Below are 56,312 nucleotides of genomic sequence, written 5' to 3' on the forward strand. Positions count from 1 at the left end.
GGCCGTCCGCGCCGCGCTGATCGCCGCCTGACCGACCCCCAGACCGCGGGGGCGCGGCCCTTCCCCCCGGCCGCCCCCCGGCCCCCCACCTCACCCTTCACGCCCGGAGACGGAGACGCCCATGCCCGCCACGCCCAACGCCCTCGCCGCCGCCCACCGCGCCCGCACCATCGCCACCATCGCCCGCACCCGCGCCACCTCCACCACCGTCGTCCTCGACGACAAGGGCCGCCGCGCGCTCGCCCTGATCGCCGACCTGCTCGACACCGCCGCGCACTCGCTGGAGACCGAGGAACCCGGCAACTGGGACGGCATCGTGATCACGAACACGATCGACTTCGACGCCTCGCACGCGTTGCTCACCGCCAACACGGTCGCCATCGACAACCCCGGCATCGGCTTCCCGCCCCACTTCACGCAGTACGTCACCGTGCCCGTGTTCGGCAACGAGATCGAGCTGCCCCCGTCGCTGTTCCCCGGCGGGCCCGTGCTGATCGCCCAGGAAGGCGACCTGTTCGCCCGCCTGCTCGCCCTCCACGGCCATTACCTCGCCATCACCGACGCGCATGAGAACCGGGAGAACACCACTGCCGCGCTCGAAGCCGCGTTCACCCTGCACTGGAAGCACGCCCGCCTCGCTGAGGCCGTGGCCGCCGACGTCGCCCGCCCCTGCCACCAGCCCACCACCGAGCCCGCCCCGGCTCCGGCCGCCGAGCCCGCGCCGCTCGACCTCACCGGCCTCACGCCGTACACCGTCGGCGTCATCCGGCTCGCCGAGAAGGAGGGACTGCGCCCCTCCGAGGGCGGCACCCGCCGGGGCGTCCGCCGGATCGTCCTCAACGCGGGCGGCAAGCACGGCACCTTCGGCACTCTCCAGATCGGCGCGCGCTCCGGCAAGGTCCTCCGCGTCGAGCTGATCCACGGCAACGACGGCACCCCCCGCCGCGCCCAGGGCCCCATGAACGTGCGCCTCCTCCTGTGCGCCGAGTACATCCACGCCTGCCCCGACGACTGCACCGCATTCACCACGAACCGCTGCCGCCCGTAGGCGCCCGCCGGGCGGGACGCGACGCAAGCCGCCCCCGCCCGGCCCACTGGCCCACAGCCACACCGCCCGTCGCGCCCCGGGGCCCGGACGTACGAGCCGCCCCGGGGCGCGACGCAAGCACCACCCGCATGACCAGATCACCCGGCCGGAGAGCACCGCGCCGGAACCGCCCGAACCGAAGGAACACCAGCCGTGACCCTGCCCGCCGTCGCCGAAGCGACCACCGCCGCCCCGCTCGCCGCCCTCCTGCCCGCCCGCCGGGGCAAGGCGTGGAAGGTCGGCCCGGCCCCGTACGGCATCCGCAACAACGCCGCCACGTCCCGGATCACCGATGGCCGCCGCGCCCTGATCCTCGTGGAGGAGGGCAACCGCGTCGAGCTGTACGCCGACCGGCCCAACCTGTTCCCCATCACCCCGGACGCCGTCGCCGACTCCACCGACCCGGCATCCGTCGCCGCGCTCGCCGCGCGCGCCCTGCGCTGGGCCCTGCCCGACCTGGACGCCGACGCCACCCGCGCCGCCGCCCACGACACCGCGAGCGACGGCATGCAGCAGTGGCAGCGGATCATGCACCACAAGGGCACGGAGCTGACGGAGTTCGGGTTCCACCTGATCGACCACGGCGCCAACCCCCAGGCCAGTGAGCGGTGCGACGGCCCCGGCCTGGAGTGGACGGCCGAGAGCGGCGCCGAGTGGGCCGTGTGGGCGTACGGCTGCGCCGGGAACTTCCACCTGACCTACGACGGCCCCGTGAGCGGCCTGTACGGCGCGCTGCCGGTCCTCCTGCCCCCGCTCGGTGGCCACACCCCCACGGACGCGGGGAGCGCCTTCACGCGGCACCTGACGGACCGGTTCCCGCAGCTCCGCCCCGTCGACGCCGACGAGGTCGAGTTCGGCGGCTACCGGGACCTGCACGGCTGGATCGCGCTCCCCTCCCGCGCCGAGCTCGGTGACCCCGTCGACGGCGACACCCGCGTGTGCGCCCAGGTCGGCGCCGTCGGCATCGACTTCCTGCTCTCCGCGTCCGCGCACCTGGTCTGACCCTCACCCCGCCCGGCCGCGCCCCCGCCTGCTCACGGGGGCGCGGCCCCCCTCGAAAGGTCCTCGCCATGACCCCGATCGCCACCGCCCCCGCCCGCCCTGTCTGCCCCGCCCAGACCCTCGCCGGAGGCGTCGCCGCACTCCTCCCGGAGCGGGCCGGCATTCCGTGGACCGTCGAGCCCTACGCCGCGTGGTGGACGGCCCGGTACCCCGCCGCCCGCCTCGTGCAGGGTGGCCGCGCCCTGGTCCTGGTCGCTCGCACCTGGGACACGCAGATCGGCTGGCAGCTCCCTGACCGTGAGCCGACCCGCCCCGACCTCCAGCTCGAGAGCCTGAGCCCGGCCGTCATCGCGCGTGAGGCGCTGCGCCTGGTCCTGCCTGTCCTCGACGACGAGGCCGCCGGACGCGCCGCGAAGGACGGCCCGCGCGTCATGGGACGGCTGGAGCTGCTGAACGAGATCGGGCACGCGATGCGCCTGCAGGGCGCGGCAACGTACAACCGGATCGGCCTCCTGGCGAACACGTCCACCCTGGCGTGGGGCGCGCCGTCCGGCGCCCGGTACTCCGTCACCCTGCACGGCACGAACCCCGTGGCCGATGTCCAGATACAGGGCCCGGTGCGCGCCGTCGAGAAGGCCGTGACCTACTTCCTGCCCCCAGCCGCCGACGGCCGCCCCGAGATCCCCCGCGTCCGCGGACGTCTGCAGCGCCGCCTGGCCGCCGTCCTCGCCCGGCACGGGCACGTCGAGCAGACCGACCAGGGCGGACTCGCGTTCAGCACTGGCCCCGGCCCCGGCCCGTACGGCTACGCCACCCCGGCCGCCGACGCCCAGGCCCGCGCGCACGACACGACCCCGGCGTCCGTCGACCTCCACGGCATCGGCGCGGACTTCCTGATCTCCCTCGCCCCGCAGCTCTGCCGCTGACCGCCCGGCGCCCCCGAGGCTGGCCTCGGGGGCGGACCCCACCCCTGGAAGGACACACCACGTTGTCTGAGTTCACCGTCATCGCAACGAACCTGGCGACCGGCCAGAAGCTCACGCTCACCGGCCGCGGAGACGAGACCGCCGACCGCGTCATGGAACGCGCCGCTCGGGAGGGCGAACTTCCCGGCGTCGACGGCGGCCTGCCGAACAGCCTCATGTGGACGGAAATCGCCGACGGATACGAGTGGCGCCGCATGCCCGCTGATCAGCCCGCGCCCAAGCCCGGCCACCGCCCCGGCGAGGACCCGCTGCCCGACGAGCGCCTGGCCGAGATCCGCGCCGCCGCCGACTCGTCGCCGGAGGTGCGCGACCTGCTCGGGGAGCTGGACCGCATCCGCCCGCTGCTCGACTCCACGCTCGAGGCGAACGGCGTCCTCCTGGACCAGTGGGCCCGGTACGCGGGGGTGGCCCCGCACCCGTTCCTCGGCGTGTTCTGTCGGACGTGCCGGACGGAGGTGAAGCCCGGCGAGGAGGGATGCCCGCGGCACGACCCGACGGTGATCGGGCGCGCCCTGTACCGGATGCACGAGGAGAACCGGACGCTCTTGGACGAGGAGGAGGTTGGCCGCCGCGCGTTCGCGATGCTGGACGCCGCTCTGCCGCTGCTCGCCGCGGTGCTGAACCCGGTGGACCACAAGGAGGGATGCCGCCCGCACGACTGCCGGTGCGCATGCGACCGTCGGCAGGACTGCCAGGACTGCTACCGGTGCGTGTGCTGGCGGTCGGAGTGCTGCGCGGAGAAGGCGATCCGGTGGCGCGCCGAGACGGAGTGGGAGCGGCTGACCGTCGAGGCCGGCCTCGGCGTCGAGTGATCCCGGGCGGTGCGCCCGGCCCCGACCACGCCGGGCGCACCGCCCCCTTATCGGAGTGCAGCCGTGCGATTCCATCAGGGTTTTTCCCTATTCCCGCGGTATACGAGTCTCATTGCTGTATTGTGTGGGGTGTTGGTGGAGAGCAGCCACCAACGAAGCCCGAACGAAGGACACCGCAGATGAGGGACCTGCCCGCCAAGGTCAAGACCGCAATCCACGTCGCCACGCTCGCCCGCAAGGCCGGTCTGCCCATCCCCGCCAAGGTCCGCCCCATCCTCGAAGAGGCCGCCGCCCCCTGGCCCGCCGAGTGGCTGCTCGCCCCGCTCCCCGGCGACCCGATCCGCGTCGTCGAGCTGTTCGCGGGCCCCGGCGGCTGGTCCGAGGGCATCGCCGCCGTCCTCGGGGTCAAGGTCGACGCCGTCGGCGTGGACATCTCCGAAGACGCCTGCGCCACCGCCCGCGCTGCCGGACACCGCCGCATCTGCGCCGACATCACCACCCTCGACCCCGAGCACATCGCGCTGCGTCACACCGTCGCCGTCATCATCAGCCCCCCGTGCCCGACCTTCTCCCCGGCGGGCAAGCTCTCCGGCCTGGAGCAGGGCAACGTTCAGATCCTGTGCGACGCCATCGCCTACGTCGGTGAGGCCGCCGGGTTCATCCCGATGGAGTGGCACCACAACGACTACGACGACGAGTGCGGTTGCGACCCGGACGACCCCGACGGCAAGGGGTGCCACGGCGACGGCTTCGCCCCGCGCTCTGGCGCCTCCTGGGACGAGGTCCGCGAGATGGCCGCCGACGTCACGGACCCGCGCATCGCCCTCATGCTCGAGGTCGTCATCTGGCCGCTCGCTCTGCAGGCCGCCGGTGCGCCGATCCGCTGGATGGCCATGGAGCAGTCCAGCAACCTGCCCGAGGAGATCCTCGACGACCTGTCGTGCGAGTTCTCGTGTGCCGAGTGGTTCTACACCAGCCGCGAGATCATGGAGGCCGCCGACTACGGCCTGCCCTCCCGCCGCAAGCGCGTCTACATGATCGCCTCCCGTACCTACTCGCCCACGGTCACCCGCCGCATCCGGCCGCTCCCCGCGACGACCATGGCGCAGGCCCTCGGCTGGCAGCCCGGCGAGCGCGTCAACACCCGCGGCACCCGCCCGATCGACCCGAAGACCGGCCGCGCCAAGGGCGGGAACTGCTTCTCCGCCGACGGCCCGTCCTGGTGCCTCACCGGCAAGTCCCGCACCTGGAAGCGCGAGAGTGACGGATACCGGCTCACCGAGGCGGAGGCCGGGCTGCTCGTCGGGTTCCGCCGCTCCTATCCGTGGCGGGGCAGCCGGACGAGCGCCTTCCAGCAGGCCGCCGACGTCGTCTCCCCGGTCATGGCCGCGATCGTCCTGTCCGGCATGTTCGGCGTCCTCGGCGAGGCCCTGGTGCGCGACTACCTCGCCCAGCTCTACGACATGGACAACATGCTCACCCAGGACGACTTCGAGCTGATCACCTAGCCCCGGCGCCCCGGGCACGCCCGGCCCCCGCACCCCGCGGAGGCCGGGCGTTCGCCGTTCCCGGACCCGCATGTCACAGCCTGGCGCCGCGCGCCGTTCCCTGTGGCATGAGCAACCCCGACCCGTCCGGCCCGTGTACGGCGTGGCCTTCAACCCGTTCGGGCCGCGCGTCATCCTGACCGCGACGGTCACCGTGAACGGCGAGACCGTCACGGCCCAGGACGAGGTAGACCGCGCCGCCTGGGAGTGCATCTCCAAAGATCCGCCGTACCGCGCCGCCTACGAACGGATGCTGCGCCAGAGGCTCGCCGCGGCCCTCGTGGACCACCTGAACCCAACCGTGACCGTCGACGTACCCGAGGACTGTCAGCCACTCGAACTAGGCTCCGAAGCATGGTGACCCGCTAACGGCCTGCGCAGCCCTGTCACTGCCCAGCAGGGTCGCGCCGGGGCATCTCCCCCTGCCGCCGCTCGTCTGCCCCCCTGGACGGCTGCGAGCCGCTGTCGTAGCCCTTCCGCAACCCGGGCTGTGGCCACTGGTACGTACGGACCGTGACCATGGTGTCCCCGCGTAGGTCCACCTCAACCTGATAGCGGACCGTCCCGTCCGCCCAGTTCTGCCGCGCCATCACCTGCGCGTACCGCCACGCCCCGGCCGACCACACCTTGAGCGCCGGGCGGTCGCTGTTCGGCCACGTCCACACCTCCGGGGGCGGCCCGTCCTCCGGGCGCCACGGGCGGGCCGGCTCCGGCTCCGGGATCGTGTTCATGCCCCGACTGTAGGCGTGCCGAACCGGGCGCCCGTCTGGCAGGGCGCGACGCAAGACCGTCCCGGCCTCCACGATCCGCGGCCTCATCCCTCCGCCTGGAAGGCCACGCCGTGACCAAGCTGCCCATGACCAAGCTCCCCGCGCCGGACGACCGAGATTCCCGCCTGATCATCTCCGTCGCGGTCGGTGCGCTCGTGCTCGCCCTGGTGCTCCTGGTCGCGCTCTTGGCTGACCATGCCGTCGACGACGACAGCGACACCAACCCCGGCCGGTGCGCCCCTGCCATCGCGGGCACCGTGGACCCCGTGACGTGCCTGCCGTACGGCGGGACGACCGCGGCCGCCGAATCCTCGAGGACCGCCCGCTCCGCGCCGAAGGCTCCCGCCGCCAAGGCCCCGGCCGCGCCCAAGGCTCCCGCCGCCCCGAAGGCTCCCGCCGTCAAGGTCCCGGCCGCGCCGCCCCGCATCTCTGTGCGTAAGTGACGGCGCGACACAAGCCAGCGGGGTCGGACACCGTCCGCGGTCCCAGTTCCCGGACGGAAGGACCCGCCGTGTCAGTCCCCGCCCCCAAGGCCCCCTGCAGCTCCCCGTGCACGACCGCGCTGGAGCCCGCCGAACTCATCTCGGACGGCACCTGCCGCCCCTGCGTGCGCTACAGCCGCGCGATCCTGGCCCTGCTCCTGGTCAACCTGCTCGTCACGGTCGTGTTCGGCGTGCTCGGTGTCCGGGACGGCTCGTCGACGAAGCCGGACCCGAAGCCATCGCCCACCGCGACGGCAACGCCGAGCCCGAGCACCCCGACGCCGTCCGGCGGCTCGATGCCCACCCCGATGCCGACCCCCACCATGCCCCCGGACCCGACCGCCAGGTCGTGCAACATCTTCGACCCCGAGTGCGACAGCGGCGCGACGGGCGGCATCTCCAGCGGCACCGAGGCGTAGCCCCTCACACAGCCCCTCCGCGCCCCGGCCGCACAACTCCGCGACTGGGGCGCAGTCGTACCCGGCACCCCGCCCTCCGTCATGGCAACCAGGGCCCCCGCGCGGGACGTGATCGACGTCTCAACGTCTGACCTGGGGTTTCACCGGACGTAAGCCGTCCGCAGCCGACACGGTGCGCCGTCGCCCGAGCCGCGCCCCGCGGCCGCCACTCGACGGCCCCGCGGCCTGGGCAGACGGGAGCACGTATGCAGCCACACGTCACACAGGCACTCGATTGCTGGTACGGGGCATGGGAGCTTCACCAGGAGACAGCACAGGAAGCCTTCACCGCAGCGTTCCCCGCCCTGAACCCCGCAGACCGCTGCCAGTGCTTCGGGCCGACCCTGCGCTGGGTGACGCCCGGGGAGGGACAGGGGAAGGTCTGCCTCGACGACCACGGGCGCGCCACGATCGAGTTCGAGAACGTCCCGAAGGAAGCCGTAGGCGCCGCCATGACGGAGTGCTGGGGCGCCGACTGGTTCGACGAGGGACCGGGCGGGTTCGCTGAGGCGGAGCCCGGCCAGTACCACTACGAGGACGAGCAGACCTACGCGGAGTACGAGTTCGACGTGAACGCCGACGGCACCGTCACGTTCGGGATCTCCTACGTGAAGGTCGACGACATCGTGACGATGCTCGACGCCCTCGAGCGGGCGCTCGCCGCCCAGCGGGCTTGACCCCGTGAGGTGAGGTGACGCGGTTCCCAAGCCCGTTCCGCGTCACCTGACCTGGGCAGCGCGGGTATGCGCGCTACTGGGCGCAGTTCCACACACGGCTGGACGCGACGTAAGCCTCCCCGGCGGCTCATGGTCCCGGCTCGCTCCCGCCGTCTCCCCGCGGCCGCCACCCCCAGGCCGGCCCGACGCGCGGGACGGGACGGAGACCCCGTGGCGGCAACGAGCCTCGCCCCCGCAGGGCAGGAAGCCCTGATACCCGTGGAGGAGCTGACCGGGCCCGAGCCGGTCGTGCACTGCGCCGACGCCCTCGACCACCTTCGGACCCTCCCCGACGCGTCCGTCGACGCGGTCGTGACCGATCCGCCGTACGAGCTGGGGTTCCTCGGCAAGGCGTGGGACGCCTCCGGCATCGCGTACAGCGTGGAGCTGTGGGCGGAGTGCCTGCGCGTCCTCAAGCCGGGCGGGCACCTGGCCGCGTTCGGCGCGACCCGCACCTACCACCGCATGGCCGTGGCCGTGGAGGACGCCGGTTTCGAGATCCGCGATTCCCTGCACTGGCTGTACGGCACGGGATTCCCGAAGGGTCAGGACGTCGGCAAGCTGATCGACCGGCGCCGCGACGACCACCCCGCCCGGCGCCGCTTCACCGCCGAGTTCGCCGAGCTCCGCGACCGGTGCGGGTGGACGAACCCGCAGATCGACGCCCTGTTCGGCTTTAACGGCATGGCGCAGCACTGGACGACGCAGCGCCGCTCCGCCTCTGTGCCGACCGTCGAGCAGTGGCAGCGGTTGAAGGCAGAGATGGGCTTCGAGGCCCCGGCCGCGCTCGAGGACCTGCTGCACGAGCTGAACGGGCGGAAGAACACCCCCGGGGAGGCGTGGGAGGACCGGGAGGTCATCGGCAAGGGCCACCGGGCGCGCGCCGGTTCCGGGGTGTTCCCGCAGCTCCAGTCCGACACGTTCGACGTGACCGCCCCGGCGACCGCGGAGGCCGCGCGCTGGGACGGCTGGAACACCGCCCTCAAGCCCGGCCATGAGCCGATCGTGCTGGCCCGCAAGCCGCTCGAGGGCACGGTCGCCTCCAACGTCCTGGCGTACGGCACCGGTGCGATGAACACCGCGGCGTGCAAGACCCCGCCCGGTGACCCGGAGGGGCGTTGGCCGACCAACGTGCTGCTGTCGCACGCCTGGACGGTCGACGCGGACGGCTGGATCGTCGACGGTTGCGCGGACGGCTGCACCGAGGGGTGCCCGGTCGCCGAGCTGGACGGTCAGTCGGGGCTGCTCACCTCCGGCGCGAACCCGCGGCGCCGCGGCTCGGACAAGTTCCGCGACATCTACGGCGACTTCAAGGGCCAGACCGCCTGCAGGCCGATCCGGGGCGCGGACTCCGGCGGCGCCTCCCGCTTCTACCCGGCGTTCCGCTACCAGGCCAAGGCCCCTACCAGCGAGCGGCCGCGCCTGCCAGACGGCACCGTGCACCCCACGGTGAAGCCCGTCGCGCTGATGCGCTGGCTGGTCCGGCTGCTCACCCCGCCCGGCGGGCTCGTCCTGGACCCGTTCGCCGGCACCGGCACCACCTTGGAGGCCGCCCGCCTGGAGGGCTTCGACTCCATGGGCGTGGAGGCCAAGGCCGAGTACGCCGAGCTGTGCCACCTGCGGCTGCGCCGCGACACCACCAGGAGCAACTGATGCAGAAGATGACCGGCTTCAACTGCACGCGCCTGCCCGGCGGCGTGTACCTCGTCTTCCAGCGGTTCGCCGACGAGGGCGCCATCTCCCGCAGCTGGTCCCTGAGCGGGCGCGGGGCGCCGAAGCTGTCGCTCAGCGTCCTGGTGCAGACCCGGGATGAGTATTACGGGCCCCCGGGCAACCGGCCGCCGGGCCTGTGGAAGCGAGTGCTGCGCGCGGTCGCCAAGAGCAACGGGCGTACGACGTCGTACTACTGCCCGGACCTCCCGCCGTCCCGGTCGGGGATCGCGCTGGCCGTGCCCCGCTACCTCGCCACACTGCGCTGGGATGGCCGCCGCTGGAACCAGAAGGTGACCGAGCACCTGAAGCGGCCGTGCCCGACGTGCACCGCCGCAGGATGGCGCCAAGCAGAGGACGCGACGTAAGGCGCGGCCGCCATCCACTCTCCCCGCCTCGCCCCGGGCGCGATCACCTGGACTGCGTTCCCTGCGGTCCGGCGTCCGGGGCAGACGAGGAGACCAGTGCTGTGGCACGACGACGGACCGGCCCCACCGATGTGGTGAAGGCCCTCGTGTTCGAGCGGGACGGCGGCGCCTGCGTGCGCTGCGCCTCGCGGCAGGACCTGACCGTGCACCACCGCGTGAACCGCGGCATGGGCGGGGCGCGTGAGCCGTGGATCAACCAGGCTCACAACCTGCTGACCGCGTGCACGACGTGCAACGGCTGGTTCGAGGACCACCCCCGGGAGTCGTATGAGGCCGGGTGGAAGGTCCGCCGGCCGGAGCTGCCCGACGAGGTCCTGGTGCGCTACCCCGACGGCCGCGAGTACCGGCTCACCCCCGACGGTGTTCGCTCCACGACCGTGGCGGCCGCCCGATGAGGCGCCTCGACCGGTTCTGGCGACGGCAGTGCCCCACCTGGGCTCACTCCTCGGTCCGTTTGCGCTGCCAGCGGCCCGCCGGGCACGACGAGCCGCACGGTGCCTCGTACTCCGAGCGCTCGACCATGCACCACTCCTGGGCGGACGGCGCGGACTTCTTCGGGTACCGGTGGCTGCCCGGCACGGTCCGCTACCGGCCGACTCTGACCCGCTCCCGCGCGTTCCGCGTCGGCGAGTGGACTGTGTCCGTGCTGCTCGCCCTCCTGCTGTGGTGGGCGGTGTCCCTGGTCACGGCCATCGTGTTCCTCGTCGGTGAGCTGTGGCTGTCCGTCCGGCGGCCGCACTTCGTCGACGTCGGGCGGTTCACCGCCGGCGTGTTCTTCGTCAGCCGCAAGAACTATCCGCCGTCCTTCGCGGTCGGCTTCACCCGGTACGGGCCGGAGGCCGACGCGAGGCGGAGCGGTCTGCAGGTCATCATCGGGCGCCGCTCGCTGATGGCGTGCGCACTGCTCCCGCGTGATGAGTGGGCCGACTACAAGCGGCGGAACGCCGAACGTGAGGCCCGACGGAAGGACAACGCCCGGTGAGCCCTCGGATCACGATGCAGGCCCGCGTGCGGCGGCCGCGCGGTCTGTGCCTTGGCTCAGTGCTGCTGTGGGCTGTCCGCATACCGAACGGCCTGAACCTCGGTGTAGGGCGGATCGCGGTCACGGACACCCCCCGCGACCCAGCCCCCGGCCAGACACTGGCACGAGACGGGCAAGGGCGCGTCCTGATCGTGGGCAGCGTGGCGTTCGCGGTGCTCCGGTGCAGGTCAGTGCCGGTGCGTCGCATCTCCCTCTGACACGGGAGTCTCGTTGCTGTACTCTTTTGGGCTGTGCGCAGGCGTGGGGGGGTACCCCAGTCGGCGCGAGGTGCAGAAGCGCCGCAGCTTGAGATGGGAATCGCCAGCCATGCCCACCGCCGGAATCACCTACTCGAAGAAGAAGATCGAGCGGACCGACTTCAAGGCCCTGCGCGAGCAGGAGGAAGGGGCCGTGAACGCGGAGCTCGGCCGGATCGCCCGCCCTGACGACCGGATTGAGCGCGCAGCCGACATCATCCGCCAGGCGGACGCCGAGATCGCCCTGCACCTCGAGGACCGTGACAAGGCCGTGGCCTCCCTGTGGTTCTACGAGCGTGTCAAGGGCCTCGCCACGACGATCGGCGTCACCCCCACCGCCTACCGAGAGATCCTGAGCAAGGCGCTGTACGGCAGGAACTGGAAGCGCACGGAGAGCGGGCACGTCGAGTTGGAGCCGGTTCCCGCCCACGTGCCGACCCCGGAGCTTGCCAAGCTCGCCGAGGAGGCCGGTGTGCCGCGCGTTGAGAATGCCTCCGAGGAGCTGCCGCGACTGGCCCGCGTCGTGGCCTCGGCGCGCGCCCGCCGCGGTGCCGCAGTGGTCTTCATGCGGGAGGCAGCCCTCGTCCTGTCCGAGGAGCCCTATGGCTGGGACGGCGAGAAAATCGCCGAGCACGCCGGCGTGGCCAAGAAGCTGATCTGGCAGCAGCAGCGGACGGCCCGCCTGGCGCGCGAAAGCTGACTGCTCCTCGTCGTTCCAGCGGCCGGTCCCGAGCACCTTCGGGGCCGGCCTTCCCTTTGCACCGCAGGTCAGACCGGGGCCTGAAAATCAGGCGCCGGTCACCGGGGCCTGAAAATCCGGCTTCCGGTGTAGGGGCCGCCGGGGGACCGGGTGCCGGTGGATCAGGCGCCTTTAGTAACAAGATCAAGCACCACAATGAAGTAAGAGTTCCGATGCCTTCGCTTCGCTCAGGCATCGGCGCGCATCGACCTCCGAAGGCTCTCGAAACAACCACCGGACAGCCGCAGGGACAGGGCGCCGAGGAGGGGGGTGTCACAAAATCCGGCTGTTGGCGTTCCCCCAGACATGACGATGCGATCCATGCCCACGCGCACGATGCTTCCGCCGAACCTGACCCGGCACTTCTATGAGACCCGCCGGGCGTTCCTCCGGAGCGCCGGCCAGGAATCCACCCCGTGGTTCCGGCTCTCCCCGATGGAGCGCGCCGTGGTCGAGTCGGAGATGGAGATCTTCCGCCAGGCGATAGGGAGCGCCGAGGAGGAGCAGGACCTGATCGCCAGCCTCGATGCGACCCGCGCCGCCGCGGCCACCGACAAGTGCGCCGCCGAGGAGCCGGAGCCGGCCGCGTCCGCCGACGAGGCGGCCCGGGAGGATTGCTGCCTGGAGTGCGCGGCCGTCGCCGCGGTCCTGACCCTTATCGGGGGGCTGGGCGGGGATCTCGACGGCACAGTGCCGGGCGTACCAGTCACCCTCGATGCCCGCCCGATCAGCGTCGAGCGTCTGCTGGTGATGGACTCCCCCTTCGACGACATCCGCGCCGAGTTCTGGCGCAGGAAGCCCCCGATCACCGACAAGGCGTAACGGAATTCGGCGCGCGACGTACTACAGAGTGCGGCTGGCCCTCTGACCCCGATATCCCCTCGGGGAAAGCACTCCGGCCGCGCCCCCTCGGCCGGGGCGAAGACCCTCCTCCACCTCCCCGGTGCAGGGCCCTCGCCCCGGCAACAGACATCCGGCACAAGTCCCCTTGGCGGGGTGGCTTCGTTCTCGACGAGATCGTGCCGGACCCTCGCGGCCTGGTCGGCGGTCTGGGCATGGGCCCCGGCCAGGCCGCGACACTAGATCCCTGCTGGCGGCACCTTCCCCGCCATGTCCCGCACGCAGCTCTCGCCCCCCGCACGCTCCCGCGTGGTCCCACCGGCCCGGGACCTGCGAAACGGGCGTCAGCCCGGCGTCGTATCCCGTGACGCCTCCAACATCGCCGACATCCTGCTCCGCGCCCCCGCGGCCACCCGCCGCCACGCCTTCAAGCACGACATCACCGCCCGCGAACGGCCGCACGTCATGCGCGAAGTCGAGCGGGCCACCGGCTCGATGTACGGGCTCTGGCACGACACCCCCAGTGGCTTCATCGAGGACGTACTGGGGGAGAGCATTTGGAGCCGTCAGCGCGAGATCGTCGACGCCGTCCCCTTCAAGAAGCGCATCGCCGTCCCGGCCGGCTTCGGCGTCGGCAAAACGTGGATCGCGGGCAGGCTCGTCGCCTGGGCCGGAGCCGTCAACGCCCCCGGGACCATGGTCATCGTCACCACCGCGACGAGATTCCGGCAGGTCCGTAACCAGCTCTGGCCGCACATCAGGAAGACCGTCGCCCGCGCGGGCCTGCCCGGCTACTGCGACACCACCCAGTGGAAGATCCCCGACCAGTGGGGCAACGACGTCATCGTCGCGTACGGCTTCACCGCGCCCGAGAACGACGAAGCCGCGATGCAGGGCATCCACGGCACGCCCAAGCTGCTCATCGTCGTCGACGAGGCCGGCGGTATCGCCCGCACGATCGGCAACGGCACCAACAACCTCCTCACCGGTGACGCGAGGATGTTGGCGATCGGCAACCCCGCGATGGATGATCCGCGGTCCTGGTTCGAGACGCTGTGCGAGGAGGGCGAGGACCCCGATGAACCGTCCACGGTCACCATCCCCATCGCGACCTTCGACTCCCCGGCCATCACCAAGGAACGCGTCCCGTACTGCAACGACTGCCCCGACGGCGTCCCCCCGCACTCCCTCGCCATCCACCTCCCAGACCAGGACTGGGTCGACCGCACCATCCGCGAGTACGGCGAAGATCACCCGTACGTCATCGCCAAGGTCCACGCTAAGTTCCCCAAGGGCGGAGGCGGCCTCGCGATACCCGTGACCTGGGTCGAGGACGCCCAGAACAACGACGACCCAACCGGCCCCGGCTGGCACCGACTCTGCGACCTCGGCCTGGACGGGGAGACCGCCAAGCACACCGTGAAGGAAGGCGCCTGGATCAGGCTCGGCGTCGACGTCGCCGCCGACGGAGGCGACGAATTCACGATCTACAGGGCGGTCGGAGACGCCATCGAGATGCGGCACGCCAGCTCCGGCACCGCCAACGACAACCAGGTGAAGGTCGCGGAGAAGATCCTCGAGGAGATCCGCGCAGCACAACGCCTCGCGGCCGCCCTGAACTCTCCGCACCCCGTCCGCGTGAAGATCGACAAGAACGGCATCGGCCACGGCGCCACCAGCATGCTGGAGGTCTGGGCGGACAACGGCACCCACCACGCGCAGATCGTGGGTGTCATGGTGTCCGAATCCCCCAGCCAGGACGACCCGGGCGCCGTCATGCGCCCGTACCGCAAGCGTGACGAGATGTGGCTCGCGACCAGGGCACTTTTGCAGCCGGACCCGTCGACCGGCACCGGCCGGCTACGCCTCCGCGTCGACCGGCAGGCCGGTATCCAGCTCTCCACCCCGAAGCTCGGGTCGAATACCGCGGGGTACAGCATCATCGAGTCGAAGAAGAGCATGAAGGCCCGCGGCATGAAGAGTCCCGACCGGGCCGAAGCGGCCCTGCTGGCCGTGTACGAGCCGGAGCCGCTGAACCAGCCGCGCCGCCGCGGTCTCCTCAACTAGTTCATCGAGGCGCCGCACCCCACGACCAGCTAAAATTGCCGCTTCGCTCGGCAAGGCTGTGCGACACGCACCGCCTGCACGACAATGGCCGACGGGACCAGACGTCCCCTCGTTGCCCTATACGCCTTGACGCTCTTGGAGCCCTCGCCTTGACGCTCTCCGTCCCTCCCTCGCCTACCGCGCTCGACACCGTGTTTAAGCGGGTCGTCGAGCGCAAGGCTGTGCGCGCTGAAGCGACACTGCAGGCCGACATCCGCCAGTTCCTGCTGGAGGCGGACCTCAACCTCGGCGAGCACGACCTCCTGGACCCAATGCTGGAAGCGCAGGTGGGCGACGGGACCGGTCATCGCATCGATATTGAGATGGGCGCGACCGTCATCGAGGTCAAGAAGGACATCAGCCGGCCAAAGATCCGCAAGGAGGCGGTCACGCAGCTGGCGAAGTACGTGCGGGCCCGGACAGAGCAGCGCGAGCGCCGGCACGTCGGCATCCTCACCGACGGAGCTGACTGGCGCGCCTACACGCTGGTCAACAACGAACTGAACGAGGTAAACCATTTCGATGCGCGGGAGCGCAACGTCAAGGCGCTGGACCTGGTCCGGTGGCTCGAAGGCGTCCTGGCGACGTCCGAGGGCGCGGCACCAACGCCAGATACCATCGCGACCCGCCTTGGAGCGGACAGTGTCGCCCACTCCATCGACAAGGCAGTCCTCGCCGCACTGTACGAGGAGAACAAGAGTCTGCCGACCGTACAGCTGAAGCGCGATCTGTGGTCGCGTCTGCTGCGCAGCGCCCTGGGTGCCCAGTTCGAGGACAGCGATGATCTGTTCATCGAGCACACGCTCCTGGTGAACACGGCCTCGATCATTGCCCATGCGGTGATGGGCATCGACGTGAAAGACACCCCACCCGCCTCGCTGGTCTACGGCCAACTGTTCACACAGGCGCGGATCTCGGGTGTAGTCGAGTCGGACTTCTTTGGCTGGCCGCTGGAGACCGAGGGTGGCGAGGGCTTCGTCCAAGACTTGTCTCGTCGCCTCGCCGGCTTCGACTGGTCAAAGGTCGAGCACGACGTACTGAAGGTTCTGTACGAGTCGGTGATCGCCGCAGAGACCCGTAAGAAGCAGGGCGAGTACTACACGCCAGACTGGCTGGCGGAAGCGACAGTGGCCGAGGCTGTCCCCGATCCGCTGAACCAGCGGATGATGGACCCGTCGTGTGGTTCTGGCACGTTCCTCTTCCACGGCGTCCGCCGCTACCTGGCTGCCGCACGGGACATCGGGTTGCCACTGCGCGAAGCGCTGGAAGGCGTCCACGACCATGTTGCTGGCATCGATCTCCACCCCGTCGCCGTGGCGTTGGCCCGCGTCACCTACCTCCTCGCTATCGGCCGCGAGACACTTACCTCTGAGGAGCGCGGCCCGATAAGCGTCCCCGTCTACCTTGGCGACAGCCTCCAGTGGGACCAGCGCACCGACCTCATCGACCACGGCCACCTCGTTATCCAAACCGGCACAGGCAACCAGCTCTTCACCAACGAACTGCGCTTCTCCGAAGCCTTGTTGAAGGACGCAAGCCGCTTCGACGCGATCGTCAACGAGCTAGCTGACAAGGCTGCCGACCCGCACCGGAGTCAAGGCAAGTTGCCCTCCCTCAATGCCCTCTTCAACCGGCACGGGGTCTCCGACACCGATGACCGGGATGAGCTGACAGAGAACTTCCGCGTCCTATGCGACCTGGTCGACGAGGGCCGTAACCACATCTGGTCCTACTACGTGCGAAACCTAGCCCGCCCCATGTGGCTGTCCCGCGCCGAGAACCGTGTTGACGTTCTCGTCGGCAATCCGCCCTGGCTGTCCTACCGGCACATGCCCGCGTACATGCAAAAGACCTTCAAAGCAATGATGCAAGCCCGGGGTCTGTGGAAGGGGTTCGAGGTCGCCACCCACCAGGATCTGTCGGGCCTATTCATTGCCCGCGCGGTCCAGCAGTACCTACGCGTGGACGGTACGTTCGCCTTCGTCGTGCCCAATCCCGTGCTGGATCGCCCCTATTGGACCGGCTTCCGTAGCGGAGATTGGGCTGACCCTGACCACCCCGTCAAGGTCAACTTCACTGGGTCCTGGGACCTGCGCCGACTGCGTCCGCACTTCTTTCCCCGCGCCGCCGCCGTCGTTTTCGGACGCCGCCGCTCCCTTGCTATCGGGCAACAGGGCAACAGCGCCGTCGCACTGCCCAGGCAGACCGAGATCTGGACCGGGAAGATCTCCAAGAGCGCCGTTGACTGGGAACGCGCCAAGGGCTGGATCACCCGGCAGAAGGGCGAGCTGCGTTACCCCAAGGAAGGGCTGATCAGTTCGCCATACAGGGACCGCTTCATGAACGGGGCAACCATCTTCCCGAAGGTGCTCTTCTTCGTTGAGGAGCAGACTGCCAGTCCCCTCGGTCTCGGCGGCGGTCGAATCTCGGTCCGCTCCCAGCGCAGCACTCTGGAGAAGAAGCCCTGGAAGGAACTCCCTGACCGGGAAGGATCGGTCGAGAAGCAGTTCGTCCGGCCCATCCTGCTCGGCGAGCACGTCGTCCCCTACCGGATCATGGGTGCCGATAAGGTCATCCTGCCCATCGAGGGGACGAATACCCTCATGGACGGTGAGCATGACCACCTCGACCGTTACCCAGACTTGGCGAAATGGTGGCGCGATGCGGAACGACTCTGGGATGACAACCGCGCCAGCGAACGGCTTTCTCTGATCGAACAGCTCAACTTCCGGAAGAAGCTGACCGATCAGCTCCCCGGCGCACCGCTGCGGGTCGTGTACGGAGCTTCTGGGATGTACGTCACGGCGGCTCTGGTGGACGACCCGAACGCGGTCATCGAGCACAAGTTGTACTGGGGAACCGTTGCCACTCGGCAGGAGGGCATGTACCTGCTGGCGGTACTCAATTCCCCGTACACCACCGAAGCTGTGCGCCCGCTCATGTCCTACGGCAAGGACGAGCGAGACATTGACAAGGCCGTATGGGAGCTGCCCATCCCAGACTTCGACCTGGCCGATCCCAAGCACGTTCGAATCGCGGAGATCGGAGAGGCGGAGGCCGAGCGGATCGCGGAGCTGAAGTTCGAGGACGGCAAAAGCTACATCCAGATTCGCCGCACTCTGCGCGACTTCCTCCTTAGCTCCCCTGACGCCGAGGAACTGGATCTACTGGTCACCGAACTACTGGGCTGAGAAGCGTCCACACTTCAAGCGTTCCCTTCCTTGGCCCCTTCGCCGGCCGAGGGGGGAGCACACTCCCTGGTACCGTCCTCGCATGGATCTTGCCCAGGTTTCGGCCCTCTCTGTGCCCCTGGCGGCCACCGAGCACGATCAGGTGCAGCGCGCCGCGGCCGCCGCCGGGCAGAGCGTGGAGGAGTTCGTACGGGCCGCGGTCCTCGACGCCGCCATAGACCCCTTCCGCGACGCCCTCGATCAGGCCGCCGACGCGGTGGCCCGCGCCGCTGAGGACCGGATTCAGCACGACTACGCCGACTGAGCTTCTGACCGCGACGGCCCCGGAGATCGGCTCTCCGGGGCCGTCGCGGTCAGAACACCTTGAGGGCAGTCTGTACGGCGCCCTGGTCGCGAAGGATCATGCTGGAGCCGCGCCTTCCAGCGCCTTCTTCCGTAGCGGAAGCAGCAATGCGTGCAGGGTGACGATCTGCGAGGCGGTGGCAGTCCCCGTCTCAGTGAGTTGCCGAACCAGGTGCAGGAGGCTACCTGGCCCCTGCAGGTCCTGCCTGTAGAGCAGGACCCTGGCGTTCTGATCGCGAGGGAGCTGAGTCGGGAAGTGCCCGATGTTCGCCGCGGCCAGCCCCTGCTCGATCCTCTGGAGAATCCGCGCTCCGGCAACTTGCTCCCCAGCTACGGCCAGCAGCTCGAACACGCCTGTCTCGCGGTACCCACCGTCCGTCTCAACCATGGTGGCGTAGTTCTTCCAGCGTGTGTCCGTCATCGCGTAGTTCCTTCGGTGGGGTCGAGGAGTCGCCAGGAGTCGGGGAAGTCATCGTTCCCGGCGTAGCGCTGCAGGAGAATGCGCACGGCGTGCCCGTAAAGCTCGGTGGGCCGCAGGAAGGCGAGCAACTGCTCCTTGGAGTCGAGGTCGGCGAGGACCGCGCGCGGGTCCTGGCGCTCGACGTGCTCACCGACGGCCAGGTCGCCGTCGCCCGGCAACCGGGTCGGTAGGGTGGCGACCTTGCGGCCCTGGTCGTCCTCGACCCACAAACGCCAGTCCCGGGTGTTGCCGAGCTTCCACGTTCCGCCGTCGACCGCGGCGGCCGCGGCGATACAGCGCTCCTCCGACCAAACGTCGCGGAGGTACTGCACCATAGCGTCCAGCTCCGACGAGCTGGTCGGCGCCGGGGCCGGGTACCCGCGGAAGGATGACTCCGCGGCCGACACGAACGAGGCGACCCACTCATCCATGTCGTCTTGCCTAGGGTGCGGGTTGGGGTCCGGCGGGCTGATCAGGCGCAGATTCGTCCACAGCTCCACAGGGATACGTTCCGGCCAGGGCGCGAGGCCGCCGTCGGCGTAGTCCTCAGCCACGGCTCTCGCTCCGAGCGGTAGCCCGCGACAAGGCACTGATGCTGTTCAGCAGTGACTCCAACTGGTTGACCGTCGCGTTCTCGCCGTCGGCCGGGTCCTGGATGGCGAGCTGGTGAATCAGGCTGAGGACGTAGCCGAGGCCCACGTGCTCTTTGCTGTAGAGGAGCACCCGGCGCGTGCTGTCGGTCGGCAGCTTGGTCGGCAGATGGCCGATGTTGTTGTCGGCCAGCTTCTGCTCAATGCGCTCGATGACGCGGGCGCCGGCCTTCTGCGCCCCGATGAGGCGCACCAACTCCTCGACGTCCCGTGCGTCGTACCCCTTGACGAACTTGAGGGTGGCCGCCAGACGGGCCCACTCGTCCATACCGGCCCACTCGTTCTCTTGCACGTACTTCCCCCCTGGTTGGATCTGACGTCTCGCCACAGTAACCCCGTAGAATCCTCTCCGAGGGCGGAGAGCACCGCCCGGAAGCCCGAACGAAGGACACCGCCATGCGGAACCTGAAGCTGTTCGCGTACGCCCTCGGTCTCCTGGCCCTCGCGTACCCGGCCATCGTCCCGCCCGCCCTCGGAACGCTCGCCGTCCTCGGCGGCGAAGCGCTCGCCGTGGTGACCTGGGCCCTGACACACCTGTCACTCACCCTGACGGTCGCCGCCGGCATTCTCATGGCGCACACATTCTCCGGTCGACTCGGCCGCATCGCTCGGTGGTTGGGCCGTGCCTGGGTCGCTTCGGTCGCTGTCGTCTTCCCCCGCCCGGCCTGATCGCTGACTGCATTCGATCTGTTCGATTCTTCGCTGAGAACGATTCTCCGCTCAGCCCCGCAAGACGGTAGGGCGCCCGTTGTGGCGCCATCCGGCGGAGAGCAACCGCCGCAAGCCCGAAGAAGGAGCCCCGATGCGACGCCGCGTCGTCACTGTCCTGCTGCCTCAGCCCGAGCCGGAACCCGCGTACGGCCAGCGTTGGCGGCTCACCGAAGCCGGTACCGCCGCCCTGGAGGGCTGAACGCGTGGTCCGCTTGACTGCCAAGCAGTACCAGGAAATCCTGGCCCGCCGCCGCGGGGCTCAGTCTTCCGCGGCGGCTGCGGCCCCGAAGAAGTCAGCTCCGAAGAGACCGTCCGCGAACCCGGGCCCGCCGTCCGTCCCTCCCCCACCCGACCTGCAGCCGCTGCTCGTCGGCCTGGCCGGAGTCGGCCGCACCTGGACCCTCCTCATGCCGTACGTCGAGGAGATGCTGACCAGCAACCAGCGCCTTCACCACATGGCAGAGCACCGGATCAGGCGGGAACTCCGAAAGCACGCAGCCCAGATGGCCCGCTTGCAGCGCCTCCCCCGGCTCCAGCGAGCGGCAATCTTCTACGTGCTGCACCCCCGCCCGATCAAACGGCAGCGCGACCCCGGGAACTGGGCACCGACCGCAAAGGCGTACGTCGACGGACTCGTGACCCCCGACCCGCATCTCCCCCAGGAGCGTCATCTACTCCCCGACGACGACCACGAGCACCTGCTAGGCCCAAACCCCGTCATGGCGAGCCGGTGACTACCGGATTCGCCCGAATGTCCCTCGTCATCGTCGAACTGTGCGGCCCTGCGTCCAGCGGAAACGGCGAAACCGTAACAGGAACCGGCAGTCCGACGTACAGGAACTGAGGGCTGGCCCGCCCTCACCAGAACAAGGAGATGCCCCTCCATGCTGTCGTCCGTCATCCTGTCCCCGGCCGCCGACGCCGCGCATGACGCTGCCCACGAAACCGCCGCCCGATTCCGCCAGGGCGCCTACGCGGTGCAATGCCCGACATGCCACGTCCCGGCGGGCGTGCTCTGCCTCGCCCGGCGCAGCATCCACGCCGCCCGCCGGTACCTGTACCGGCAGAACACCAAGTTGACCGGCCTGGTGCCGCTCCTCGTGGCGCGTGGCCAATGAGCACCACGGCGGCCGCGGCCGCGCGCCACGCAGCTACCTGGGCGGAGCGCGCAGAGAACCACCACAAGGCGGCAGGGAGCCGCCGAGAGAAGGCCCACGAGATGGCGTCCCAGCGCTACAGCGCCTCCGCGCGCGACTGGCACGAGCGCGCGGACAGCTCGGAGGAGCAGCGCGACACGGCGGTGGCCATGGCGAACATGTGGGTCGGCGTCTCCCGCGTCCTCCACCTGGTCGAGGATGGTGAACCGTCGTGACCGCTCTCGCCGTTGAGGCCCCGGCCGGGCCGGAGTGGTCCGGCCGCCTGGTCGTGCGCGCCGCGGGCCGCCCGGTCCTGCACATCGGCGCCGAAGGCGTCACTGCCCCCGCGGTGCCGGTGTTCACCGTGGCACTGGAGTGCGCACCGGACGCCGAGCAGGCGCCGGGTGTGCGGCCGTGGGACGGTCCGGTCACCGAGTCAAGCCTCTGCCCGGCCTGCCTGCGCTCCCTGCGCGGAGAGCCGCAGCCCGAGGCGCCCCGCCTCGTTCCCGCCGGCGTCACCGAGGCCCTTCCCGAACCGGTACCCGAGCCGGACCGCCACCGCGGCCGCCTTCGGGCTGTCCCGGACCTCCCGACGTACGCCGAGGCGCCCCCGCCCGCCGAGCACGCCGGCCGCCCCATCACCTGGTCCGGTTGGAAGACGGCGCCGGTCCTCTCCCACTACGACCCGTCATGCGAGTGGTGCGGGGACCCGGGCCCCGGCGAGATGGCCGGCGGCCGCCAGGGCAACCCCATGTCCCAGACCGACCCCCTGCGCCGCTACGTCGCCTACCGCTGCACGGCATGCCAGTTGATGACCGCGTACGAGCAGGTCGGCAGCGAACTCAAGACCATCGCACACCACAAGTCGCGCGCCCCGAAGGACTGCAACCGATGAGCACCACCCTTGCCCTGGTCCCCGACACCAACGCCCTGCAGCAGCGCATTGCCCTGATCGCGTGCGGCGCGAAACCCGGCAAGACCGAAGCGTGCGACAGCCACCGTGGAAAGGGCGCTGCCCTCCTGACCATCGCCCAGACGGGCGCCGCCGACGCCCTCGCGGCCGCCATATGCGGCACGGGGAAGGGCCCGGCCTGCCACGGCTGCAAGGACAAGGCCGCGGAGATCATCCGTGTCTACAACGGGGAGGCCGAGTGACCACCGCAATTGCCTTGCCGAACACCGTCGCCGTCGCCTTCGACCTCGAGGGCGGTCTCATCAACGTCTCGAAGATTCACCACCTGGCGAAAGACGCCGCGGCGTTCCACGCCGCGATGCTCGAATGCCCGCCCAACCGCAACGTCGTGGCCGCGGCCCGGCGCGCGCATGAGAGCGGGAAGACCGTCCTCGTCATGACCGGCGGGCAGCGCCGCCTGGAACAACTCGTCATCGCGTGGCTCGCCCGAAACCGTGTGCCGGCGGCCTTGGTCCTGATGCGCGGCCGCGGCGACTACCGACCCAGCGCAGTGGTGAAGCGCGAGCGACTGCGCGCCGCACACCGCCAGTTCTGCAGCCTCACCGTGTGGAGCGCCGACCCGAGTGTGAACCGCCTGTCGGAGCAGGAGGGCATCGACGTCATACCGCTGCCCGGCTACTGGGGAGATGTCTCGTGACGCGCCCCGGGAACCGGGAGTTCGCCCCCGACCAGCTGACCGAGCTCATCGGGGGCGAACTGCTTCCCCCGCTGCCGCTCGAGGGCTGGCGCACCGTGACGCTGCACTGCCAGGTCGACGCAATCGGCCCGTCCGACCGGCACCCGGATTTGGTCAGGCTGGAGGTGTCGTTCCCTCCGGGGGCGGCGCTTGCCCCGCGGGGGCCTGAGCGGCTTCGTTGATGGTTCGGAGCAGCTCCTGCAGGCGTCGGCGGTCGTCGGCCAGATGCCGCAGCCGGTAGGAGTTCTTCGCGAAGAAGATGCCTTGCACCGGCTCGAAGAGGGCCTGCACACGGCGAGCCCGCTCCACCACTGGCAGTTCGGCCAACCACGCCCCCCGCGCAGCCACTACCGCTCCGGTCAGCAGCTGCTGCAGGTCCAACGGCCCCGACGGGTAGGTCAAGACGTACTGCTCGACGTGGTCGACCAGGTAGCGGGTGGACTCCTCGACCTGCTCCCCCCACCGGTCCCGCTCCCCCTGTACCCGGCTGCGCACGGGTTCTGGTGCCTCGGCCGGCTCCATGTATTGGAGTCTGGCCGTCGCGGACAGAATCGTCAGAACGTGCCCTGAGAAGGTGTCCCTCGCAGCCCAAGCTGCTTTGATCCGGACCGACCGTGCTTCCAGCCGCGGCGCAAAGCGCGACACCGCGAAGGTGGTCGCCAACGTGGTGACCACGGCGATGATCACCGTCTTCATCCAAGGGTCGAGCACTGGCACCCCGTACGTAAGCGCAACTGCCCCCCGCGCGCAGGACGGTGGCGGGGGATCAGCTTCTACCACGCTGGCCGAATCACCCCGGTTCCCCCTTCCGCCCCTCGCGGTTCTCGCTGAGAATGCCGATTCTCGGCGAGAACTTACAATTTCATCGAAAGATCGGCACAATGGGGCTGTTACTGATCTAGAGGGGGTACCAGTGGCGGACCAAGAGTCGCCTCGAGTCCTGCGGCTCACCTTCGAGTTCCACGTGCCGCTCGGGCTGCGCACCAACATCCAAGGCACACGCGTGAAGAAGGCCTCTGAGGCGATCACCAGCGCCGTGCAGGCCCTGGCCGGTCAAGTCTTCCCGTGGGCCTCGGAGATGCGGGTCCGTCACGAATGGTCGTACGCCTGGCACGACCACCAGCCGGAGCCCATCACCTTGCCGGCCACAGACAAGAACACGCCGAAGACGTAACCGCGGGCCGAGCCTGCACCACAGACCCACAACTGAACACCTGGCGTCATGGCCAGAGCACCCCGGCGGAGAGCACCGCCGGACCGCCCGAACGAAGGAACACCGCGATGTCCTCGCGTACTCCAGTCCCCTGCCGTCTGTCGACCCTCACCCTTTCGAGGTGAGGTGACGTGTTTCGACCCGCGGACGCGCCTGATCACGTCACCTCACCTGTTGAGAAGGTCCCTGTCGGAAGCCGCGCCCGCCAGGCCCTCGGAACCGTCTGCCGTCTGTGCGGTCGCCTCCGGTACGAACTGATCCCGGCTGCGGCCACCGCTGGCATGACGTGCCTGGGATGGCTGCACCACGCCGTCGGTGTCGGCCTGGAGGGCTGGGGCGGATACGGCCTGGGACTCGCTGCGGCCGGAGCGCTGACCTACGGCGGGCTCAAATTCAAGAATGCCCCCGCCGCCTCCCTCGGCGTCGCCTCCACCGGTGCCCTGGTGAACACTGCGGTCGGTGCGATGACCGGCCCGTCCGTCCCGTCCCTCATCGCGGGCGGCGTGGTCACGATCGCTTCGTACGGCGTCTACGTCCCGTGGCTCATCAAGACCCGGCACGAGCGGATCGCCCTGCAGATAAAGGCAGCGAAGACCGCGCCCCTGCCTGACGGGATGGGCGTCAACGTCAGCCAGCCCGGCGTCACCGGCGACTCCGTCGAGGAGACCGCCCTGCGGCGTGCCCTGGTCGCCCTCGGCGTCCCCGCTCAGGATGTCTCCCGGATCGTGTTCACCGACACCGGATGGCACGCCGCGGTGACGCTGCCGCCCGGCAAGAACACCTCCGCCGAGGCCGTCATAGCCAAGCAGACCCAGCTCGAGGCGAACCTCGACCTTCCCGGGAAGCTGCGCCTGGCCGTCGGAGCGCAGGCCAACCAGCTCATCGTCCGCATGCAGACGCACGACCCCCTCGCCGAGACGATCGCGTGGCCGGGGCCCGCCATCACCTCGGTGGAGCAGGCGCTGCCCATCGGGATCTACCCGGACGGCACGAAGGTGTTCATCGACCTCGTGGCCGGGCACGTCCTCATCGCGGGCGGTACGGACATGGGCAAGTCCGGCGTCATCAACTGCGTGATCGGCAACCTCGTCGCGTGCGAGGACGCCGAGATCCTGGGCATCGACATGAAGCCCGGAGCGCTCGAACTGGGCCCCTGGCGACGGAACATGCTCGCCCTGGCCGACGACGCTGACGGCGCCCGCCAGGTCCTCACCATGGTCAAGGCGGAGATGATCCGCCGCGGCAAGTACCTGTCGACCCTCCGGGGCCCGAACGGTGAGCCGGTCCGGAAGTGGACGAGCAAGCACGGCCCCTACTGGATTCTCGTCGTCGACGAGCTCGCCGAGCTGCTGCGCCAGGCCCCGGACGTGGCCTCCGAGTTGGTCACCATCAACCAGGTGGCCCGCGCCATGGGTATCCGCGTGATCGCCGCCACGCAGTCCCCCAGCGAGCAGGCGTTCGGAGGGAAGGGCACGGACGCCCGGCAGCAGTACAGCACCCGCATCGGCCTGCCAGTGTTCGAGACCGAGCCCATCAACATGATCTTCGGGCGGGGCGCGTACGGCCGCGGTTGGCGCCTCGACTGGCTCGACTTGCCCGGCAAGGTCATGGTCTCGTCCCGGCGGTACGAGAAGCCTCGGGAGGGCCGCGGCTACTACGTGACGGACAGCGACATCGTCGTCGTCTCCACCGAGCACGCCCGGTACGAGGACGTGGCCCCCGTCGAGCCCGCACGGCCTCACCCCGAGCCCGACCCGGAGCCGCCCACCCGGCCGCCCGGTGGTGGCGGCCCACGCGGCGGCCGGCCGCACCTTCGGCCCGTGCCCACCTTCCCGAACGGCTCGCGCATCCCCGACAACCGGCTGTCGCTGTGGGAGGCCCTTGAGAAGGCCGGTCCGGAGGGACTGACGAAGCCCGAGGCGGTCAAGCGCGGCATCTGCAACCACCACACGTCCATCGGTCCGTGGCTGGCTCAGTGGGTCGCCGCGGGCTGGGTCGAGGAGGCCGACAAGCGCGACCGGGCCGTCGTCTACGTCCTCACCGCCGCCCAGCACACCCCCGCCACCGAAGCCCCCGCCACCGACGAGGAGAACCCCGCATGTCCGGCAAGCCTGTGATCCCGGCCAACGTCTACCCGGGCCACATCGCCCCCCACGTCCCCATCGAGCAGTACCAGGCCAGGCACGGCTGCAACTGCGGCCACTCGCACGGCCAGGCGCCCGTGCAGCAGATCGTCATAAAGCAGTCCGACCCATGGTTGAAGTACCTGGCCATGGGCTTCGCCGGGGCTGGTATCGGCCTCATCGTGTTCGCCAGCGTCGTGGCCATGCTCATTGCGGGCGGCGCGTGCGCGCTCTGCGTCGCCGTGGCGGTGAAGGCGCTCCGCGGCCTGTTCAGCGGCAAGGAGTCCACGAAGTAGGCGCCCGCGGGGCAACTGCGGGGGAGGGCCCTGGCCGGGCGGCTGGGGCCCTTTTCGTGTCCATGTCGGAGGCTCGTGCGATGATCCTCCGTCATGGGGAGACACATCTGGGGGAAGACGGCCGGCGCGCTGGTCCTGGCCGTGATGACCGTGGCGGCCGCGAGCGGCTGCAGCAGCTCGGACGCCAAGGCCGACGCGAAGCCGGCCGCGAAGGCGAAGACCGTGGACCTGGGCAAGGCCACCACCACGTTCCAGGCCGCAGTAACGAAGTTCGACACGGACGGCGGGTGCCTCGAGCAGGAACCGGATACGTGCTGGGAGCAGATGCAGGCGCTCATGGAGCCGGCGCGCACTCTGCGGAAAGCGATGAACGCAGAGAAGTCCGTGGGCGCGGACTTCTGGACCGATGCGTACGCGCTCATCGACACCATGGAGAAGGGCATCGCCGTGGGCGAGGACCAGGGCGCCACGGCCGTGGGCACGAACCGGCCCGATGTCCTCGGCTCCGCCCACGATCTATCGGATTGGCTCGACGAGCACCCGATCAAGTAAGGGCTGTGCGGCGGCATCCGAGCGGTAGCAGCTCGGATGCCGCGCTGGCTTACTCGCCCTTCGGCTCACCCGCGGCCAGCCCGGGGGCGAGCCGGGCGCACCGTTCGGCATAGGCCGACAGGTGCCGGGCCTGGAACTCCTCGGCGTCCCAGTCTTCCGTGCGGACATCTCCGCCCGGCCAGACGTACGCCCACCCCGTCTCACCGGTGGAGAGCGTGACTTCCCGAAGGTCGTACCGCTCGTCCTCGAACGCGTCGAGGATGCGCCATTCCTCGTTGCTCAGGTCGGTGAGCACCACGCCGGGCGCCGAGCCACTGAAGGCCCGAAGGACGAGGCCTGGGTAGACACGGCCCTCGAGCGCGGCCGCGCGATAGCCGGGAGCGGACGCTGGCGTCCGCTGGGGTATCCGCCCCAACAGCGCCTTGAGGACGTCATCGAACTGGAGCGTGCCGTAGCAGAACAGCACGTCGGGGCCTTGCGCCAATCGGTCCCGGCGACCAGAGGTCTCCGGGACCGGGTTGTGCCTGGTGATCGTTTGAGGCATGTGCGATCCGGATTTCAGCGAGAGGGCAGGTACATCGCGTCGTAGACGGGCGACTCTGGGGCGTGCTTGATCTGTCCCATAATCGTGTACCCCCATCGCAGGTAAGCATCGTGGGCAGGCTGGTTGTCGACGATGCAGGTCAGCGTGGTGACACGCTCCGCACGGCCAGCAATGACCGTGTCGTGGATCTGCCGTCCAAGCCCCTGGTTCTGCAACTCGGGAAGCACCATCAGTTCCCGAAGCCAGAAAACGCCCCCGGCGTCGGCCAAGTCGATCAGATCGGCGGGTCGCCGGTTGCCGAGAGAGCCCCACCAGGGCTTGTCTGCCGGCAGCGTCGCGCCGTGCACGTACCCGACGATCCGGCCGTCTAGACGGGCCGTCACGGTCTCGAACCCATCGGTGTCGTACGCAGCTTCCAAGCGGTCGCGGAACGAGTCGACCGAGAAGAACGGGTCACCGATGTATGGGGGAACGTCGTACACCTTGGCGTAGACGTCGACCAGTTCGGAGGTTATGTCCTTCGCCGACTTCGCATCGTGCCGCTGGAACTCCGGGTCCACGGTGTGCACTCTCCTTTGCAGGCTCACGCGACGTGAGCACGGATTTGTTCTAGTAGGTCCCCAACTCCGCGGGCGCGGCGGTGGGGAAGCATGCCGTCATGCACGATCTTCAACTGTTGGGCTGTTCGAGCGGAGGACATGCCGCTCGAGACGAGTCGGAGCGCTTCGGAGGCGGCCTCCATGCCGTGGTCGACGTCGCCGTTCGCCACGGCCGCGGCCGATAGCCGGCCGAGGCACATGCCCCGGTTCCGGGAGTGAGCGACGTCTTGCAGCGTCTCGGACCGAGCAAGGAGTGTCTGCGCTCGGGCCGACTGGCCGAGGTCGAGGCGGCACATGCCCTCAAGACAGGTCAGCTCTGCGAGGTTGAGGAAGTGAGCCCAGTCCGGGTCTCGGTCATTCCCTCCGCGTTCCCACTCCTGCCAAGCCCGCTTGATTGCGGCCTCGCCGTTGAAGGCATCGCCGAGGCGGGCGTAGCCCTGCGCCTCGCGGATGGCGAGGAGAGCGGTGACGCGGCTGGGCGCATCCCACAGTTCCGCGTGCCGCTGGCCCAACTTGGCGAAGCGTACGGCTTCCCTCCCCTTGTTCAGGTCGACTGCCTGTCTGGCCATGTTGCTCAGCGTGCGGCTGGCCAGCACGTCGTCGCCTGTGTAGTTGGCGGCGTTCAGAGCCTCGGAGAAGTATTGGCGAGCCTGAGTCTGAAGGCCGGCGTCGTAACAGAACCATCCGAGCGACGTGGTCAGTTTCCCCGCCAGGGCGTGAAGCTGATGCCCCAGCGGCTCGTCATAGATACCCCGGTCGATCATGTGGTGCGTCCAGAGCAGATGTGCCCGGGTCGGACGCCATAGCCGATTCCCGCCGAACTGCTGGTCGATCGCGTAGCTGTCGTCGGCCGCTTCCGACAGGAACTCCACTTCCTCCGGTGCGATTCGCCACTCACTAGAGCGGTTGGTGCCGGTGGTGGTCTCGGCCAGCCACGGCGGCGCCGTATCAGTGAGAGGGATCGACCCGGCGGCGACCAGCACTGAGGACGAGGGAGCCTGACTGATCAGGGGCACCGGCGTGAGGACCAGAGGACCGTCCTCATCCGCGGCCGGCCGCAGCCCCAGCTCCTCTACGGGGCGCTTCCAGAAGGCGGCCAGGACCGCTCGGGCGTCGGGGTGAGGCCACGGGGGAGGCTCCTCGTTCTCCAGCTTGCGCAAGTGCCTGACGCTGAATGTGGGCGGCTTGCCGATGCGGTGCTCGGCGTGGAGGCACCTGGCAAGGGTGGTGAGTTCTTCCACCACCTTCTCTTGCGTCAGGTTCGCGCTGATGCGTAACCGCTTGAGTTCACGCATGGCCACCCCTCGCCGACTGGTTTCGCCCTCACGGTAGCGACTTCAGTGGCAGCGCGTGAAGGTTCGTCACCTGAAAGCCCTGGTCAGGGGAAAGTGCCGGTGAAAGGACCGCCAAAGTTCCGGTAGAAGACCGGCAGAGATCCGGGTAAAAGACCTGTTCACCGCCCGGCGGCTTCGCTGCACTGGGTCACGCCGCACACACAGTGTGTGCCGCCGTGATGCCGGGAGGGTTCATGGAAACCTGCGAACGCGCCGAAGCCGAGGCACTGTCCGCGTGGTTCGCCACAGCGACCCCAAAGCCGGAGACGGCGGTCAGCCTGTGGCGCGAGAACCCCCACCTCCCCCGGCGACTCAAGTGCGGCGTGACCTTCGACGTCGTGATGGCCGACCGGTCCCTGATCAAGAAGGCGTACGGGCTCCTCGCCCAGTACGAGCAGCCGCTCGGGCCCGCGGTGCTGTTCACCAGCCTGCGCTCCGCGGCCGTGCTCGTTCCGGTGGGCACCGCGCTCCGGTGGAACGGCCTGATGGCCACAGCCCAGTGGCCCGAGCGTCGCCCTCGGCCCGCCTGCCTCAGTGACGGACACATGATCATCGTCCCTGCGCCTCGGCCGGCCGGCCTCCTCGCGCAGTGGCTGGAGCCGCCTGACGACGAACAGGCCATCGGCGGGACACCTCTTCTGACCAGCCCGGTACCGCTTGCACGGTGCATCACGGAGGCCCAGGCCCTCCTCGGCCCCACAGAACGAACCCCACTGCGCAGGACGGTGTCGGCCGTCAGGTCGCTCCTGCACTCCCCCCAGAGGACGTGATGACGACGACAGCCGTACGGACGCCTCGCGCGGTTCCCCGCGAAGGGGCCGTGATGGATGAGACATTCCGTGTTGTTCCCCGCCGGCGGGGAGAGCCAGCCCGGCCTGAGGACGCGGCCCGAGTAGGCGTCGTGCGCCGCATCACCGCCGCGCGGCTCAGATACTGCGGACTCGGGCCAATGATGGACGACGTGATGGTGATCGTCTCAGAGCTGGTCACCAACGCGATCCTGCACAGTGGCACCTCAGAGATCAGTCTGACCGTGACCCTCGGGAAGGGCTTCCTCCGCATCAAGGTTCGCGACGGTATGGAGGGCAGCGCCCAGCCCAATCAGGCGAACGACACCGACGAGTCGGGGCGGGGCCTTGCGCTGGTTGAGGGCCTGGTGGAGGCGAACGGCGGGACCTGGGGCGTCAGCGACGACGGCACATCCGTCTGGTGCTGCCTCCTTGCGAGGGGGAACGAACAGTGACCTTCGCCCTCGCCCACCACGGCAGCGATACCGCGCTCGGATGGAACCACCCCGGCTGGGCCGGGCCCCTCTTCAAAGCCGTCGAGATGGTCGCCCGGTTGATTGAGAACGGCGTACTCGCACCTGAACCGGTGGACCTCTGATGCCTAAGCAGCACTATTGGAACGGCATGCACGTGCCGTACATCACGGCATGGACAGCGGAAGCCGTTCCCCAGCCGGAGGTGAAGCGGGTTGTTCGCATCGGTGGGGAAGGTATCGGTTACGAGGACGAGGTCCCTGTAACCGACCGCCGCCACGAGGCCCTGTGGGTCCGCTCCGCTCTCGCGCAGGGCCGCGGCAGGCCGGACTTCCGGCGCATCAGCTCCCCCCGGCAGAAGCGCGCGGTGAAGTACGAGCTCTGCCAGGTGTGCGGAGAGACGGTTCTCGGCTGGCGGGCTGACGAGCGAAACCTGTACCTGCTGGGCGGCAATGCCCCGATCACCGAAGGGGAGACCACCGCCGCGCCTCCCGTACACCCGTTCTGTGCGATGGAAGCAACCGAGAATTGCCCGCCTCTTCGACAAGGCCATGCCGCCGCACTCGTTGAGTACAACCCACTGTGGGGCGTGGCCGGCGTTGTCTACGACCCGGTGACGCTGGCTCCGTTACCCAACCCCGGGAAGCGGCCCGGCGAGCTCCAACACGTCCACATCAGCGCCAAAGAGATTCGTTGGACACTGGCCAACTTCACCGTGGTCAGCCTGCACGGCATCACGCCTGTGTCCGCGCAGGAGCTACGTGCCATGGCGGAGGAGGACACAGCGCGTGGACGCCACATAGACCCCCCTGACATCAATACACCCGCGCTGGCTGCCACGCTCCGACTGGGCATCGCCACTGCAACTCCCCCCACCGATCAACGACGAGGCCTTCCATGCCCGATTCGTTAACGACCAGGCCCACCTCCGCCCGCAGCGGAGACCGAGTGGCATCCCCCAATGACATGAACCTGATAGTGAGCCCCGTTGGTGCCGACACAGATCTGCGTGCGGCTCTAGAGGACCTGAAAATGGGGCGTTATCGGGCCGCTCGTGACCTGTTGGCCAGGACAGGCCCGAACTGGTCGTTGCGCACGAGGCGCAGCCAGCTCCTAGCCGCTCAGGCGGGAGCGGGCGGCGTCGTCAAAACGTGGCTTGACGAGGAACCTAACAGCGCGGACGCGTCAATGATGTGGGCACGAGTGCTCACACGGGCCGCAATCGAGGCCGATCGCAGCGGCAAGAACAAGAGCCTGGTCTCACGAGCCGCCGGTCTGGCACTGCAGGCCTGCATGCAGGCGACAGCCCTCTGGCCAGATTGTCCGGTGCCGTGGATTTGCCTCCTGCACCTGACCCAACTTCCCTTCGATCCATACCACTTCGACCCTCATTGGCGATCCCGCCCGATTCCGTGGGACCAGCTGGGCGACCCCACGATGCCTTACCGGGGGCCATGGCCGCTCCTGGAGGAGATCAACAAGCGCGATCCCGGCAGCCGGGAAGGGCACCACCGCATGCGGGAATTCCACCTCTACCGCGGCGGACCGACCGCCGCCATGAACTACGCGGCTTGGGCAGTCGCAAGCGAACCGAACAACCTCGAGTTGGACATGCTCCCCCTGTACGCGCTCATGGACGTCTACCGGGAGCGGCACGGCAACGGCCAAGGGAGTGCCCTGCAGTTCTGGCAGACCGCCCAAGTCGCCCACTACGCACGCCAGGCGCGGGACCGCTGGTTCGCGTCCGTCCCGCCCGTCCACCACGGATGGCTGTCACTGCTGGATCTCAACCACCTCGCGCACGCCCTGGTGGCCTGCGGCGAGGATGCGCAGGCCGTGTTCGCGGCGATGGGCCCCTACGCCACCCCGGAGCCATGGCAGACGATCAACGTCAGCCTGGGCCGCAGCTACGACTGGACCACGGAGTTCCTGCGCATCCGCGCCGCCGCCCTACGGGAGCGGCCGCTGTGGTGAACACTCGCGCGCCTCCGGCCAGCGTGATCAACGCTCCCCGGATCTGTCCCCACACCTTCCCTTCCCCTCTGAAAGTGAATCTCTGGTGTCTCACAGAAGTGCCAGCATGGCTGCACCAACGAACTCAGATGACGCGTTCCTTGCAGACCTCGGCATCAAGCCCGAGCTCTCCCGCCGGATGGGCCCCTTCGGGAACTTCGCGATCTCGTTCTCGGTCATCTGCATCCTGGCCGGCGGGATGTCCCTGTTCGGGTTCGGCCTGGGCCACGGCGGTCCCGTGGTCATGCTCGGCAGCTGGATCGTGATCGGCTTCATGACGCTGCTGGTCGGTCTGTCCCTGGCCGACGTCGTCTCTGCCTACCCCACCAGCGGCGGCCCGTACTTCATGGCCGACAAACTCGGCGGGCCCCGCTGGGGCTGGGTGACCGGCTGGCTGAACCTGCTCGGCCTGCTCGGCGCGATCGCCGGTATCGACTACGGTGCAGCCGCCTTCGCCGGAGCGTTCGCGCAGCTCCAGTGGGGCATCACCCCCACCGACGGCTCCACCATGACCATCTTCGGGTGCATCCTGCTCCTGCACGGCCTGCTCAACTCAGCCGGTGTGCGCCTGGTCAACCTGCTGAACTCGATCTCGGTGTACTGGCAGCTGATCGGCGTCGCCGTCATCGTCGGCGCCCTCACCGTCGCCCCGGCCAAGCACCAATCGGCGAGCTTCGTGTTCACGCACTTCCACAACGACACCGGCTTCTCCAGCCCCTTCTACGTGGCCCTCATCGGCAGCCTGCTGGCCGGATACACGTTCTGCGGCTACGACGCCTCCGCCCATGTGGCCGAGGAGACCACTGACGCGCAGATGTCGGCACCCCGCGGCATCGTGCGCTCCATATGGGTCTCCTGGGCCGCCGGCTTCGTGCTCTTGGCCGGGTTGCTGTTCGCCATGCAGGACTACGCGGCCACGCAGAACTCCGCGACCGGCGTGCCACCCGCGCAGATCTTCCTCGACGTCCTCGGTGCATCAGGCGCCAAGGCGTTGCTCCTGGTCGTCATCGTCGCCATGTTGTTCTGCGGAAACGCCGAGGTCGCCGCCGCCAGCCGCATGGTCTTCGCCTTCTCCCGCAGCCGCGCCCTGCCCGGCTGGCAGAGCTGGCGGATCGTAAACGATCGCACGAAAACGCCCACCCGCGCTGTGTGGTTCGTAATCGTCGTGCCGTTCGTGCTCGCCCTGCCGGCCCTGTGGTCGCCCGCCGCCTACGGTGCCATCACCGCGATCAACGCCGTAGGTATGACGCCGGCCTACGGCATCCCCATCTACCTCGCCCTGCGCAAGGGCCGCGCCTACCAGTCCGGCCGGTGGAGCCTGGGGCGCTGGCGAAAGCCGATCGGTGTCATCGCGGTCGCCTACGTCGCCGTCATCACCGCTGTGTTCTGCCTTCCGCAGTCGACCCCCATCACCACGGACTCCTTCAACTACGCCGGGGTGACCCTGCTAGCCGCACTGCTGCTGGCCTGGGGGACCTGGCTGACACGCGGCAAGCGGGACTACCAGCTCACCGCCGCCCACACCGCCCAGCGCAGCGAAGCCATGCTGGAGGGTTTTTGATGAACGCGCCGACCAACACCGCCGATACGCCCTGGCCCACAGGACCGGCGACCAGAGAGACGCTTCAACGCCTGCTCAACGACAGGTCTGTCACCGACATCATGCTGGCCGTACCGGACATCCAGGGGCGACTCCAGGGCAAGATCTTCAACGCCCGGGTCTTCCTCGAGCGGATGACAGGCGGGGCTGAGATGTGCTCGTACATCCTGGCCACGGACGTCGACATGACGCCTCTGGACGGGTTCGAGTTGACCGGCTGGGCCGAGGGCTTCGGTGATTTCCTCGTCACGCCTGACCTCGGCAACGTCCGCCTGCTGCCACACCGGCCCGGCACCGCCCTGGTATTCGGCACTCCTGTCCACGACGACGACACGCCCGTGGGCGTGGCTCCCAGGTACATGCTGTCAACACAGCTCGAACGCCTGCGTGAACTGGGCTATCTAGTGAAGGCGGGTGTAGAAGCCGAGTTCGTGCTGTACGCGGACGGGCCTTCCGGCCTGGCACCAGCATGGAGCGAAAACCTCGACTACGGCCTGCAGCACCCGCCTGTGGTCGATGACTTCTTCCGCCACCTGGGCGACGCTCTGAACGACGCTGGCATCCTCTACGAGGCCATCAAGACCGAAGGAGCAGCGGGGCAGACCGAGGTGACGTTCGCCTACGGCGACGCGCTCGCCGCATGCGATGACTATGCGGTCTTCCGGCAGATCGTTGCTGCCGTCGCCAGGCGGCACGGCATGACGCCGGTCTTCATGGCGGCTCCGGAAACTGGTGTCGGCAGTGGCCTGCACCTTCACCTATCCCTGTGGAACGAGCACGATCAACCTGCGTTCGCACATCGCCGGAGCGAGGATCTGCCACCCGTCATGAAGCACGCCCTGGCGGGGTTGATCTCAGCGACGCCCCACATGGCCCCGCTGTACGCACCCACCGGCAACTCCTACAAGCGCTTCCAACCGCACTCGTTCGCCCCCACCCGCTTCAACTGGGGCTTCGATCACCGCGGCTGCGCGATCCGAGTCACCGGCCACGGCAACGGCGCCCGCCTCGAGGTCCGCCTCGCCGGCGCCGACGCCAACGCCTATCTTGCGCTCACCGCCTACGTCGCCTCGATGGCCCACGGCATCGAGGAGAAGCTGACGGTGCGGTCGGCTCGCGAAGGTGACGCCTACCAGGACCGGGATTCCATCCCCCTCTACGCCGATCTCGCTGAGGCGGTCGCGTACTTCGAGCACAGCACCGTCGCCCAGTTCCTGCTCGACAAGGACGTCGTGCGGCACTACTCCCACGCCGCGCGAGCCGAGCTCACCTGGTTGCGCAGGCACGTCACAGACGTCGAGCGCCAGCGCGGGAGCCGATGAAACTCCCTGCCGCCGGGTGTAACTCCCCCTCGGCGGCAGGGGCAAGCAAGTCGTTCCCTGGCCGACGGCGGCTGGGGAACGCGAAAGTGGCTCCCCTTCGGACCAGGTGCCACAACACGCGAATCGAACCACTCACGACCACCGGATAGGACCCAGTGCCCCGCTTTATCGTCCTCGACGACACTCGCCGGCATCCCGAGCTGAGCGACCAGATCTTCACGACCCTGCACATCGTGGCCCAGCACGTGGTGGAGACGACCGGCCTGCCACTTCCGCCAGAGATCCGGTTCCGGCTGCTGACGCCCAAGGAATGGAGGTCGGCAGGGCTCCAGCACCGGGAGCGTATCCTCCAGCGCGACATCGCTGACCTGGAACTGCCGCCCGAGAAGATCAACGCCATGTTCGGCGCGCTCAGGATCAGCAGTGCGTTCACCACTCTCGTATGGCCCCTGGTACTCGGGCAGACCATCAAAGCCGCCGATGGCCGTACGGAGACGACCATCGTGCCGCGAGCCCTGCACCACAGCGGGCTACTCGCCGACGAACAGTGCCTTACCCAGATGATCGCGCACGAACTGGTCCACCATGCGCAGGCCGAGGCCCGAAGCGGTGTAATTTGGCACACTTTCTTCCCCACTGAGCGGAAGATCAGCAAACACGGCGTCGCGGTCTCCCTGGAAGGCCATGCCAGTTGGGCCGACCAACAGGTCACAACGCGTCTGTTTGGCCGGCCCATCGACCACCGTCAGCAGGCCCCCCGCTCATGGCGCTACCGGTTGCACGACAGCATCCCCGGAATCCGCCGCCTCGGCCCTCCTCGCGAGGCGTACGAGCAGGGAGCTCGGCTCATCGCTCACGCCGTTCAGACACACGGCACCGATCTGGTCAATCGGGCCTGGAAGGACTCCGCTCTCCTGCCCGCCACGGAGGAAATCACCGCCCCCGAGACGTGGTGCCGTCGCATCGCCGTCTGAGTCAGCTCAACCACCACCGAACTGGCCGACACACATTCCATTTCGCGCATATACACCATGGAGAAGCAGTAGATGCCCCTTACGGTTCCCACACTGGTCGAACATCAGGCGGACTTGTTCCGTGAGATTAGCCGGATCCTGGACCAGCACCCGGCTGGAAGTGCCTTCCGGCTTTTGCTCGCGCCTTGCGGCCTGGACCTCGCCACGGACGAGGTTCTCGTTCAGTCGGTCGACACAGAACGGCGTGTGGTGGAGCTGCGCCCACGCAAGCTGGCCGACCTGGGCAGGAGCGACGTGCTCCACGCGACGCAGGTGCACGACCCCGGAGACCGCGCCCTGAACGCGTACTCGCTGCAAGCACGCGCGAGCGACTGCTACAAGAAGGACGGTTCCCACTTCTACATCATGGCCGGGCAGGAAGGCTGAGTGATGGAGATACGGGACTCACCTTTCGAGACGGCCTCCGCCTTCCTCACCCCCCTGGCAGCGATGGCGCTCCCCGGCATTCGGCTCGCGCACGACCGTCTCACCCACGAGAAGGGAGTGTTCACCGAGGAGTGGCTCGCTGGCCGACCGCTGCCGCTGGCTGACGCGAGGCAACCGGGCCAAACGGTCGCCCTGGTCGACGGCGACGGCTTCACCCGCTCGCTCGGCGCGGACAGTGCCACTCACGACCATGATGTCCGGCCGAGGACCCGGGTGTACGAAAGCCTGCACGTGCGGAGCAATAGCTGGGTCAGCCTGACGGCGCTCCACCTGGCCGGCCTACTGCGACGCGATGTGGTCTGCACGGCCTACGAATCGCACGCCGGCGACCTCAACCTGGGCCCACACGATGACCTCTGGACAGGCCTGATCGTGCAGATATCCGGAGCGAAGCGGTGGTTGGTCTGGCCGAACCCCCAGGCCGCTCCGGAAGAGTTCGTGATGAGGACCGGGGATGTGATGGTCCTGCCGCGCCGCATGAAACACGACGTCAGCACCCCTGAAAACCCCGGCTACTCATTGCACCTGGTCTTCGCCATCACCGATCGCCCCATCGAGGCCTGGAGCGCCCCGCAAAGCAGCGGCGTGAACCATCTCGATAGGGACGAACGAGCCATACCAGTAGCCGGTTGAGGACTCGACTGTGAACACAACGAAGAGCGCCGTCAACCCCGGTGAGCTGGGCGTATGACGAGGCCTTGCGAGGAGGAGACCATGGCACCACCCGATGATCAGAGACTGACCTCCCTCTTACTCACCTTCTACACCACCGCGCGTCTCGGCCAAGGGCGGCTGAGCGACAACGGAGGACCCTTCGGGTTCGACATCTTCACTGCCCTACAGGTGGATTTCCTCATCGACGCGTACAGCTGCGACGGCATCGTCGAGACCGGATGCTTCCTCGGGGACACCACCGAGTACCTGGCGAACCGCTACCGGCAGTTGCCGATCCGTACCTGCGACATCGACGCCAACTCTGCAGGGGCCACCCGGCAGCGGCTGGCGGGGCACCAGAACGTAACTGTCCTCCAGGGAGACTCTGCGGCCCTTCTCCCGAGCCTTCTGTGTGGCCTGAAGCGCCCCCTGGTCTACCTGGACGCCCATTGGCAGGAGAAGTGGCCCCTGCGCGACGAACTCACTGCCGTTCGCGAAGGTGTGGTGGCCATCGACGACTTTTACATCGGGCACGACCGCTTCGGCTACGACCACTACGACGGCGTGCGATGCGGGCCGGACCTCGTTGCTCAGGCTCTACCCGGCGTCGACGAGTTGTTCGTCGGGAACCCGTACGCCAAATACCCGGTGCCCTGTTTGCAGACAGGACGCCGTTCGGGGACCGGGTATCTCGCGCGCGACCTTGACTCGGGAGCCATGGCCCGCTCGGACCTCTTCGTACGAGTCCCGCTTCGGCCGGAGGTCATGATGCCGCCGTGGGAGATATACGGGCCCCCACCGCGCAAGCCCGCGGAGGTGCGTGCCTGATGCCTGCTGACACCCACGTCGACGTCACGGTCTTGAACGGAATGCCCTTCCTCGACCGGGGCTTCACGGTGCCGCGGCTGTTCGGAGGGGTGGTGGCCGTGCGCCAGATGCATGGGGCCCGCATGAACGTGGAAGGACTGCCGGCGAAGGACGATCTGGCCGCGTGGCTCAGCCCAGAGGTCGCGGTTCTGACCCGACCGAACGCCTCGCCCGTCCCAGCCCGGCAGCTGTCGGTTCCACGAATTCGTCGTATCCGACGCTCCGTTCGCGAGCTCGGAGACCTCGTGCCCTTCTGGCGGCCCCTGATGGAGCTGCCCATGCGGTATCACCTGTTGGAGCAGGGCGACACGTCGCTGTCGGCCTCCACCTACCTGTGGCCCCAGCAGATCCTTCTTGGCGACGCCGCCTTCGACAACAGCCAGGCCCTCGACGAACTCCTCGTGCACGAGATGTGCCACCAGTGGCTCTACCTGATCGAGGAGCTGTGGCCCTTCGACGTGTCCAACGCACGCCGTGTCGCCCTGCCTTCGGGCACTCCCAACCGAGCCCCGCGCGAGGTGATCGGCGCGGCCCACGTGGCAGCCACGACGATCCGCATGTACCAGGCGCTCAACATCCACGATGGCCCCCGTGTCGACTACTTCACGTCGTACGGCCGCGGCTGCCTCGAACTGCTCGACCAGCTCGACGAAGACCTCACCCCGGCCGGCCGCATCATCGCCGGCCACCTCAAGGAGGCGCTATGACGACGACGCGAACCCATTCGACCACCTTCACGGCCTGGCCGACCGGCTTCTACCAGGCCGACCTGACCGCGATGGACGGCCCGGGGCTCGGCCTCGAGACGGTCCAGGAGATGAACTCCCAGCTCCGGACCCTGATCCTCGATGCCGAAGCGAAGCAACCGGAATACCGGTTCGGCGTCATCGGGGCGCAGAAGTCCAGCCTCGACATCCTGCGGTGGGACCACCCAGCCGTCGACTGGCTACGCGAACGCATCCTTCACGCGCTCCGCGACCTCACCCTCGATGCCCTCTCCGACAAGGAAGATCTGGCAGCGCGGGTATTCGAGAAGTCCGCGATCCGTGCCGAGGGCTGGGCCGTGGTCTACCACGAGGGCGGCAGCCACCGGCAGCACACGCACCACGACTCGGTGTTCTCCGGCACCTACTACATCGAGACCGGCGGCGTGGGCCCAGACGCCGGGCACCTCCAACTCCTTGACCCGCGGCCCGCCGCCGTCGCCCGACATGGCTCCCCAGGGGTGTACTCCGTCCAGCCCCGGCCCGGCCTCCTCGTCGGCTTCCCCTCCTGGCTCCCGCACAGCGTGAAGGCCACCCTCCACAACGGAGGGACCCGCATCTGCATCGCCTGGAACGCCGCGTTCGACACCTCGGAGGCCCTTTCATGAACACGATGCTGATGCCGGGCGAGAAGACCGTCACCCGCTTGTGGGAGACCGCCTGCGGCGTACGCAGGATTGACCTGGCGACGATCATCCGCCTCTTCGACATCCCCCTCGAAGGCCCGCAGCAGGAGTTCCTGCCCCTGGAAACCGCGCTGACCGACCCAGACACCCTGCGCGCTGAATTCATCTCCGCGATGGACGAGTTGGAGCAGGAGCACGGACTTCAGGGCGGTGTGCCGAGCTACGCGGCCACCGACGAGATGAGGCTGTCCGAGGCAAGGCGCCCCGACGGCACGATCAAGATGAGCGTCCAGGTCTGGCGCTGCGGCTTCGAGCTCCCCCAGTACGCCTCATCCTCCGATCTCTTCGGCTGGTGCTTCCTGCACGCCACCCAGCCGAAGCACGAAGACTCCGGGTCCGTGGCTCTCCTTGACCCCCGCGCGGGGAGCGAGGGGACCGCGATGCCCGGTCTGCCCTGGGGAAGGGAAGTCACCTTCCGTCCCTCCCCGGGGCTGCTGGCGGTCGGACCGGGCTGGCTGACCAGCACGGTCCGACCAGTGGAAGACGGCCAAGCCGTCGTGGTGGCGGTCGCAAGCAAGACCGCCTGACATCTATATCCCTTCGCACAACAAGGAGATTTCGCATGAGCGACACCGTCGTCGAATCGAAGAGCCTCGCCCTGGACGCGCCCGGCATGGGTGTGACCGCGGCGGACGTCGAGGAGTGGACCGAGCTCGCGGCCGGCGGTCTGGTGGGCACCGGCGCGAACAACTGCGGCGCCGTCCAGAACAACCAGGCGCTGCGCCCGGACACCACCGTGACCCTGAAGCCGTCGACGCCCACCGTCGCGGCCTGACCGCTCCGAACCGCCCTGAACGTGGGGCGGGGATCGTCGTTGGTCCCCGCCCCACCCACTGAGTGAGCGCGCATGCATGACGATGGGGCCGCACCAATCTGGTGCGGCGCCATCAGCATCAGCTCACACGTCAACGACGAGGACTGATCCCGGCACTGCAGAGGGTAGGAACCGTCGTCAGCACACTCACGGATCGACTCGTTCAAGGAGGAATGCGATGAACGCCGAATCAGTGCTCCGCGACCTGGAGGAAATGTTCACCACCTCGGCCCGCACCATCGAGCCGACCACTGAGGCCCGGCACCGCAAACCCTCGGGCCAGGGTGACCAGCGCGTCAACGAGGACGACTGACCCTCTGTCCTCAACGGGGCCCCTCCTTGCGAGGGGCCCCGTCCCAGTCCCGACGTAAGGAGTGGCTGATGCTGAGTATGCGGTTAGATGCCGCGTCGATCAGCACGTCATGGGAGTGGGCCGGTGACCGCTGGCGCAGTGGCTCGTCCTGGATCTCCCCCTACGATCATCCCGCGCTGGAAACCTGGTCGGTTCAGGACAGCCAACGTGTTGTCTTCCAGGTACGCGAGCGGACGCCCGGACGGCCGCTCCACTCACCAGGATCACCAAGGCCATTGAGCACACGGGCCTACAACGAAGCGGTCAGTGAGGCAACTTCGTGGGCGCGGGCACACCATCTCATCGAGATCACCCCCAACGGGATCACAGTCAGCACCGGAGCGCACGCTCCGGCTCCTGTCTACTTGACGGCGAATCACGGCATCTTGCACGGGCACTGGGACGTGACGCGCTTGCGCAGCACGATGCCGCACCAGCGTCTTGATCCCATCGAGATCGCCCGGCTGTTGGCTCTGACCGGTCACTACAGCACCCGCACCGCGTGGCAGGGCATATCCCTGCTCACCGAACGCTCCAGCGCCTGGTTCCACGATGGAGAACTCCGGATGCGGATGCCTGAGCCCGCTCACCACGATGAGCCCCGCGAACTCGCCCCGGACGCAAGGGTCCTCGACGGCTACGAACGGCTCCTCGACGCCGTACTGGCGGACCACCACTACGTACCCGAGCGGACCGCGGTCGAGTTGTCCGGAGGGATGGACAGCAGCAACGTGGCCATGTCGTTGGCCACCCGCCACGGGCCCGTCCTCTCCAGCGGCGCGCTGATCCAGGAAGGTGCTGCCGGGGAACAGCAGAAGCGGCGCCGGGAGGCGATGATCCGTTACGCCGGCTTCCAGGACACCGTGCTGCGCGCCGCCGACTACCTGCCGCTGGACCCGCGGCACGCCCCGCGCGTGCAGTTGGGACCCCACGAGGAGATCTACCTTGCCGGGCACAGCCGGCTGCTCGCCAACTGGAAGGCAGACGGCGTGCTCTGGGCCGCGGCCGGGGTGGGCGGGGACGAGATGCTGAGCCTGCCGCCGGAACCACACCCGCCGCTTGTGGCCTCAGACGTCCCGTGCTGGCTCACCCCCAACACGTTCGAGGCTCTACGGGACCAGGAGAGCGGCATTCCCCCGGCACCCCCGATCTCCGACTCCACACTCCGCGCCCTCGCCTGCGGTGCGCCCATGTACCTGCGGGCCGGGGTGTGGCCGCTGTACCCGCTCGCTGATCCCGTGATGTGGCGCTTCGGGCAGTGGCTACCGTTCTCCTGGCGTCGGAAAAAGCGCCTGGCCCGGGTCCGCCTTCAACGCCTCGGCTTCGATGCAGAGGTGACCCATCCGCCGCTGCGAGAGAACTTCCACGACGTGTTGCACCAGGCCCTCACCCGATTCGCTCCGGCCGCAATCCGCTCCATGCTGGAATCGGGCTCACCGCTGATCGATGGCAAGTTCATCGACGCAGACGAGTTGGCGGCAGTCGCCGTGCGGCTGGAGCGCCAACAGCCCACACAACATGACTCGATGGTGGCCCATGTACTGCGCCTGCACCATGCCCTGACCTAACGCCCAAGACTGAAGGGGCCCGGCTACTCAACCGCAGACCGGGCCCCTTCAGGCGTTCCCGAAGGGCTACAACTCGCCTCGTTTCCACAGCTCGAACTCGGCGTTCAGCGCCCCTTCGTCGACCGTGCGCTGCCGTACGGACTCGACCCACGCGGCAACAAGCCCACCGAAGACGTCCAAGTTCTCCGGGCTCACGTGGCCGTCGACCGCGTACAGCGCGAGCAGTTCGGCCGCGGCTGGGTCCCCGTGATGGCAACCCGGACACAGCACCGCTTCCCTGAGACCTGAGACGTCCCGCCCAAGGCCGTTCTTCCAGGCATGGGGAAACCGTGCGAGGAGCAACGTGGGGCCGCCGCACTGCGGGCAAGCTGGCGTGTCTTCGACCTTGAGGAGGATTGTCTCCTCATTGCGCTGCTCGCCTCTCACGCCACGCCCTGCCAAGCCTCCGCGCCGAAGGAACCCTTGATGTCGGACGCGATAGTTGCCGCGTTCACCATCGCCTGAAGCTGAAAGATGGTCGTCTTCTGCGGGCCGCGCACGGTCAGACGAACGGGGTTCTCCCCTGGGTGAGCTCCCATGATCCGTTTGAGTTCCTTCACCGTGGGCTCGTTGATGCGGTGGTAGGGAAGAGCGAGCTGGACAGGCGCCGCACCGTTGCGTTCGGCGGCTGTGACGTCGAGTACCTGCAACTCCTGGCCGAAGATGCTGACGGTGCCGTCACGATCGTTGAGCCTGCCAAAGACCGATACCACAGCGTCCTCGACGAGCGCGCCCATGACTAGCTGGTAGGAGGCCGGGAAGAACAGGACCTCTATGGTGCCGTCACGGTCGGCCAAATTGACGATGGCCCACGCGTTGCCCTGCTTGGTCATCTTCGGCTGGACACTGGTGATCAGCCCGGACAGACGGACCATGCCCTCCGTGCGGCCAGAAGCCAGCAGCTCGGGAATGGTGGTGTCGCGGTTCGCTGCCAGGATGTGCTCAGTGCCATCCAGAGGGTGCGCCGAGACGTACATCCCAAGCATCTCCCGCTCAGTGGACAGGAGCTGCTTACGCGGCCATTCGCTCTCGCCGATTGGCACGTCGAGGCCGAACCCGTCCCCTTCGTCGCCGCTGCCGCTGCCCATCCCTGCGAACAGGTCGTCCTGCCCGTATGCGGCGGCCTTCTTCAGAGGCACGACCGCATCAATGGCCGCTTCGTGAGCGGCCGTCAGACCCTTGCGAGTGTGGCCGAGTGAGTCGAAGGCGCCGGCCTTGATAAGCGATTCGACAGCCCGCTTGTTGAGTGCGGGCAAGTCGACCTTGTCCAGGAAATCAGCGAACGAGGTGAACTTCCCCTGGGACTTGCGGGCCTCGATGATCGCCTCAATGACGTTGTCGCCGACGTTGCGCACCGACCGGAGGCCGAAGCGCACATCGTCGCCGATGGCCGCGAACTCCGCGACGGACTCGTTGACGTCGGGCTGTAGAACGGTCACGCCCAGCTTGCGGGCGTCGGCCAGGTAGATGCCGGCCTTGTCCTTGTCGTCTCCGACAGAAGTCAGCAGAGCGGCCATGTACTCGGCCGGGTAGTTCGCCTTTAGATACGCGGTCCAGTAGGAAACGAGGCCATAACCGGCGGTATGGGACTTGTTGAAGGCGTATCCCGAGAAGGGGAGCATGACATCCCAGATGGCCTTGATGGCCTCTTCTGAGTAGCCGTTTGCCTGCATACCGTCGTGGAACTTCTGCCACTCCGCCGCCAGCACCTCGGGCTTCTTCTTACCCATGGCGCGGCGCAGCATGTCGGCGCCGCCGAGCGTGTACCCGGCGAGAGTCCGGGCGATCGCCATGATCTGCTCTTGGAAGATGAGCAGGTGGTGAGTGGACCCGAGGATCGGATCGAGAACTTCCTTCAGCTCGGGGTGGATCGGGTCGGGTTCCTGCTTGCCGTTCTGCCGCAGCGCGTAGTTCGTATGCGCGTTGGCGGCCATCGGGCCGGGCCGGTACAGGGCGAGGGCGGCCGCGATGTCCTCGAATCGGGTCGGCTCCATGAGCTTCAGCAAGGCGCGCATGCCGCCGCCGTCGAGCTGGAACACACCGAAGGTGTCACCTCGGCCGAGAAGCTCGAACGTCTTTTTGTCGTCGAGGGGGATGACGACTGTCTCTGTGTCGCCGTCCATGGGGTCAACGCAGGCGAGTTTGACGCCGCGGTTCTCACGGATGTTCTGGATGGCGTGGTCGATCACGCCCAGGTTCCGCAGTCCCAGGAAGTCCATCTTGACCAGCCCCATGTTTTCACAACTGGGGTAGTCGAAGCCGGTGATCTTCACGCCGTCGGAGGCCCGCATGTGCAGCGGGATACGGTCGGTCAGCTTGGTCTTGGACAGGATGACCGCGGCCGCGTGGACACCGGTGCCGCGGGTCAGGCCCTCGACGCCCTTGGCGGTGTCGATGACCTTCTTGACGTCCGGCTCGTTCTCGTACATCGTCCGGATCTCGGCGGCCTCGCCATACCGAGGGTGCTGCGGGTCGAAGATGCCATCCAACGGGATGGACTTGCCCATGATGTCCGGCGGCAGCGCCTTGGTGATCCGCTCACCATGGCTGAAGGGGTAGCCGAGGATGCGCGAGCTGTCCTTGATCGCGTTCTTGGCCTTGATCTTGCCGAACGTGTTCACCATGGCGGTGTACTCGTCGCCGTACTTCTCGGTGACGTAGCGCACCATCTTGTCGCGCTGGCGGTCGTCAAAGTCGAGGTCGACATCCGGCGGGTTGATGCGCTCAGGGTTTAGGAACCGCTCGAAGAGCAGGCCGTGCTCAAGCGGGCACAGCTCAGTGATGCGGGTCGCGTAGGCGACGATCGAGCCGGTGGCCGAACCACGACCAGGCCCGACCGGCACTCCGTTCTCCCGCGCGTACTTGCAGATGTCCGCGACCACGAGGAAGTAGCTGGAGAAACCCATGGGGCCGATGACCGACATCTCGGTCTCGAAGCGTTCCATGACCTCGGCGGGGATCGGGTCCCCGTAGCGCATGGCGAGGCCCTTCAGGCACTCCTTGCGCAGCCAGGACTCCTGTGTCTCCCCCTCCGGCACGTCGGGGAACTGCGGCATCTCGTCGACGTTCTCGAAGACCGAGTCATACGACTCGATCCGCTCCGCGATCAGCAGTGTGTTGTCGCACGCCTCGGGCAGTTCGGAGAAGAGGGCGCGCATCTCCTGCGCGGTCTTCAGGTAGTAGCCACTGCCCTGGAACCTGAAGCGCTTCTCGTCGGCCTTGTTCTTACCGACGCCGATGCACAGAAGGTTGTCGTGCGCGTCCGCCTGGTCCTCGTGGATGTAGTGCGCGTCGTTGGTGGCCAGAAGCGGAATGTTCAGTTCCTTGGCCAGGCGCAGCAGCCCGTCTCGGACCTCCCGCTCGATGGGCAGCCCATGGTCCATCAGCTCCAGGAAGTAGTTCTCCCGACCGAAGATCTCCTGGTAGGCGCCGGCGACCTTGCGCGCCTCGTCGTACTGGTTCAGCCTCAGACGGGTCTGGATCGCACCGGAAGGGCATCCGGTCGTCGCGATGATGCCCTCGGCGTGCTCGCTGATCAGCTCCATGTCCATACGTGGCTTACCGGCGGGGAACTGCCCGGTGTAGCTGGCCTCAGTGGACAGGTAGAAGAGGTTCTTGAGGCCCTGGACGTTCTGGGCCCACATAGTCATGTGGGTGAAGCGGCCCCCTCCGGAGACGTCCTTCGAGCCCTCGCCGTCATCCGACATGGCGCGCTGCCCGCCCGGGCCCCAGAACTCTTGCCTACGGTTGCGGCGCGAGGATGGGGCGACGTACGCCTCGATCCCGATGATCGGCTTGACCTTGTCGAAGCCCTTGGACACCTGATGGAACTCGTACGCACCGAACATGTTGCCGTGGTCGGACATCGCCACCGCTGGCATGCCTTGCCGGTCGACCTCAGCGAACATCGGCTTCAGCTTCTGCGCGCCGTCGAGCATCGAGTATTCGGTGTGATTGTGCAGGTGAACAAAGCTGTCGGCCACCGGGCGGGCACCTCCGAGATGGATCGTGGAATGCCCCACCCTATCCCTCTCAGAAGATCAGATCTGGGGGCTACACACGGCCTTCTGGCGCGTCGGAAACGATCACATCCGTGACCTTCAATGATCACTCAAAGGTGTTGATCCACTCCAGTGAGTTGCCCCAGATGGGCGACGTGTAACAGATCACGGTCGTTGACGTTTGGGCTGTGAAGGGGGTTGCACTTTGCGTCAACCCCGCAGCGCTCCGGAGGAACGGTGACTACCGCGATAGCTCCCCTCTCATCCGAGACCGACCACCGGTCGCACCTGCAAGAGAGCTTGTTCGCCTGGCTTGAGCCCGAGATGGCGCCCAAGGCGGAGACCAAGACGCTTGAGGCGTCCGCCCCAGAGCCCCCGTCCCCGCCAGCAGCGGAGGAGAAGCCGGATCTCTCGCACGTGTGGGTGGTGGCCGCGGAGATCGAGGTCACGCCCAAGGTCGCGAAGATCGCGGACTACCGCGGCAGCTTCAAGGCCGTCGAAGGGCAGCGCGTTGACGCCCTGGAGGTGTACTGCAAAGGCTGCCGACGCCCGTACGACGAAGTGCGGGGCGACGACTGCGCAGCCAAGATCGACAACCGGCATCTGATCGGCGGCGACCAGAGCACCCGCGCGAAGCGGAAGATCCCCGTACCGCCGAAGAACGCACGCGTCGTCCCCGGCGGCAGCATCCAGCGCCGCGGCATCGGTGCCTACATGTCCGGAGTGTCCCGCCCCCCACGCTGAGCACGCGACACTAACGCCGCCCGCTGTTCATGGTGCGCGGCGTGACTACTCAGCAACCTCAGCCGTCGAACGACGACCCGATTGTCGCCACCACCGACATCACTGGGTCGGTGCTCCCCGACGCGAAGATCGGCCGGGAGGCGTTCGGGTTCCTCCTGCTCTCGTTCGGTGTGCTCGGCGGCCTCGGAGCGCTGGGCGCCTTGCACTGGGCCGCGGGCCTGTCCGCCGCCCTCGTCGGCCTGTGCACCAGTGGTGTTCTCGTCCGCCGCAACTCCAAACGCCGATGGCAGCAAGACGCCGGAGCCATCGCCGCGTTCAGCAGCTACGCGGGACAGACCGCCGTTCTGTTCTATCTGTTGCCGCCGCTCGGATGGCTGGCCATCAGCCTCCTTGCCGTCGCCGCTGGCCTGTGGCTGTCCAGCGATGAGGGGGCATGATGCCCCGCCAACTCTTCCCCGCACTCCGCGGTCTCCTTGTTCCCAGGGGAGCCGTGGAACCCGCACCCCCGCCCGTCGAGACGAAGGACCTGCTCGCCGGGGGCGTCTACACGTCCATGACGCTCGCCGGCGTCACGAACGTCTGGGGGACGCCAGGCCGCGCAGACGGCTGGGATCTCGAGCGCGTCATCATCGAGGGCTACGAACGCAGCATCTGGACCTTCAAGTCCATCGAGGCGATCAGCAAGCACGCCAGTACCCTGCCGATCCAGATAGGCCGGGGAGGCGATGAACGGCGCTTCGAGGAGACCCTCGACGACCACCCGCTACTTCGCCTGCTGAACAAGAAGGCCAACCCCTTGGAGACCGCCGACGTCTTCAAGAAGCGACTGAGCGCGCAGCTCCTTCTGTCGAAGAAGGGCGTCTTCATCGAGAAGACCTACTCGCGCGGCGGCACCCTCACCCGGCTCGATCTGCTGCCACCGGACCGCGTCCAGATCATCCCGGACGACGAGAACGGCGACTACGTCAAGCACTTCGAGTTCACCAACTACGCCGGCCAGGTCCGGGAGCTGAAGCCGAAACACGTCATCTGGATCAGGGACCCCCACCCGCTCGATCCGTTCTGCGGTGTCACCCCGCTTGAAGCCGCGGGGCTGTCCGTCGACCTGGACGTCAAGGCCCGCACATACAACATCTCATTTATTGACAATGACGGCAGACCAGGCGGAATTGTCGGTATCGACCTGGACGGCGTCGACCCGCGCGAAGTCGACCGCATCCAGAAGCGTCTGGCCCCTGGCGCGCACAACGCCGGGCAGCTCACCCTCGTCGGCACCGGCCCCGGCGGTGTCACGTACGTGGACACCTCCGCCCGGCCGCGCGAAATGGCGTACGAGACGCTGGCCGGCATCTCCAAGGGCGAGATCCTGGCCGCCTTCGGCGTGCCCGAGAGCATCGTCGGCAACGCCTCCGAGCGCACGTACGCCAACGCGGACCGGGAAGAGTGGAACTTCTGGGACCACACCGAACTGCCCCACCTCAACCTGGTGGCTTCCGGGTTCGACCCTGAGCTGGACGACGGCTGGACCGTCCGGTACGACACCTCCCGCGTCCAGGCCCTCGAGTTCCCCCGCCGCCAGGCCCGGCAAGAAGCCCGGGAGGAGTTCGACAAGGGCCTCATCACCATCGACGAGTACCGGGAGATCGCGGGCCGGGAAGCCTTCAACGTCCCGCAGTCCCGCGCCCTGTGGATCAGCCCGCAGAAGGCGCCCATACCCGCCAACCCGCAGGACGCCGCGGCTCTCGGCCTCGGCCCCGACCCCGCCACCGGCGGAATGCCCGGCGCGGCGCCCACCGGCGCCCCGCTCCCCCAGGGCGCAGCTACGGAAGACTCCGCGGCCGCGGACGTGGCAGCCGCGCGGGCCGTCGGACCCGGCCAGGGCCCGGCGGCCGCCGTCGCCGCGGCACGAGCGCAGGCCCCCCTCGCACTGCCCGCAGGCAGCACGGCCACGGATGCCGTCGCCTCCGCGCGCGCCACGAACACCCCGGCCGCCCCGGGCGATGCGGCCGCCGACGTCGACCGCGCCCGCAGCGCACAAGAGCAGACCCAGCCCGGCGAGGCCGCCGAGGACGTTTCCGCCGCTCGCGACACGATCGAGAGCAAGGCACTCCCCCAGGACGACGGATACGAAGTCACAGACGACGACTTCGACGCCCTCTCCATGGCCGTGGCAGCCGCCGTCACCGCCCTCCTGGCGCGCCAGGAGGGCGTCATCCTGGCCCGGCTCCGCGCACCGAAGATCCGCAAGTACACGCGGTACTGGCAGCCGGAGAACGACAACGACGTCCGGCACGTCGACGCTGACCTCGACCAGAACCGCGTCGTCAGCGCCGCCCGCTGGGCTGAGGAGACCTCTCAGACCCTCACGCCGATCCTGCAACAGGCAGCTATCGCTACCGCCCGCAAGGTGGGCAAGGCCCTCACCGGCTCGGACGACGTTCCCCCCTCCGCGGCCGCGGCCGCAATCGTCACCGCGGCGTTCGCCGGCGAGGCCGTCACCGCGTTCCTCACCGAACTCGCCGCCGCCCTCGCCGCCGCGCAGAACGAAGCCAAGGACGTGGGCGACCTGGAGCACGCCGTCGTCAGCTACTACCACTCCGCAGAGCCCGCCCTGATTGCCCGGATCGCCGAGACCTGCGCTATCTCGACCATCAACGGCGCCGCAGACGCTGCCGCCGAACACGCCGGCCCCGGCGTCGTCCGCACTTGGATCACCCGCGGAGACGACCGCGTACGACCCGCACACAAGGCGCTGAACGGCAAGACGCTCCCCGTCGGCACCCCGTACACCGTCGACGGCTCCGGCCTCCGCTACCCAGGCGACCCCTTCGCGCCGATCGCCCTCACGATCAACTGCCGATGCCGCCTCCACTACTCCACAGACGAGGTGAGCTGACGTGAACACCTACCCCGCCACGCTCGAGCGCGTAGTCGACGGCGACACACTCGACCTCGACATAGACCTCGGTTTCACCATCCGCACACGCCAACGCGTCCGCCTGCTGGGCCTGAACGCCCCCGAGAAGAACACCGACGAGGGCAAAGCAGCGAAAGCGTGGGTCACCGACTGGCTCGCTCAACATGGCCCCGGCCTCGTCGTTGAGACACACCGCCGCGAAAAGTACGGCCGATGGCTCGCCACCATCACGTCCGGCGACGGCGCATGCCTGAACACCGACCTGATCGACACCGGCCACGCCGCCCCGTACGACGGCCACGGCCCCCGCTCTCTCCCCGAACCGAAGGAGTAGCCGCCATGTGGGCCGCCATCTGGATCGCCTGGACCGCCGCATTTGCCCTGGCCGAGGGCATCGCCCTGGCCAACAAGCGGGACGAGGACACCCTGTCGGAGAACGTCCGCCGCCTGTTCCGAACCCGTACCAGCAGAGTCGGCCGAGCCATATTCACCGCCACCTGGTTTGGATTCAGCGGCTGGTTCGCCCTGCACATCCTCACCGAGACCATGTGAGCGCCCGGGTACCCCCCCCAGCCGCACCATGCCCAGCGCGCGACGCTAAGCGCCCGCGCTCTGCATGGTCCGCGGCATGCTGAATCGCCCCACTGCACAGGCTGAGTCGCAGGACCTGAATCGCGACCTCGAGGTCAAGGTCACGCGTCGGCCGTGGAACCCTGCCCTACACCCCCGCGACAGCAAGGGCCGCTTCATCGAGACGGGTGGAACGGTCAGGCTCTGGGGCGGCAAGCTCGCGCGCGTCGTGCGCGCCCTTCCGCACGACCGCGTCCTCGTCCAGGACCAGAGCGGCCCCAACGAGTTCCAGGGACGCCGGCACACCACGAGTGCCAAGTGGGTGACGATGGTCGCCCGTCCTGACGGCACCGCGCCCACCGAGGACGAGAACAAGGTCGCCGCCGAGGACGAGCGTCGGCACCAGGACCCGCGCCGCGGCAACGGCGTTGCCCGGGACGACGACGGCGACCCGAACACCCCCAACGACCCCCACGACGTCGACGACCAGGGCCGCCCGATCGGCGACGACGAGAGCGACGGCCCCGGCCACGAGGACGACCAGGACGAGCCGCAAGACGGCGCCCACCCCGTCAACCTCGACGCGCTTCCCAACCATCAGAACGCAGCCGGAGCCCGGTACGCCGACACCGCGGCCGTCCGCCGCCACTTCACGCAGCTCGCCGAGCAGCCCGGCACCAAGCCGGAGATGGCCACCTTCCTGCGCTCGGTCGCCCACGACGACGACCTGCAGGTGACCCCGAACGGCCGCTTCGCGATCCTCCGCGACGACAACGGCCGCTGGAACCTGACGGCCACCGGCACCGGACAGCGCATGGACGGCGCCGGCGACTTCGACACCCCGCAGGACGCCGCCCGGTTCGCCGAACACCTCGACAAGACCGCCGTCAACGGCCAGATCACCAAGTTCGGCCAGCCGTTCGACTTCTCCGACCCGCAACTGGACCGCGCCGCCCGCGACTGGCGCTCCACCAAGGGCGAGAACATCCAGGGCGCCATCATCCGAGCCCGCAAGGAGTTCGACGCCACCCCCGCGCCGGCCACCAGCCCGGCCACCCCGTCGGCCCCGGCCGCGGACGGGCGACGGTTCACCACCCTGCAGGACGTCCGCACGCACTGGCAGGGCATCCGCGAGCGCCTGAGCCAGCACACCGACCCCATGTCCCGCGCCGCGCTCCAGAAGCTGGACAGCCTCATCGCCGACGACCGCCTCAAGCTCGTCGGCCGCGGACAGCTCGTCACCCACCGGGATGGAGACAGCAACTGGCGACTCGTCGCCACCGGTAGCGGCTTCACCCTGCACCCCCGCTTCGAGACCCAGCAAGAAGCACAGCGCTTCGGCCGCTTCCTCGTCGCCTCCAACATCAAGGGCGAGGACGGCAAGCCGCTGGACCTCTCCCACGTCACCGTGAGCAAGTGGCGGTCCGAGGACAACAAGTCCTTCCGCGAGGTCGTCGACGAGGCCCTCGCCAAGCTGCAGCCGGAACAGGGCGGTGGAGCCCCGGCCAGCCAGAACGCCCCGGCAGGCGACGCCCCCCAGGCTCAGAACGTCCCCGATGCCCCCCAGCAGCCGGAGGCCCAGCCGGAGCCCACGCCGGCCCTCCCGGACGGCGCACAGCCCGTCGACGGCGTCAACGGCTACCACTACGTCAACGACGGCGGCGCGATCACCCTGTACGGCCCCGACGGGCAGGTCGCCGCCACCAGCGAGCGCGGCTACCCGCCGAAGGCCACGATCAACGGCGTCGTTGTCCCCGTCCCGCAATACCCCCCGCAGGGCGCCCAAGTCATGGCCCGCCTCCACCTTGCCGCGCAGAACCCGCAGAAGCGGGACCGCGTCACCGCGGCGTGGGTCATGAAGCCGGGCAAGGACGGCAAGCCCGCCAAGCGCGTCATGGTCTTCCGCGGCACCATCAAGGGCGACCAGCGGGACTACAACGCGGTCGGCAAGGTCAAGGCCGTGAAGTGGGCCCCGACGATGGGCCCCGTCGGCTCCTGGCAGACCCAGGCGAACATGACCGACGCCACCCGGGACGAACGCATCTCGGAGGTCCTGAGCAATCTCGCCCGCCAGGGCCGCAACGTCCACGTCAGCGACGAGACCAGCCAAGGCGCCCCCGACGCACCCGGGGACGGAGGCGACGAGACCGCCGCGCTGCGCCGCGAGATCAGCGACGCCACCGACGCCCGGCTGAACACGATGAAGAACGAGCGGTACACCAAGTACCGCAGCTCCCGCTCCGAAGCCAACCGTCGGCGCCTCGACAGCGAGATCGACCTGATCGCCGAGGAGCAGAAGCGCCGGCGCAAGGAGCGGGACGAAGCCGCGGCCCGCGACGCCACCCAGCTCAGCGACGCCGACATCGAGGCCCGCGTCAAGGAGTCGCAGCAGGAACGCGGCACGTACGGCTCCCGCAGGGGCGAGCCCGCGAACGACGTCGAGCGCGCCATCTACAGCGAGCGGCGCCGCCGCTCCCAGGCACTGGCCGACGAGAACACCGACCTGACCACGATGGCCGAGGAGAACCTCGCCAAGGCCCGCGACGCCGTCGCCCATCGGGTCACCCTGCACCAGGCCACCGGCGACGACCACGAGGCCGAGCAGACCGTACGCGCCGCCCTGCAGAAGCGGCACGACGCCATCGTCGGTGAGCAGCAGCGCCGCCGCGCCGAGCAGATCGCCGACCGGCCGCCGGTCGCTGACCTCGACGACGACGCCCTGTCCGAGGAATACAACGAACTCATCAAACGGGACTTCCGCAAGGCGTCCCCCGAGGCTCAGCGGGTCCTCGAGGGCCGCTTGGAGGACATCAAGCAGGAGCGGCGCGAACGGGAGAAGCGGGCCATCACGGACCGGGACACCCCCGACGCCGTCGACTCCAAGAAGCTGCTCGACGAGTACACCGAGCTGCGCCGCGGCCGCTCGAACTACGAGTCGGACGACGTCAAGGCGGCCCGCGAGGCGCGCATGGCCGCCATCGAGGCCGAGTTGAACCGCCGGGACACCACCCCCGAGGTCGAGCAACTCCTCGCCCGCGTCGACAACCCCGACTCCAACGGGCAAATCAGCATCGACGGCGGCAGCGGGTACGGCTACATCGACTACAACCAGAACCTCGGCTACGGGCGGGACCGCCGAGAGATTGGCTGGACCTGGGGCAAGAACTCCTGGGGCCACGGCAACACGGCATACCCGTCGCGAGCCGCCGCCCTGGCCGCGCTGGTCCACGCGTACGACCAGGACCCGGACACCCGAGGTGAGCGCACCTGGGGCCGTGAGCGCCGCGTGTTCGTCCCGAAGATGTTCGTCGAGCTGTACCAGACGGCCCGCCTCGGCGACCGGCTCTCCAACGCATCCGAGGAACGCCAGTACCTCTTCCACCTGTTCCGGGACCGGTACGGCTGGGACGACGGCGTGAACCCGCTGGTGCCCAGCAGCAAGAAAGGCCACCACATCAAGGGCCGGAACCTGGTCATTCCCGAGGGCCTCCTCGCGGAATTGCACCGGGTGACGGAAGAACTGTCGCGGGACATGTCCGTGCAGGCCGCGGACCGCGACGCGGACAAGTCGGACCGGGCGAAGGCCAAGACCCGACTCAATTCCATCAACGTGGCACTGCACGCGATTGAGTCAGCCCGTGAGGCAGTCCGCAAGAATGGCGGGAACGACGACCAGAAGGTCATCTCCCGCGAGGAGATCGAGGCACAGCAGGCCGCGCTCCGTGCAGCGCTGGGAGGCGACGACGATGAACATGTTCAGTCCGACGGTCCGGGATCACTGGCGGACGTACCTGCCGCAGGAGTGGGCGGCGATGGACGATCCGGAGGCGTTCGTGGAGACGAAGGCCAGGGAGATCGAGAGCCGGATTCTGGTCGCGGAGCAGGCGCTGGAGGAGACGGTGCCGGAGCCGGAGGGCTACGACGAGAGGGTCGGCCGGCTCAAGCAGATCAGGGCGGACGCGACGGCGATGGTTCTGAGGGAGCTTCTGCCCGAGCCGGAAGAGGGCGCGGAGAAGGCGCCCGAGCAGACGCCGATGGAGCAGCACCTGCAGGAGATCAGGGACGCGATGTACGACGCGTAGCGCGGTTCCGGCCGGACCCGGCCGACGCGCCCAAGGGCGCACGCGCGCGTGCGGCCGCCAACGTCGAGGCCATCAAGGTCCTCAAGAAGCTGGAGGCCGAGAACCGGCCGGCCACCGACGAGGAGAAGCGCATCCTCGCCCGCTGGTCCGGGTGGGGCTCAGTGCCGATCATCTTCGCCAGCGAGCCGAACGAGAAGGAACCGCGCTACCAGCAGGGCGGCACCCGGTACGGCAAGTTCGCCAAGGACCACGAGCGGTGGTCCGAGTACAGCGACATCCGCAGCGAGCTGCAGCGCGTTCTGACGCCGGTCGAGTTCCGGCAGGCGTCCCGCGGCGTGCTGTCCATGCACTACACGCCGCAGCCCATCGCCGAGGCGATGTGGGATGGCCTGCACGCCTTCGGGTTCGACCGCGGCGACGTCCTCGAAGCCGGTTCCGGCGCAGGCACGTTCTTCGGCGTCGCCCCCGACGGCGCGCGCCTGACCGGTGTGGAGCTCGACCCGACCACGGCCCGGATCGCTCAGGCGATCTACCCGCACGCCAACGTCCTGAACGAGTCCTTCGCGGAGACCGACGCCCGGCCGGGGACCTTCGACGCGGCGATAGGCAACGTGCCGTTCGCCCGCGTCCCGTTCGATGACAAGCGGTACCCGGCGGAGAGCCTGCACAACGGGTTCGTCACCAAGGAGATCGCCCTCGTCCGTCCGGGCGGCATCACGGCCGTCATCACCTCCCGGCAGACGCTCGACTCCAAGGGCGACAAGGCCCGCCGCCAGATGGCCAAGTACGGCGACCTGGTGGGCGCCATCCGCCTGCCCTCCGGCGTCTTCAACGACG

62 protein-coding genes (1 of these 62 running past the window's edge) are annotated in these 56,312 nt (G+C 68.6%); 52 read left to right on the forward strand and 10 right to left on the reverse strand.

Features of this window, described 5'->3' with window-relative positions:
- Positions 1 to 121: 121 nt before the first annotated feature.
- The 6 genes from ABZT04_RS33305 to ABZT04_RS33330 all read left to right on the forward strand — a co-directional run bounded on the left by ABZT04_RS33305 (position 122) and on the right by ABZT04_RS33330 (position 5,795).
- A complete protein-coding gene (locus ABZT04_RS33305; RefSeq protein ID WP_356060840.1) occupies positions 122 to 1,048 on the forward strand; it encodes a hypothetical protein in 927 nt (308 codons plus the stop codon).
- Between the two features lie 192 nt (positions 1,049 to 1,240).
- Positions 1,241 to 2,089: a hypothetical protein gene (locus ABZT04_RS33310; protein ID WP_356060842.1), complete on the forward strand. Its 849-nt coding sequence runs from the start codon at positions 1,241 to 1,243 to the stop codon at positions 2,087 to 2,089.
- A gap of 68 nt (positions 2,090 to 2,157) precedes the next feature.
- Entirely contained in the window at positions 2,158 to 3,015 is an 858-nt protein-coding gene (locus tag ABZT04_RS33315) for a hypothetical protein (protein ID WP_356060844.1), read from the forward strand.
- A 62-nt stretch (positions 3,016 to 3,077) separates the two neighbouring features.
- Positions 3,078 to 3,887, forward strand: a complete 810-nt coding sequence (locus ABZT04_RS33320) for a hypothetical protein (RefSeq protein WP_356060846.1) — start codon at positions 3,078 to 3,080, stop codon at positions 3,885 to 3,887.
- A 179-nt stretch (positions 3,888 to 4,066) separates the two neighbouring features.
- Positions 4,067 to 5,395, forward strand: coding sequence for a DNA cytosine methyltransferase (locus tag ABZT04_RS33325; RefSeq protein ID WP_356060848.1), 1,329 nt, complete (start codon positions 4,067 to 4,069; stop codon positions 5,393 to 5,395).
- Positions 5,396 to 5,537: 142 nt separating this feature from the next.
- A complete protein-coding gene (locus ABZT04_RS33330) occupies positions 5,538 to 5,795 on the forward strand; it encodes a hypothetical protein (protein WP_356060850.1) in 258 nt (85 codons plus the stop codon).
- 25 nt (positions 5,796 to 5,820) lie between these two features.
- On the opposite strand, the gene ABZT04_RS33335 is transcribed toward ABZT04_RS33330, so the two are convergent.
- Positions 5,821 to 6,165, reverse strand: coding sequence for a hypothetical protein (locus tag ABZT04_RS33335; RefSeq protein WP_356060852.1), 345 nt, complete (start codon positions 6,163 to 6,165; stop codon positions 5,821 to 5,823).
- Positions 6,166 to 6,275: 110 nt separating this feature from the next.
- On the opposite strand from ABZT04_RS33335, the gene ABZT04_RS33340 reads away from it, so the two are divergent.
- The 12 genes from ABZT04_RS33340 (at position 6,276) to ABZT04_RS33395 (ending at position 18,456) form a co-directional block, all read left to right on the forward strand.
- On the forward strand, positions 6,276 to 6,647 hold the full coding sequence (locus tag ABZT04_RS33340; protein ID WP_356060854.1) for a hypothetical protein: 372 nt from the start codon (positions 6,276 to 6,278) through the stop codon (positions 6,645 to 6,647).
- A 68-nt stretch (positions 6,648 to 6,715) separates the two neighbouring features.
- Entirely contained in the window at positions 6,716 to 7,105 is a 390-nt protein-coding gene (locus tag ABZT04_RS33345; RefSeq protein ID WP_356060856.1) for a hypothetical protein, read from the forward strand.
- 392 nt (positions 7,106 to 7,497) lie between these two features.
- A complete protein-coding gene (locus ABZT04_RS33350; RefSeq protein ID WP_356060858.1) occupies positions 7,498 to 7,821 on the forward strand; it encodes a hypothetical protein in 324 nt (107 codons plus the stop codon).
- Positions 7,822 to 8,031: 210 nt separating this feature from the next.
- Positions 8,032 to 9,513, forward strand: coding sequence for a DNA methyltransferase (locus ABZT04_RS33355; RefSeq protein WP_356060860.1), 1,482 nt, complete (start codon positions 8,032 to 8,034; stop codon positions 9,511 to 9,513).
- Positions 9,513 to 9,938: a hypothetical protein gene (locus ABZT04_RS33360; protein ID WP_356060862.1), complete on the forward strand. Its 426-nt coding sequence runs from the start codon at positions 9,513 to 9,515 to the stop codon at positions 9,936 to 9,938. The genes ABZT04_RS33355 and ABZT04_RS33360 overlap by 1 nt, the downstream gene beginning before the upstream one ends.
- A 101-nt stretch (positions 9,939 to 10,039) precedes the next feature.
- Entirely contained in the window at positions 10,040 to 10,393 is a 354-nt protein-coding gene (locus ABZT04_RS33365) for a hypothetical protein (RefSeq protein WP_356060864.1), read from the forward strand.
- Entirely contained in the window at positions 10,390 to 10,980 is a 591-nt protein-coding gene (locus ABZT04_RS33370; protein WP_356060866.1) for a hypothetical protein, read from the forward strand. Before ABZT04_RS33365 ends, ABZT04_RS33370 begins: the two co-directional genes overlap by 4 nt.
- 366 nt (positions 10,981 to 11,346) lie before the next feature.
- On the forward strand, positions 11,347 to 11,976 hold the full coding sequence (locus tag ABZT04_RS33375; RefSeq protein WP_356060868.1) for a hypothetical protein: 630 nt from the start codon (positions 11,347 to 11,349) through the stop codon (positions 11,974 to 11,976).
- A gap of 360 nt (positions 11,977 to 12,336) precedes the next feature.
- A complete protein-coding gene (locus tag ABZT04_RS33380) occupies positions 12,337 to 12,837 on the forward strand; it encodes a hypothetical protein (protein WP_356060870.1) in 501 nt (166 codons plus the stop codon).
- Between the two features lie 288 nt (positions 12,838 to 13,125).
- Positions 13,126 to 14,922 carry a hypothetical protein gene (locus ABZT04_RS33385; protein WP_356060872.1) on the forward strand — a complete coding sequence of 599 codons (1,797 nt, stop codon included), beginning with the start codon at positions 13,126 to 13,128 and terminating at the stop codon, positions 14,920 to 14,922.
- 149 nt (positions 14,923 to 15,071) lie between these two features.
- On the forward strand, positions 15,072 to 18,152 hold the full coding sequence (locus tag ABZT04_RS33390; RefSeq protein ID WP_356060874.1) for an N-6 DNA methylase: 3,081 nt from the start codon (positions 15,072 to 15,074) through the stop codon (positions 18,150 to 18,152).
- 82 nt (positions 18,153 to 18,234) lie between these two features.
- Positions 18,235 to 18,456, forward strand: coding sequence for a hypothetical protein (locus ABZT04_RS33395; protein WP_356060876.1), 222 nt, complete (start codon positions 18,235 to 18,237; stop codon positions 18,454 to 18,456).
- A gap of 96 nt (positions 18,457 to 18,552) precedes the next feature.
- Here ABZT04_RS33395 and ABZT04_RS33400 read toward each other — a convergent pair whose 3' ends face one another.
- The 3 genes from ABZT04_RS33400 to ABZT04_RS33410 are packed head-to-tail and all read right to left on the reverse strand — an operon-like array spanning position 18,553 to position 19,896.
- Positions 18,553 to 18,915 (reverse strand): hypothetical protein, encoded by a 363-nt coding sequence (locus ABZT04_RS33400; RefSeq protein ID WP_356060878.1) that lies wholly within the window; start codon positions 18,913 to 18,915, stop codon positions 18,553 to 18,555.
- On the reverse strand, positions 18,912 to 19,508 hold the full coding sequence (locus tag ABZT04_RS33405; RefSeq protein ID WP_356060880.1) for a DUF6221 family protein: 597 nt from the start codon (positions 19,506 to 19,508) through the stop codon (positions 18,912 to 18,914). The genes ABZT04_RS33400 and ABZT04_RS33405 overlap by 4 nt, the downstream gene beginning before the upstream one ends.
- Positions 19,501 to 19,896, reverse strand: a complete 396-nt coding sequence (locus ABZT04_RS33410; protein ID WP_356060882.1) for a hypothetical protein — start codon at positions 19,894 to 19,896, stop codon at positions 19,501 to 19,503. Before ABZT04_RS33410 ends, ABZT04_RS33405 begins: the two co-directional genes overlap by 8 nt.
- Before the next feature lie 104 nt (positions 19,897 to 20,000).
- Between ABZT04_RS33410 and ABZT04_RS33415 the strand changes: the two genes are divergently transcribed.
- From ABZT04_RS33415 to ABZT04_RS33445, 7 genes are all read left to right on the forward strand, one after another.
- Positions 20,001 to 20,273: a hypothetical protein gene (locus tag ABZT04_RS33415; RefSeq protein ID WP_356060884.1), complete on the forward strand. Its 273-nt coding sequence runs from the start codon at positions 20,001 to 20,003 to the stop codon at positions 20,271 to 20,273.
- Positions 20,274 to 20,518: 245 nt separating this feature from the next.
- Complete coding sequence (locus ABZT04_RS33420; RefSeq protein WP_356060886.1) at positions 20,519 to 21,049, forward strand: hypothetical protein; 531 nt, start codon at positions 20,519 to 20,521, stop codon at positions 21,047 to 21,049.
- Between the two features lie 150 nt (positions 21,050 to 21,199).
- The gene (locus ABZT04_RS33425; protein ID WP_356060888.1) at positions 21,200 to 21,433 is read left to right on the forward strand and encodes a hypothetical protein; all 234 of its coding nucleotides are present in this window, start codon (positions 21,200 to 21,202) and stop codon (positions 21,431 to 21,433) included.
- Positions 21,430 to 21,687 carry a hypothetical protein gene (locus ABZT04_RS33430; RefSeq protein WP_356060890.1) on the forward strand — a complete coding sequence of 86 codons (258 nt, stop codon included), beginning with the start codon at positions 21,430 to 21,432 and terminating at the stop codon, positions 21,685 to 21,687. Before ABZT04_RS33425 ends, ABZT04_RS33430 begins: the two co-directional genes overlap by 4 nt.
- On the forward strand, positions 21,684 to 22,346 hold the full coding sequence (locus ABZT04_RS33435) for a hypothetical protein (protein ID WP_356060892.1): 663 nt from the start codon (positions 21,684 to 21,686) through the stop codon (positions 22,344 to 22,346). The genes ABZT04_RS33430 and ABZT04_RS33435 overlap by 4 nt, the downstream gene beginning before the upstream one ends.
- Positions 22,343 to 22,606, forward strand: a complete 264-nt coding sequence (locus ABZT04_RS33440) for a hypothetical protein (RefSeq protein WP_356060894.1) — start codon at positions 22,343 to 22,345, stop codon at positions 22,604 to 22,606. The genes ABZT04_RS33435 and ABZT04_RS33440 overlap by 4 nt, the downstream gene beginning before the upstream one ends.
- Positions 22,603 to 23,061 (forward strand): hypothetical protein, encoded by a 459-nt coding sequence (locus ABZT04_RS33445; protein ID WP_356060896.1) that lies wholly within the window; start codon positions 22,603 to 22,605, stop codon positions 23,059 to 23,061. The genes ABZT04_RS33440 and ABZT04_RS33445 overlap by 4 nt, the downstream gene beginning before the upstream one ends.
- 153 nt (positions 23,062 to 23,214) lie before the next feature.
- Here the strand turns inward: ABZT04_RS33445 and ABZT04_RS33450 are convergent, their stop codons facing one another.
- Positions 23,215 to 23,796, reverse strand: coding sequence for a hypothetical protein (locus ABZT04_RS33450; RefSeq protein WP_356060898.1), 582 nt, complete (start codon positions 23,794 to 23,796; stop codon positions 23,215 to 23,217).
- A 217-nt stretch (positions 23,797 to 24,013) separates the two neighbouring features.
- Here ABZT04_RS33450 and ABZT04_RS33455 point away from each other — a divergent pair, with 217 nt between their 5' ends.
- From ABZT04_RS33455 to ABZT04_RS33470, 4 genes are all read left to right on the forward strand, one after another.
- Positions 24,014 to 24,274, forward strand: coding sequence for a hypothetical protein (locus ABZT04_RS33455; protein ID WP_356060900.1), 261 nt, complete (start codon positions 24,014 to 24,016; stop codon positions 24,272 to 24,274).
- Between the two features lie 320 nt (positions 24,275 to 24,594).
- Positions 24,595 to 26,430, forward strand: coding sequence for an FtsK/SpoIIIE domain-containing protein (locus tag ABZT04_RS33460; RefSeq protein ID WP_356060902.1), 1,836 nt, complete (start codon positions 24,595 to 24,597; stop codon positions 26,428 to 26,430).
- Entirely contained in the window at positions 26,412 to 26,732 is a 321-nt protein-coding gene (locus ABZT04_RS33465) for a hypothetical protein (RefSeq protein ID WP_356060904.1), read from the forward strand. The genes ABZT04_RS33460 and ABZT04_RS33465 overlap by 19 nt, the downstream gene beginning before the upstream one ends.
- 93 nt (positions 26,733 to 26,825) lie before the next feature.
- On the forward strand, positions 26,826 to 27,284 hold the full coding sequence (locus ABZT04_RS33470; RefSeq protein ID WP_356060906.1) for a hypothetical protein: 459 nt from the start codon (positions 26,826 to 26,828) through the stop codon (positions 27,282 to 27,284).
- Between the two features lie 49 nt (positions 27,285 to 27,333).
- On the opposite strand, the gene ABZT04_RS33475 is transcribed toward ABZT04_RS33470, so the two are convergent.
- The 3 genes from ABZT04_RS33475 to ABZT04_RS33485 are packed head-to-tail and all read right to left on the reverse strand — an operon-like array spanning position 27,334 to position 29,722.
- Positions 27,334 to 27,828, reverse strand: a complete 495-nt coding sequence (locus ABZT04_RS33475; protein ID WP_356060908.1) for a gamma-glutamylcyclotransferase family protein — start codon at positions 27,826 to 27,828, stop codon at positions 27,334 to 27,336.
- Between the two features lie 14 nt (positions 27,829 to 27,842).
- Entirely contained in the window at positions 27,843 to 28,388 is a 546-nt protein-coding gene (locus ABZT04_RS33480) for a GNAT family N-acetyltransferase (protein WP_356060910.1), read from the reverse strand.
- Between the two features lie 23 nt (positions 28,389 to 28,411).
- Complete coding sequence (locus tag ABZT04_RS33485) at positions 28,412 to 29,722, reverse strand: hypothetical protein (RefSeq protein ID WP_356060912.1); 1,311 nt, start codon at positions 29,720 to 29,722, stop codon at positions 28,412 to 28,414.
- Positions 29,723 to 29,955: 233 nt separating this feature from the next.
- Here ABZT04_RS33485 and ABZT04_RS33490 point away from each other — a divergent pair, with 233 nt between their 5' ends.
- The 17 genes from ABZT04_RS33490 (at position 29,956) to ABZT04_RS33570 (ending at position 43,122) form a co-directional block, all read left to right on the forward strand.
- Positions 29,956 to 30,531, forward strand: a complete 576-nt coding sequence (locus ABZT04_RS33490; RefSeq protein ID WP_356060914.1) for a hypothetical protein — start codon at positions 29,956 to 29,958, stop codon at positions 30,529 to 30,531.
- Between the two features lie 53 nt (positions 30,532 to 30,584).
- The gene (locus tag ABZT04_RS33495; protein ID WP_356060916.1) at positions 30,585 to 31,004 is read left to right on the forward strand and encodes an ATP-binding protein; all 420 of its coding nucleotides are present in this window, start codon (positions 30,585 to 30,587) and stop codon (positions 31,002 to 31,004) included.
- Positions 31,001 to 31,147, forward strand: coding sequence for a hypothetical protein (locus ABZT04_RS33500; RefSeq protein WP_356060918.1), 147 nt, complete (start codon positions 31,001 to 31,003; stop codon positions 31,145 to 31,147). The genes ABZT04_RS33495 and ABZT04_RS33500 overlap by 4 nt, the downstream gene beginning before the upstream one ends.
- The gene (locus ABZT04_RS33505) at positions 31,147 to 31,935 is read left to right on the forward strand and encodes a hypothetical protein (RefSeq protein WP_356060920.1); all 789 of its coding nucleotides are present in this window, start codon (positions 31,147 to 31,149) and stop codon (positions 31,933 to 31,935) included. Before ABZT04_RS33500 ends, ABZT04_RS33505 begins: the two co-directional genes overlap by 1 nt.
- A gap of 524 nt (positions 31,936 to 32,459) precedes the next feature.
- Complete coding sequence (locus tag ABZT04_RS33510) at positions 32,460 to 32,996, forward strand: hypothetical protein (RefSeq protein ID WP_356060922.1); 537 nt, start codon at positions 32,460 to 32,462, stop codon at positions 32,994 to 32,996.
- Positions 32,997 to 33,102: 106 nt separating this feature from the next.
- Positions 33,103 to 34,596 carry an amino acid permease gene (locus ABZT04_RS33515; RefSeq protein ID WP_356060924.1) on the forward strand — a complete coding sequence of 498 codons (1,494 nt, stop codon included), beginning with the start codon at positions 33,103 to 33,105 and terminating at the stop codon, positions 34,594 to 34,596.
- On the forward strand, positions 34,596 to 35,957 hold the full coding sequence (locus ABZT04_RS33520; RefSeq protein WP_356060926.1) for a glutamine synthetase family protein: 1,362 nt from the start codon (positions 34,596 to 34,598) through the stop codon (positions 35,955 to 35,957). The genes ABZT04_RS33515 and ABZT04_RS33520 overlap by 1 nt, the downstream gene beginning before the upstream one ends.
- A 233-nt stretch (positions 35,958 to 36,190) precedes the next feature.
- Positions 36,191 to 36,931, forward strand: a complete 741-nt coding sequence (locus tag ABZT04_RS33525; RefSeq protein WP_356060928.1) for a zinc-dependent metalloprotease — start codon at positions 36,191 to 36,193, stop codon at positions 36,929 to 36,931.
- Positions 36,932 to 37,177: 246 nt separating this feature from the next.
- Positions 37,178 to 37,357 (forward strand): hypothetical protein, encoded by a 180-nt coding sequence (locus ABZT04_RS33530; protein WP_356060930.1) that lies wholly within the window; start codon positions 37,178 to 37,180, stop codon positions 37,355 to 37,357.
- Between the two features lie 3 nt (positions 37,358 to 37,360).
- Complete coding sequence (locus tag ABZT04_RS33535) at positions 37,361 to 38,050, forward strand: cupin domain-containing protein (protein ID WP_356060932.1); 690 nt, start codon at positions 37,361 to 37,363, stop codon at positions 38,048 to 38,050.
- 81 nt (positions 38,051 to 38,131) lie between these two features.
- Entirely contained in the window at positions 38,132 to 38,899 is a 768-nt protein-coding gene (locus ABZT04_RS33540; protein ID WP_356060934.1) for a hypothetical protein, read from the forward strand.
- A gap of 41 nt (positions 38,900 to 38,940) precedes the next feature.
- Positions 38,941 to 39,645 carry an HEXXH motif-containing putative peptide modification protein gene (locus ABZT04_RS33545; RefSeq protein ID WP_356060936.1) on the forward strand — a complete coding sequence of 235 codons (705 nt, stop codon included), beginning with the start codon at positions 38,941 to 38,943 and terminating at the stop codon, positions 39,643 to 39,645.
- Positions 39,642 to 40,310: a putative 2OG-Fe(II) oxygenase gene (locus ABZT04_RS33550; RefSeq protein WP_356060938.1), complete on the forward strand. Its 669-nt coding sequence runs from the start codon at positions 39,642 to 39,644 to the stop codon at positions 40,308 to 40,310. Before ABZT04_RS33545 ends, ABZT04_RS33550 begins: the two co-directional genes overlap by 4 nt.
- On the forward strand, positions 40,307 to 40,915 hold the full coding sequence (locus ABZT04_RS33555) for a hypothetical protein (RefSeq protein ID WP_356060940.1): 609 nt from the start codon (positions 40,307 to 40,309) through the stop codon (positions 40,913 to 40,915). The genes ABZT04_RS33550 and ABZT04_RS33555 overlap by 4 nt, the downstream gene beginning before the upstream one ends.
- Before the next feature lie 35 nt (positions 40,916 to 40,950).
- Positions 40,951 to 41,163: a hypothetical protein gene (locus ABZT04_RS33560; protein WP_356060942.1), complete on the forward strand. Its 213-nt coding sequence runs from the start codon at positions 40,951 to 40,953 to the stop codon at positions 41,161 to 41,163.
- Positions 41,164 to 41,380: 217 nt separating this feature from the next.
- A complete protein-coding gene (locus ABZT04_RS33565) occupies positions 41,381 to 41,515 on the forward strand; it encodes a hypothetical protein (protein WP_356060944.1) in 135 nt (44 codons plus the stop codon).
- Between the two features lie 452 nt (positions 41,516 to 41,967).
- Positions 41,968 to 43,122: a hypothetical protein gene (locus ABZT04_RS33570; protein ID WP_356060946.1), complete on the forward strand. Its 1,155-nt coding sequence runs from the start codon at positions 41,968 to 41,970 to the stop codon at positions 43,120 to 43,122.
- 66 nt (positions 43,123 to 43,188) lie between these two features.
- On the opposite strand, the gene ABZT04_RS33575 is transcribed toward ABZT04_RS33570, so the two are convergent.
- Entirely contained in the window at positions 43,189 to 43,548 is a 360-nt protein-coding gene (locus ABZT04_RS33575) for a DUF6300 family protein (protein ID WP_356060948.1), read from the reverse strand.
- Positions 43,545 to 47,144, reverse strand: a complete 3,600-nt coding sequence (gene dnaE / locus ABZT04_RS33580) for a DNA polymerase III subunit alpha (protein WP_356060950.1) — start codon at positions 47,142 to 47,144, stop codon at positions 43,545 to 43,547. Before dnaE ends, ABZT04_RS33575 begins: the two co-directional genes overlap by 4 nt.
- Before the next feature lie 318 nt (positions 47,145 to 47,462).
- On the opposite strand from dnaE, the gene ABZT04_RS33585 reads away from it, so the two are divergent.
- From ABZT04_RS33585 to ABZT04_RS33610, 6 genes are all read left to right on the forward strand, one after another.
- On the forward strand, positions 47,463 to 47,906 hold the full coding sequence (locus ABZT04_RS33585; protein WP_356060952.1) for a hypothetical protein: 444 nt from the start codon (positions 47,463 to 47,465) through the stop codon (positions 47,904 to 47,906).
- Between the two features lie 41 nt (positions 47,907 to 47,947).
- Positions 47,948 to 48,343: a hypothetical protein gene (locus ABZT04_RS33590; RefSeq protein ID WP_356060954.1), complete on the forward strand. Its 396-nt coding sequence runs from the start codon at positions 47,948 to 47,950 to the stop codon at positions 48,341 to 48,343.
- Between the two features lie 53 nt (positions 48,344 to 48,396).
- Positions 48,397 to 50,802, forward strand: coding sequence for a phage portal protein (locus ABZT04_RS33595; protein ID WP_356060956.1), 2,406 nt, complete (start codon positions 48,397 to 48,399; stop codon positions 50,800 to 50,802).
- A gap of 1 nt (position 50,803) precedes the next feature.
- Positions 50,804 to 51,157 (forward strand): thermonuclease family protein, encoded by a 354-nt coding sequence (locus tag ABZT04_RS33600; RefSeq protein WP_356060958.1) that lies wholly within the window; start codon positions 50,804 to 50,806, stop codon positions 51,155 to 51,157.
- A gap of 5 nt (positions 51,158 to 51,162) precedes the next feature.
- Complete coding sequence (locus tag ABZT04_RS33605) at positions 51,163 to 51,375, forward strand: hypothetical protein (protein ID WP_356060960.1); 213 nt, start codon at positions 51,163 to 51,165, stop codon at positions 51,373 to 51,375.
- Positions 51,376 to 51,451: 76 nt separating this feature from the next.
- Positions 51,452 to 56,312: the start of a DEAD/DEAH box helicase family protein gene (locus ABZT04_RS33610; RefSeq protein WP_356060962.1), read on the forward strand. The gene runs 12,281 nt beyond the window's last position; only the first 4,861 of its 17,142 coding nucleotides appear in the window; the start codon lies at positions 51,452 to 51,454; its stop codon lies off the right edge, out of view.

Source organism: Streptomyces sp. NPDC005492 (assembly GCF_040605995.1).
Taxonomy (GTDB): Bacteria; Actinomycetota; Actinomycetes; order Streptomycetales; family Streptomycetaceae; genus Streptomyces.

Excerpts from the sequence above, each read along its gene's own strand:
- ABZT04_RS33305 (WP_356060840.1), top strand. The coding sequence starts at position 122 with ATGCCCGCCACGCCCAACGCCCTCGCCGCCGCCCACCGCGCCCGCACC.
- ABZT04_RS33315 (WP_356060844.1), top strand. The coding sequence starts at position 2,158 with ATGACCCCGATCGCCACCGCCCCCGCCCGCCCTGTCTGCCCCGCCCAG.
- ABZT04_RS33325 (WP_356060848.1), top strand. The coding sequence starts at position 4,067 with ATGAGGGACCTGCCCGCCAAGGTCAAGACCGCAATCCACGTCGCCACG.
- ABZT04_RS33335 (WP_356060852.1), bottom strand. The coding sequence starts at position 6,165 with ATGAACACGATCCCGGAGCCGGAGCCGGCCCGCCCGTGGCGCCCGGAG.
- ABZT04_RS33360 (WP_356060862.1), top strand. The coding sequence starts at position 9,513 with ATGCAGAAGATGACCGGCTTCAACTGCACGCGCCTGCCCGGCGGCGTG.
- ABZT04_RS33370 (WP_356060866.1), top strand. The coding sequence starts at position 10,390 with ATGAGGCGCCTCGACCGGTTCTGGCGACGGCAGTGCCCCACCTGGGCT.
- ABZT04_RS33375 (WP_356060868.1), top strand. The coding sequence starts at position 11,347 with ATGCCCACCGCCGGAATCACCTACTCGAAGAAGAAGATCGAGCGGACC.
- ABZT04_RS33380 (WP_356060870.1), top strand. The coding sequence starts at position 12,337 with ATGCCCACGCGCACGATGCTTCCGCCGAACCTGACCCGGCACTTCTAT.
- ABZT04_RS33385 (WP_356060872.1), top strand. The coding sequence starts at position 13,126 with ATGTCCCGCACGCAGCTCTCGCCCCCCGCACGCTCCCGCGTGGTCCCA.
- ABZT04_RS33395 (WP_356060876.1), top strand. The coding sequence starts at position 18,235 with ATGGATCTTGCCCAGGTTTCGGCCCTCTCTGTGCCCCTGGCGGCCACC.
- ABZT04_RS33400 (WP_356060878.1), bottom strand. The coding sequence starts at position 18,915 with ATGACGGACACACGCTGGAAGAACTACGCCACCATGGTTGAGACGGAC.
- ABZT04_RS33415 (WP_356060884.1), top strand. The coding sequence starts at position 20,001 with ATGCGGAACCTGAAGCTGTTCGCGTACGCCCTCGGTCTCCTGGCCCTC.
- ABZT04_RS33425 (WP_356060888.1), top strand. The coding sequence starts at position 21,200 with ATGCTGTCGTCCGTCATCCTGTCCCCGGCCGCCGACGCCGCGCATGAC.
- ABZT04_RS33430 (WP_356060890.1), top strand. The coding sequence starts at position 21,430 with ATGAGCACCACGGCGGCCGCGGCCGCGCGCCACGCAGCTACCTGGGCG.
- ABZT04_RS33440 (WP_356060894.1), top strand. The coding sequence starts at position 22,343 with ATGAGCACCACCCTTGCCCTGGTCCCCGACACCAACGCCCTGCAGCAG.
- ABZT04_RS33450 (WP_356060898.1), bottom strand. The coding sequence starts at position 23,796 with ATGAAGACGGTGATCATCGCCGTGGTCACCACGTTGGCGACCACCTTC.
- ABZT04_RS33460 (WP_356060902.1), top strand. The coding sequence starts at position 24,595 with ATGACGTGCCTGGGATGGCTGCACCACGCCGTCGGTGTCGGCCTGGAG.
- ABZT04_RS33465 (WP_356060904.1), top strand. The coding sequence starts at position 26,412 with ATGTCCGGCAAGCCTGTGATCCCGGCCAACGTCTACCCGGGCCACATC.
- ABZT04_RS33470 (WP_356060906.1), top strand. The coding sequence starts at position 26,826 with ATGGGGAGACACATCTGGGGGAAGACGGCCGGCGCGCTGGTCCTGGCC.
- ABZT04_RS33475 (WP_356060908.1), bottom strand. The coding sequence starts at position 27,828 with ATGCCTCAAACGATCACCAGGCACAACCCGGTCCCGGAGACCTCTGGT.
- ABZT04_RS33485 (WP_356060912.1), bottom strand. The coding sequence starts at position 29,722 with ATGCGTGAACTCAAGCGGTTACGCATCAGCGCGAACCTGACGCAAGAG.
- ABZT04_RS33490 (WP_356060914.1), top strand. The coding sequence starts at position 29,956 with ATGGAAACCTGCGAACGCGCCGAAGCCGAGGCACTGTCCGCGTGGTTC.
- ABZT04_RS33495 (WP_356060916.1), top strand. The coding sequence starts at position 30,585 with ATGGATGAGACATTCCGTGTTGTTCCCCGCCGGCGGGGAGAGCCAGCC.
- ABZT04_RS33505 (WP_356060920.1), top strand. The coding sequence starts at position 31,147 with ATGCCTAAGCAGCACTATTGGAACGGCATGCACGTGCCGTACATCACG.
- ABZT04_RS33510 (WP_356060922.1), top strand. The coding sequence starts at position 32,460 with ATGCCTTACCGGGGGCCATGGCCGCTCCTGGAGGAGATCAACAAGCGC.
- ABZT04_RS33515 (WP_356060924.1), top strand. The coding sequence starts at position 33,103 with ATGGCTGCACCAACGAACTCAGATGACGCGTTCCTTGCAGACCTCGGC.
- ABZT04_RS33520 (WP_356060926.1), top strand. The coding sequence starts at position 34,596 with ATGAACGCGCCGACCAACACCGCCGATACGCCCTGGCCCACAGGACCG.
- ABZT04_RS33535 (WP_356060932.1), top strand. The coding sequence starts at position 37,361 with ATGGAGATACGGGACTCACCTTTCGAGACGGCCTCCGCCTTCCTCACC.
- ABZT04_RS33540 (WP_356060934.1), top strand. The coding sequence starts at position 38,132 with ATGGCACCACCCGATGATCAGAGACTGACCTCCCTCTTACTCACCTTC.
- ABZT04_RS33545 (WP_356060936.1), top strand. The coding sequence starts at position 38,941 with ATGCCCTTCCTCGACCGGGGCTTCACGGTGCCGCGGCTGTTCGGAGGG.
- ABZT04_RS33550 (WP_356060938.1), top strand. The coding sequence starts at position 39,642 with ATGACGACGACGCGAACCCATTCGACCACCTTCACGGCCTGGCCGACC.
- ABZT04_RS33555 (WP_356060940.1), top strand. The coding sequence starts at position 40,307 with ATGAACACGATGCTGATGCCGGGCGAGAAGACCGTCACCCGCTTGTGG.
- ABZT04_RS33560 (WP_356060942.1), top strand. The coding sequence starts at position 40,951 with ATGAGCGACACCGTCGTCGAATCGAAGAGCCTCGCCCTGGACGCGCCC.
- ABZT04_RS33565 (WP_356060944.1), top strand. The coding sequence starts at position 41,381 with ATGAACGCCGAATCAGTGCTCCGCGACCTGGAGGAAATGTTCACCACC.
- ABZT04_RS33605 (WP_356060960.1), top strand. The coding sequence starts at position 51,163 with ATGTGGGCCGCCATCTGGATCGCCTGGACCGCCGCATTTGCCCTGGCC.